Here is a 53,981-nt window from a genome sequence, read left to right as displayed (position 1 = left end):
GAAGGCGACGCCCTGGGAGTTCAGCACCGGCACGGCCACGGCGCGCATGCCGAGCTCGTTCTCCTCGTCCATGACCGCATACCCCTGCCGCCGGACCTGCTCGATTTCCGCCCGGAAGGCGTTGCGGTCCGTGATGGAGAGGCTGGTGAGCGGCTCCAGCGGCAGCTCACCAAGCAGCCGCTCGCGTTCGCCGTCCTCTGCGAAGGCCACCAGCGCCTTGCCCACCGACGTCGTGTGCAGCGCGCCGAGGTGGCCGGGATCGCTGGTGACCCGGAAGGTCTGTGGCCCGTCAACCTTGTTTACGGTGAGGTGGTGCTGGCCGTCGCGGACGGACAGGATGGTGGCCTCCCCCGTCTGATCCGTGACGCGCCGCAGGATGGGCAGCGCGGTGCCGGCGAAGCCGTGGTGGTTGGAAACCCGCTGGCCCAGCTGGAAGATGCGCAGGCCCAGGTGGTAGCGGCGGCCCTCCGGCTCGTAGTCCACAAAACCGTCCCGGGTCAGCGAACCCAGGAGCCGGTACGTGGTGCTGAAGGGCAGCTCGGCCCGACGGGACAGCTCCGAGGCACTCGCGCCGCGGGGTTCGTCGCCCAGCAGCACGAGCAGGCCCAGGGCCTTGCCCACCATGTCCGTGCGGGAATCGTCCTTGCCCGCCTTGGCCGGCTTGGCAGCCGGGTCCAGGCCCTCCGCGGTTGCATCTTCGGGGGACTGGACGTTGGCGTCGTTGCCTGTGGCTTCTTTCACACTCATAACTCGATGTTGCCACAATGTGAGAGCTATTTCTAGATGGTGAATAAGATTCTTGACAGGTGACTGCCCTCACAGTCATCATTGCTGTATCGCACAAGTAGCTCTCACCATGTGGCTACTTAGTCCGGGTCTTTCCAAGGACCTGCCAGCCGCCCCATCCCCATCACACGGACGGCGGCTGCAACATCCTGATACATCCGCGACAACGTCGTCACACCGAAGGAACACCATGAGCCAGACACTCCCGTCCGCAGAGCCGGGCACCGTTGCCCCGGCCGGGACCCCGAAGAAGGCAGCCCTTGCCAGCTTCCTCGGCAGCGCCGTCGAGTACTACGACTTTTTCATTTTCGGTTCCGCCGCTGCCCTGATCTTCCCCAAGGTCTTCTTCCCGGACGCGGACGCCAATGCGGCGATCATGTCCTTCGCGACCTTCGGCTTCGCCTACGTGGCCCGGCCTGTCGGCGCCGTCATCCTGGGCCACTTCGGTGACCGGGTGGGGCGCCGGAAGGTCCTGATGTTCACACTGCTGCTCATGGGCGCCTCCACCTTCCTGATCGGCTGCCTGCCGGACTTCAACACCGTCGGCTGGTGGGCTCCGGCCCTGCTGGTGCTGGCACGCCTCTGCCAGGGCCTCTCCGCGGCCGGCGAGCAGGCCGGCGCCTCCTCCATGACCCTGGAACACGCCCCGGACAACCGCCGCTCCTTCTTCACCTCCTGGACCCTCACCGGCACCCAGGGCGGCCAGATCCTCGCCGCCCTCGTCTTCATCCCGGTCCTCGCCCTGCCTGACGAGATCAAGTACGGCATCGGCTGGCGCATTCCGTTCTGGCTCAGCGCCGTGGTGGTGATGGTGGCGTTCTTCATCCGCCGCACGCTGCACGAGCCGCCGGCCTTCGAGGAAGCCCAGAAGTCAGCACAGATCGCCAAGCTGCCCGTGGCCGATCTGCTCAAGTCCCACTGGCGCGACGTCCTCCGGGTCATCTGCTGCGCCTTCATCGCCGCCGTCTCCACCGTGTTCGGCACCCTCGCCATCAGCTACGCCAAGACCGTGGCCGGCGTGGACGGCACCACCACCCTGTGGCTTGTGGTCGGCGCAAACCTGGTGGCCCTGGGCACCCAGCCGCTGTTCGGAAAGCTGGCCGACAAGATCGGCCGAAAGCCCGTGTTCATCTACGGCGCACTGTCCAGCGCCATCCTGACCCCTGTCTTCCTGCTGAGCCTCGAATCCGGCAGCGTCCCGCTAATGTTCCTGGCCGCCATCGGCTTCTTCTCCTGCGGCTACGCAGCCTCGAACGCCGTCTGGCCGTCCTTCTACGCCGAGATGTTCAGCACCAAGGTCCGCTTCTCCGGCCTGGCCATCGGCACCCAGCTCGGCTTCCTGATGGCCGGGTTTGCGCCCGCCATCGTGGCTGCCATAGGCGGCATCAAGCCCGGCGGCTGGGTCCAGATCAGCATCTTCACCGCGGTTATCTGCACCATCGCCGCAGTTTCGGCCCTCACGGCCAAGGAAACCTTCAAGACCCCCACCAAGCAGCTCGGCCTGAAGTAACCCGGCCGGCCCGGGTGCGGCCCGCCGTCGTGACCCCGTTTGCCCCGCAAGCGCCCCGGGACACGGCGGGTCCGCCGCCTTTTCGGCCGGATTAGTTTCAAAGAAGGTCACGACGGCGGCCCGTCCCTTTTGCGAAAAAGGGGCGGGCCGCTGATGTTTAGGTGGCGAGCACCTCGGCGAGGTCGAACTTCACGGGCTCCTCGAGCTGCTCGTACGTGCAGGATGACGGGTCCCGGTCCGGGCGCCAGCGCACGAACTGCGCGGTGTGGCGGAACCGCTCGCCCTCCATGTGGTCGTACTTCACTTCCAGCACCCGCTCTGGACGCAGCGGCGTGAAGGACAGGTCCTTGCCGGCGCTCCAGCGGCTGCCCTCGGCGTTGCGCGGCGTCCGGGCGCCTTCCTCCTGCTTGGCCCAGGCCCACGGGTGCTCGTCAAAGCCGGTCACCAGCGCCTGGAGTTCCTCGAACAGCTCCCGCCGCCGCTGCATCGGAAAGGCGCCCACCACGCCCACGCTGGCGAGTTCGCCGCCGGGCTTGTACAGGCCCAGCAGCAGCGATCCGATGGCGTCGGGTCCGCTCTTGTGCACGCGGTAGCCGGCCAGCACGCAGTCGGCCGTGCGTTCGTGCTTGACCTTGAACATCACGCGCTTGTCCGGCTGGTACTCGCCGTTGAGGGGCTTGGCGATGATCCCGTCCAGGCCGGCGCCCTCAAACTGGTCGAACCACTTTCCGGCGAGCTCCCGGTCCTGCGTCGCGGCGGTCAGATGGATCGGTGCACGCGCGCCGGCCAGCGCCGCCTCGAGTGCGGCGCGCCGCTCGGCGAAGGGCCGGCCGCTGAAGTCGTGGTCGCCCAGCGCCAGCAGGTCGAAGGCCACGAACTTCGCCGGCGTCTGTTCGGCCAGCAGCTTGACCCTGCTCGCGGCGGGATGGATCCGCTGCTGCAGGGCGTCAAAGTCGAGCCGGTCCCCCGATGCGCCCACCAGGACGATCTCGCCGTCGAGCACACACCGCGGCGGAAGGTTGGCCTTCAGCGCCTCCACCAGCTCCGGAAAGTAGCGCGTCATCGGCTTTTCGTTGCGGCTGCCGATCTCCACGTCGTCGCCGTCGCGGAAAACAATGGACCGGAAACCGTCCCATTTCGGCTCGTAGCTCATGGCACCGTCCGGGATGGCGGCCACCGATTTGGCAAGCATGGGAGGAAGGGGAGGCATGACCGGAAGCTGCATACGCCCCATTCTTGCCCGGGGTCCCGCCGGGGCGCTACCCCTCGGAGCCCTCGACACAGTGACCGCCCGCCGGTAGACCTTAACGATGGCAGCCATTGGATTTCACGCGTCGCATGAACAGATCAGCCCGGGACAGCTCCTCAAGGACGTCCAGCACGCCGAGGCCGCGGGCTTTGACGCCGCCATGTGCTCGGACCACATCGAACCCTGGTCCGCCCGGCAGGGGCATTCCGGGTTCGCGTGGTCCTGGCTGGGCGCCGCGCTGGCCACCACCAAGCTCCGGTTCGGCGTGGTCAACGCGCCGGGCCAGCGGTATCACCCGGCCATCATCGCGCATGCCTCGGCCACGCTGGCCTCCATGTTCCCGGGCCGGTTCTGGGCGGCCCTGGGCAGCGGGGAGAACATGAACGAGCACATCACGGGTGACCCCTGGCCGCTGAAGGAAACCCGGCAGCAGCGGCTCGAGGAGTGCGTGGAGGTCATCCGGCGCCTGCACGCCGGTGAGGAGGTCACGCACCACGGGCTGGTCACGGTGGAGCAGGCACGGATCTGGGACGTCCCGGAGCCTCCGCCGCAGCTCATTGCCCCGGCCATCAGCGTGGACACGGCGCGCCGCTCGGCGGCGTGGGCGGACGGGCTGGTCACCGTGAACCAGCCGCACCACAAGCTCAGCGAGATGCTCACCGCCTACCGCGGCAACGGCGGCCGCGGCAAGGCGATCCTGCAGATCCACCTCTCCTGGGCGCCCGACGAGAAGGACGCCGTGGCCATCGCCGTGGACCAGTGGCGGTCCAACATTTTCGCCCCGCCAATACCCTGGGACCTGCCCACGGCCGCCCATTTCGACGGCGTGAGCACCGACGTCGGCGAGGAACAGCTCCGGAGATCGGTCAACATCTCAGCCAGCCTTGACCAGCACGCGCAGTGGCTCGCCGAGTACGCCGACCTCGGCTTCGACGAGCTGTACCTGCACTTCGTGGGGCAGGAACAGGCCCGGTTCATCGAGGCGTTCGCGGACAAGGTCCTGCCCCAGCTACGGAAGGTGCGCGTCGCATGAGAATCGCTGAAACATCGGACCTGTGGTGGAAGAACGCCGTGATCTACTGCCTCGACGTCGAGACTTTTTTCGACGACGACGGCGACGGCACCGGCGATTTCGCCGGCCTGACGCAGCGGGTGGACTACCTCGCGGCGCTGGGCGTGAGCTGCATCTGGCTCATGCCGTTCTACCCGTCGCCGGACCGGGACGATGGCTACGACGTCACCGACTTCTACGGCGTGGACCACCGGCTGGGCACCATGGGCGACCTCGTGGAGTTCATCCGCACCGCCAAGGACCGCGGCATCCGGGTCATCGCGGATTTCGTGGTCAACCATACGTCCATCAAGCATCCGTGGTTCCAGGAGGCGCGGAAGTCCGTGGACAACCCGTACCGCGACTATTACGTGTGGCGGAAGGACACCCCGCCGGACACGTCCTCCGAAGTGGTGTTCCCGGGCGAGCAGACGTCCATCTGGACGCAGGACGACGCCACCGGCGAGTGGTACCTCCACATGTTCGCCGAGTTCCAACCTGACCTCAACGTCACCAACCCCAAAGTCCGGAACGAGATCGCCAAGGCCATGGGGCTCTGGCTGGAACTGGGCCTGGACGGTTTCCGGCTCGATGCGGTGCCGTTCTTCCTGGAAACCCGCGGCCAGCCCAAGGACGAGGCGGCCAGGATCGACCCGCACGACTACCTGACCGCCCTGCGCAGCTTCGTCAGCCGGCGCAACGGCAGCGCGGTGCTGCTGGGCGAGGTAAACCTGCCGTACAAAGAGCAGCTGGAATACTTCGGCGGGGCCGAGGGCAACGAACTGAACATGCAGTTCGACTTCATGACCATGCAGCACCTGTACCTTTCGCTGGCCCGCCAGGACGCCCGCCCGCTGGCGGAGACGCTCAAGAGCCGCCCGGCCCTGAATCCCGACAACCAGTGGGCCATGTTCGTCCGCAACCATGACGAGCTCACGCTGGACAAGCTCAGCGACGGGGAGCGCGAGGAGGTTTTCGCCGCGTTCGGCCCCGAGAAGAACATGCAGGTCTACAACCGGGGCCTCCGGCGCAGGCTGCCGCCGATGCTGAACGGCGACGCCGGCAGGATCCGCATGGTGTATTCGCTGATGTTCTCCCTGCCCGGCACACCCGTCCTCTACTACGGCGAGGAAATCGGCATGGGCGAGGACCTGCGGCAGAAGAGCCGCTCCGCCGTCCGCACGCCGATGCAGTGGAACGACGAAAAGAACGGCGGCTTCTCCAGCGCGCTCGTGTCGGACCTCGTGGCACCGCTGGCGCGTGGCGAGTTCGGCCCGAACAAGGTCAATGCCGCGGCCGCCAAGCGGGACCCGGAGTCCCTGTGGAACTTCATCGCCACGCTCATCCAGCGCTACCGCGAATCACCGGAGCTGGGCTGGGGCGAATTCGCGGTCATCGAACAGCCCGAGCCAGCGGTCTTCGCGCACACCTGCAGCTCGACGGGGGCAACCCTGGTGCTGCTGCACAACTTCGGCGAGGACACCGTGAAAGTCAGCGGCAATGCGGGCCCCAAGGACGGCCCGCCCCGGGCGTTCAGGGGCGCCACGCTGCTGGACCTGCTGGGCGGCGACAACGTTCCGCTGGAGCCCGACGGCGGATTCACGGTTGAGCTGGGCCGCTACGGCTACCGCTGGTTCCGGGTACACAAATCCGGCGACAGGCTCGCTCCCTGAGGCCGCTCGCTACAGGCTCCGGCGGAACACCTTCACTTCCCACGGACGCAGCTGCAGGCCGGCCTGCGGCGGGTAGTTCCCCAGCACCTGCTCGGCGTCGCCCCAGGATCTTTCGATTCCGGCAGAGTTCCCGGTGCCGGCAGACTGCTCCGCGCCGGAAAAGTTTCCCAGGACCAGCATCTCCGCGTCCGGAAGCGAGCGCCGGAACGCGTAGACGTGTTCGTCGTCGGGCAGCAGCATGGTGAAGTCTCCGTAGGCCACCACGGGGTCCGCGTGGCGCAGGGCGATGACCTCGCGGTAGAAGCTGAAGACGGACTGGGGGTCGTCCACCTGCGCGGCGGCGTTGATGGCGTTCGCGTTCGGATTGACCGCGATCCACGGGGCCCCCGTGGTGAAGCCCGCGTGGCGGCTGGCGTCCCACTGGACCGGCGTGCGCGCGTTGTCGCGGTTCAGCGGCGCCAGGGCGGCGAGGACGTCGGCGTCCGTGTGGCCCAGGTGGGTGGTGGCCTCGCGGTGGTGGTTGAGGACCTCGATGTCGCGGTAGTCGCTGATGGCGCCGAACGCCATGTTGGTCATGCCCAGTTCCTCGCCCTGGTACACGTACGGCGTGCCGCGGTGCAGATGCAGGACAGCGGCCAGCATCTTGGCTGACAGCTCGCGGTAGTGGCCGTCGTCGCCGAAGCGGGACACCGCGCGGGCCTGGTCGTGGTTCCCCCAGTACAGGCTGTTCCAGCCGCGCTCTGCCAGCGCCTCCTGCCAGCGGCCGAGGGATTTCTTCAGATCCGTCAGCAGCAGCTTCTTGGGCCGCCACTTGTTGCCGCCCTCCTGGTCCAGGGCCACGTGCTCGAACTGGAACACCATGTCCACTTCCCGGCGCCGGGGGTCGGTGAACAGCGCGGCGTCCTCCACGGTCACGCCGGGCATCTCGCCCACGGTGAGCAGGTCCTTGTCCCGGCCGGCGAAGACCTCCTGGTGCATCTCCTGCAGGAACTCATGGATGCGCGGCCCGCAGATGAAGTGGGGGCCGCCGTCGCCGTACAGCATGCCGTCAGCGCGGGGGCCGTCCGGGAGTGACTCAACCTTGGAAATGAAGTTGATGACGTCCATCCGGAAGCCGTCCACTCCCCTGTCGAGCCACCAGTTCATCATGTCGTAGATGGCGGCACGGACGTCCGGGTTCTCCCAGTTGAGGTCCGGCTGCTTCCGCGAGAAGAGGTGGAGGTAGTACTCCCCGGAGGCGGCGTCGTATTCCCAGGCCGGCCCGGAGAACGCGGAACCCCAGTTGTTCGGCTCCGCACCCGGCGCGCCCGGTTCGGCCCCCTCCCGCGGCGGCCGCCACCAGTACCAGTCCCGTTTCGGGTTGTCCTTGCCCGAGCGGGATTCCACGAACCACGGGTGCTCGTCCGAGGTGTGGTTGACCACCAGGTCCATCACGAGCTTCATGCCGCGTGCATGCAGTCCGTCCAGGAGTTCGTCCAGGGTTTCCAGGTCCCCGAAGACCGGATCGATGTCCCGGTAGTCGCTGATGTCGTAACCGTTGTCGTCCTGCGGCGAGCGGTATACCGGGGACAGCCAGACGACGTCGACGCCCAGCGTCTGCAGGTAGTCGAGCCGGCCGATGATCCCGCGGAGGTCGCCGACGCCGTCACCGTCCGAATCAGCGAAGCTGCGGGGGTAGATCTGGTAGACCACCGCACTCTTGAACCATTCCCTGCCCGCCCTGAAGGCTGCTTCTGCTTCGGATTCCTGGATGGTCATTGCTGGTTCCTCCTGGTAGGCGGCCGTGGCGGGGTGCAAGCCCATTGAAAGTCTCACGGCAGATGATTCGGCGGTCAATGCCGGGCCGAAACCGGCCCGGCGCGGAAAACTAACCGGGTGCTAACGGGCAGGAAACCAGGGCGCAACATTCCGGCGCCACACTGGAAGTGCCGGCAATTGCAGGCACCAGCTCCAGCTCAGGAGGCCACGCCATGTTGAAGGAAGCCAAAGCCCACATAACCCGGGTCCGCGCCCTGGACCAGCTCCACCGCGGGGACGAGATCGAAGCCCGCCTCTCGGTGGGGCCCAGCTACGACGACGTCATCATCCGCCGCGGCAGCGTCCAGGAGACAGCGCCGGGCATCGGCGTCGTCTGGATCATGGATCATCACACGGGCATGCGGAAGGCCATCAATACGGACGAGTGCAGCGTTTGGCGCGTCGCCTGAGCCAGCTATCCCCCGGCCACGGACTGAATGATCAGCACTTCCTGGCCGGCAGCGACCTCCGTATCCAGGCCCTGGAGACGCCGGACCTCGTCACCGTTCACGTAAATATTCACGTAGCGGCGGAGGGCACCCGTTTCGTCCCGCAGCCTCCTGGCGAGCACCGGGTAATCCCCGGTCACGGAATCCAGCAACCAGCCCACAGTCACCGTCCCGTCGGCGGGCGCAGTCAGGTAGGACTGCCCGCCGGCGAGCGGCTGGAGGACGCTGGGAAGCACCACGCTGATCTCAGCCACCGCGGATCCTCACGCGGAAGCCGTTGCTGCGACCCGTGCATCGGCAACCACGGCGGCGCGCACGCACAGGACGTCCGGCAGGTGGGACGCCACCTCGGCAAACGATTCGCCCTCGTCAGCGCTGGCATAGACCGAGCCGCCGCGTGTTCCGAAGTACACCCCGGCGGGTTCGGCAGAATCCACCGCGGCCGCGTCACGGAGCACGGCGTTGTATTCTGACTGCGGCAGTCCGGCGTCCAGGCGCTTCCAACTGCCGCCGGCGTCATCCGTCCGGTGCACCGCGAGCTTTCCCTCGGGGGGAATCCGCTCGCCGTCGGCCTTGAGCGGAATCACCCAGGCCGTGCCCGCCCGCCTCGGATGCGTCAGCATCACGAAACCGAAATCGGCGGGCAACCCCTCCGCGATTGACTCCCAGTTCTCGGCATTGTCATCACTGCGGTAGACGCCGTGGTGATTTTGCGCGTAGAGGCGGCCTTCGACGGCGGCGTCCGCCGCTATCTTGTGCACGCACTGGCCGAATTCCGGGTTGGGATCGGGCATGAAGTAGGCGGAGATGCCCTTGTTCCGCGGCTCCCAGGACGACCCGCCGTCGAGCGAGCGGTACACTCCGCCGGTGCTCATCGCGACGTGCACGTTGTCCCCGGACGGGTTGACCACGATCGAGTGCGCGGCGGCGCCGCCGTATCCGGCGCCCCATTCGCTGCGGTGCGGGTGGTCCCAGAGCCCGCGGTTCAGCTCGAAGTGCTCGCCGCCGTCGGTGGACTTCCAGACCGAAATCGGCTCGGCCCCGGCCCACACCACTCCGGGGCGGGACTCGGCGTCGGGGTAGATCTGCCAGATGCGTTCCACGGCGGCGTCGGTGCCGTCGGGGAATTTGATCGCGCCTTGTTCCGGTTCGGTCCACGAAGCGCCGAGGTCATCCGAATGGGCAACGGTGGGGCCCCAGTGTTCCGACCTGACGCCCACCATGATTCGGGTGCGGCCGTCGCGCGTGTCGATGCCGATGCTCGGGATCTCGCTCATCAGGAAGTGCGGGCCGGTGAAGGACCATTGCTTCCGGTCCTGGCTGGTCGCCAGCCAGAGGCCTTTCTTGGTCCCGATTGCTAGGACGTAACTCTCAGGGGTAGCCATGCACCCCATGCAACCACTACGGCGGGGAGGCCGCAATGGTTTGGGTGCGGGAGGCCGGGCCGGGTCCGGTCACCGGTCGTGGCGTGCCGCGCCCGTCCCGATCTTGGCAGCGCGGCGGTTCCGCCACCACCTTCGGACCAGGTCAGCCGCAGCGAACAGCCCGGCCAGCGGCGACAGGACGGCCACCGCGTAGACGAACAACAGCCAGAACAGCGTGGCGATGGGCGGCTGGCTCGTGCTGAGCAATGACAGGCCGCCGAACAGTCCCGCCGTCCAAAAGAGCACGACCACCACCAGCACCGCAGCCGCGGGAAAGTACTCGTTCCGCACCACTGCCATCAGGGTTTTCATGCCTGCTCCTCCTGCCTGCCCGTGCGCCCGCCGCCTCCCGGTGAGTCCAGTATGCGACCGGAGGACCGAACCGCCGCGGCGCCACAGCGGCGTGTGATGAACGCAACCACGAAGCGGCCAGATCGAGCAGGTCTAATCGAACCGGTCTAATCGAACCGGGGAACGACCGCCACCGATCCGATATTCGGCAAAGCGTGCTGTGCGGCGTGCTTGAGGTCCGCGGCCAGCGCCGCCAGTTCGGCAAGATCGCCGCAGCCGCCGGCCGGAATGCTGATTTCCGCGTGCAGCCTGTGGCCGGACCACCGCAGCCGTGACGTGGAGCCGTCTGGGGCAAGCCGCCGCACGATTTCGGCGAGTCTGTCAGTGAGTGCCGGGTTGACGCCGTCCATGAGTCTGCGCCCGATGTCCCGGACGGTTCCCCGGAGCAGGATGGCGATGGCAACGGAGATGAGCAGGCCGACGACCGGATCGGCCAAGGGGAAGCCAAGCCAGGTGCCGACGACGCCGGCGACCACGGCCAGGGAGGTAAAGCCATCGGTCCGGGCGTGGATCCCGTCGGCCACCAGGGCGGCGGAGCCGATTTTCCGTCCGACCCGGATCCGGTAGATCGCCACGAGTTCGTTGCCGGCGAAGCCGACAATTCCTGCGCCCAGCACCCAGCCCAGGTTCTGGATTGGCTGCGGGGCAAAGAAACGATGGACGGACTCGACGGCGGCAATCACGGCGGACAGGGCGATCATGGCCACGATGAACAATCCCGCCAGGTCCTCGGCGCGGCCGAAGCCAAAGGTGTAAGTCCGGGTGGCGGCACGGCGGCCGAGCAGGAAGGCGATCCACAGAGGGACTGCGGTCAGGGCGTCGGAAAAGTTGTGCACGGTGTCGGCCAGCAGCGCGACGGACCCGCTGATCAGGACGATGGCCAGCTGGAAGAGCGACGTGGCGCCGAGTCCGAGCAACGAGACTTTGACCGCGCGGATGCCTTCCGCGCTGGACTCCATGGCTTCGTCGACGGAGTCCGCCGAATCGTGGGAGTGCGGGACGAAGAGTTCCTGCACCCACCCTTTGAACCCTGTGGCGTGGACATGGCTGGGGCCGTGATGGCCGTGACGGTGTCCGCCATCCGCAGCGGGATCGTCATGCGGGTGGGGACGTACGGGCGGTTCGTGGCGCTGTGGGGGCCGGTTCATGCCCGGCCCGCCCCGGGAACATGATGTGGTGCGGCACCATGATGCGGAGCCGTTCCTAAGGCATGCTCGGCCTGATGGATGGCGTCGGCAACAAGCTGCCAGGCGTGACCATCGGCGAGCCGGTAGTAAACCTTCGTGCCCTCCTGCCGGGTGGAAACCATGCGGGCCAGGCGCATTTTGGCCAGATGCTGGGACACGGCAGCCGCGGGCTTTCCGGCTTTCTCGGCCAGCGCATTCACCGGCAGCTCGCCATCACGAAGGGCAAGGATCAGCCTGACCCGGGTGGCGTCCGCCAGCATGGCGAAAACCTCGACTGCCAGCTCCACATACTGGCTGTCGGGCCCAAGCGCGCAAGGCTGCGTATCTGCATTCATACGCAAATAGTTGCATAAACTCCCGCGTCCTAGCAAGATTCTCCTGACTGCAGGGTCCGGTTAGGACGGGCTGACCCGTTGCGCTGCGGCCCTGGAAGATTCGCCGCATACGCCTACCGGGAGGTCCACTCATGAGCCCCGCCCTGCCGGACATCCGCCCGCCCTCCGCACCGCTGTACGCGGCAGGGTTCGTGACAGCCTTCGGCGCCCACAGCGTTGCCGCGGGCATGGGTGCCCAGAGCGCGAACATCGGCCTAACACTGCTGACTCTGGGCGTCCTGCTGGCTGCCTATGACATCTCGGAAGTGTTCCTCAAACCCGTCTTCGGCGCACTGAGCGACAGAATCGGCACCAAGCCCGTCATCGTCGGCGGTCTCCTGGCCTTCGCCGTACTCTCCCTCCCGGGCCTGTGGGGCAGCGATCCCCTCATGCTGGGGCTGGCGCGCCTCGGGCAGGGCGCGGCGGCATCGGCGTTCTCCCCGGCAGCGTCGGCCATGGTGGCACGGATCGCCGGAGGGAAAAGCGCCGGCACCTACTTCGGCCGGTACGGATCCTGGAAGAGCTTTGGCTACGTGATCGGGCCGCTCCTTGGGGCGGGGCTGATCCTCGCCGGCGGGTTCGCCTTGCTCTTTGCCGCGCTCTCCGGGCTGGCGGCAGCGGCGGCCCTCTGGGTCTTTCTCCGCGTCCCCCACCTGGAACCCCTTCCGCGCCAGCGCTACACGGTCCTTGACCTGGCACGCCAGGTCACCGAACGTCGCTTCCTCGTCCCCACGTTGGTGCTCGCGGCGTCGACGGGCGCAATGGGGGCCGCGATCGGCTTCCTTCCCGCGCTGGCCACCCAACACGGGCTGGGCCCGCTCGCAGGAACCGCGACAGTAAGCGTCCTGGCGATGGCCGCACTCCTGGTGCAGCCGAGAATCGGCAAGATGCGCGACCAGCAGCGCATCAGCGACGGCCACGGAATGACCGCCGGCCTCCTGCTCACCGCCAGCGGCGTGGCCCTCATCGCGCTGGCGCCCGGGCCGGTCGCCTTGTTCATCTCGGCCGCCGCAATCGGCGCCGGCGTGGGCGCCGCGACGCCCCTGGGTTTTGCCCATCTGGCCGACACCACACCGCCGGAACGAATGGGCCGGACCATGGGTTCGGCCGAACTGGGAAGGGAACTCGGCGACGCCGGAGGCCCGCTTCTCGTCGGAGGAATCGCCACTGCCAGCGCGTTGCCCTTTGGCCTCGGAGCCCTGGCCCTCCTGGTAGCAGCCGCCAGCGTGCCCCGCCTCACCAAAAACCCTACCGATGCCGAATCTCCGAGCAGCCGGAAACGCGGCTAGCCCATCCGAGCCTTGCTTGGGTGGGTCCGCCGACTGGGTGGCCGGACCGGCGTCGGGGTTTCACACTGGCGTGCCGCCACGGTCTTGGCGCCGCCCGCTGACCAGTCCAAGGCACAGGGCTGCCGCTGCTGCGGAAACAGTTGCGACGATGCCGAAGGGAACAGCATCGTTGGCGCCGCCGATGCCCACGAGGGGTGCGGCGATGCCGCCGAAAGCAAAACGGGCCAGTCCCAGGAGTGAGGAGGCTGTCCCGGCGATGTCCGGGTAGTCCTTGAGTGCGAGTGACGTGGCCGGCGGGCTGGTAACGGCCACGCCGCTGACCATCGTGAACAGGGACAGGACGATGGCGGCCAGAGGCAGGTGCAGGAGTGCCGTCGCAAGCAGCCCCAGGGCGCCGGCGGATGTCATCATCAGGCCGACGGTGAGCGTGCCACGTTCGGACCACCGTTCAGCCAGGCGGCCGGCGATGAACCCGAAGACCATGAAGCCTAGGGAATTCAGGCCGAAAGCTAACGAGTAGCCCTGCGGGGAGAGTCGATACATGCCTTGGAGAATGTAAGTTGCCCCGCTCAGGTAGGAGAATATCGCGGAGTAGGTGAAGCCGGTGATGAGGACCGCTCCGGCGAACACCCGGTCGGCGAGGAGTCGGCGGAAGCCGTTGAGGGCATGGGAGAACCCGCCGGCAACGCGCCTGTTGGCCGGCAGGGTTTCGTGGAAGATCACCAACGATGCCGCCAGGATGGCGATGCCAACGGCCGCAAGGAAAACGAAGACTCCGCGCCAGTCCGTGACCGTTGCGAGCTGCCCGCCGATGACCGGGCCGATGATCGCCGCCAGTCCTCCGAGCACAGTGAGCCGGCCGTAGTAACGAAGCAGCGTGCCGCCCGAGTAGACGTCGCGGCCGGCAGCCTGGGCGATCACTATGCCTACGGCACCGGCCAGGCCCTGGACGAACCTCGCGATGACGAGTGTTTCCACGGTCGGACTGAGTGCACACAAGGCCGATGTCAGGGCGTATGCGCTGACCCCGATCAGCAGCGGCGTTCGGCGGCCGAAGCGGTCCGAAAGCGGCCCTGCGATGACCTGGCCTATGGCCAGGCCCAGCAGGCAGGCAGTAATCGTCAGCTGGGCAACCGACGTCGTGCTTTGAAGCTCAACGGTAAGGGCCGGAAGAACAGGCAGGTAGAGGTCCATGGAAATCGGGCCGAAGATTGTCAGCAGGCCAAGCACAACCGCCAGCGGGCGGCCGACGGTCTGCTCACGTGCGGGCACCGGGGTCTTGATGACTGTCACGCTGGCTCCCTTCTCGGGTCATGTTTCTGGGCGTCATATTTTGGGGGTCATGCGGCGGCCGGGTTGGGACGGCCGGGGCGGGTGCGGCGGAGGATGTGGGGGGTTCATGTTCAATGCAACAGGGGCGCGCCGGTCCTAGCGAGGGCTCTGCGTATCCGGGTTCTGGCAGTACCTCCCTAGGGTGCGGTGCTCCGGGGTAGCGTGGATGAGTGGACAACAGGTTGGCAGTGCGCGAATTTCTCGCCTCAAGACGCGCCAAAATCACCCCCGAAATGGCCGGGCTGACGCTCTTTGGCGGACGCCGCCGGGTCCCCGGCCTGCGCCGTGAAGAGGTTGCGATGCTCGCCGGCGTCAGCGTGGACTACTACACCAAGCTTGAGCGCGGGAACCTGGCCGGGACCTCCGAAAGTGTCCTCGATGCCATCGCGCGGGCGCTGAGCCTCGACGAGGCCGAACGGGACCACCTCTACAACCTTGCCCGCGCATCCGGCCCGTCCGGCAAAGCCCAGCGGCGCCCCCTCCAAAGCGGGGCAGTCCGCCCGACGCTCCAGTTCATGCTCGACTCCATCACGGGTTCGCCGGCCTTCATCGGCAACCACCACATGGACATCGTGGCCGCCAACCAGCTTGGTTTTGCCCTGTACTCGGAGATGTACCGCGGCGCGGCACGGCCCGCCAACCACTCCCGGTTCATTTTCCTGGATCCCAAAGCCCGGGACTTCTACCCCAACTGGGACCTGGCGGCCAATACCAACGTCGCCATCCTCCGGACGCAGAGCGGGCGCAACCCCTTTGACAAGCGCCTGGCCGATCTCGTCGGAGAGCTGTCCATGCGCAGCGAAGAATTCCGGACGCGTTGGGCCGCCCACAATGTCCGGCGCCACTACGCCGGGACCAAGATTTTCCGGCACCCCGTCGTAGGCGAGCTCGAACTCGCCTACGAAGCCATGGAGCTCGCCGAGGACCCCGGCTTCACCCTCACCGTCTACCCGGCCGTGCCCGGATCCCCATCCGATGAACGCCTCCGCATGCTCGCCAGCTGGGCCGCCACTGAACGAATCCAAGACCTCGCGGACGCACCCCAGCCACAAAGGGTCCATCGCCCCTGAACCGGGGCCATTGGTAGCTTGCAGATAGGTCCGGATACTCATTCGCCATTGCTGATGCAGCAACTGACCAGGCAGTCGGTCAGATCGGTCTCTGATTGAAAAACATGAGCCACGGGCGGGTGAGTATCGGCTACTGGATCGCTTCAAGCCACAGGCAAAAAGGCGCCGCTCGCAGCGCGCTGAGCGCACTGTCATTATGGGCTTTTACCCAGCCCGGCATTCACCGGCTGGAGCTTTATGTCGAGCAGTTGAACGAAGGCTCATGGCGAACGGCACAGCGAAGTGGTTTCATGCGCGAAGGGCTGCTGCGACGTTGGCTAGAAGTCGACGGACGGCGAAAGGACATGTATGTGTACTCCCGCGTTCCTGCGGCCGACACGGGCAACCTGGCGCAGGATTGAACGGCCGTTTGCGGTTTAGCTCTCGAACGAGGCTCGGGGAAACCGACGGGCCGGGAGATCACTGTGAGCGAATAGCTCCCGGAAATCGACGGCGACAACTACTGAACGCTCAACCGGACCCGAACCGCCGAGTGGTGGCATGATGGGCGCATGAGCCGCGTCAGGTGCGATCTGACTATCTCCCTAGACGGATTCGCCGCCGGTCCGAACCAAAGCCTGACGGAACCCCTGGGCGAGGGCGGGGAGCTCCTGCACAGGTGGCAGTTCGAAGAACCCGAAGCCAACGCCGCCGAGCTCGAAGGCATCCTCGCGGCCGGCGCCTACATCATGGGACGGAACATGTTCGCGGGGCCCGGGACGTGGGATGAGGACTGGCGGGGATGGTGGGGTGAGGAACCGCCCTATCACGCACCCGTGTTCGTTCTCACCCACCATCCACGCGGGCCCTTGGAGATGCAGGGCGGCACCACCTTCAACTTCGTGACTGACGGGATCGAATCAGCGCTGGCCCAGGCGCGTGGGGCCGCCGGCAGCAAGGACGTGGCCATTGCCGGCGGAGCACAGACTGTCCGGCAATACCTTTCGGCGGGGCTGATTGACGAGCTGCGGCTCCACATCGCGCCCATCGTCCTGGGAGCCGGCGAGCGGCTGTTGGACGGCGTCGCGGACCTCAAGCTTGAGCCCACGGAAGTGAGCGGCACCGGCCTAGTCACCCACGTGCGCTATCGGGTAATCCGCTGAAATCTGACGCCCGATGGCCGGCGGCAGATGAGCTCCTGGCCGATACAGATTCTGGGAACTATGAAGTCCCGCCGGATTGAAGCCGGAATGACGGGGGTTTAGTCGGCGAGGATGTGATAAAGCGCGCGTCGGGTCTCATCGATCTTTTCCATCGCGGCATTGCGTTGTTCCTCGGTTGCCGCGAAGCGGAATTGGTGGATAACTCCCATGAGCTTTGCCACGCTCTGGTGAAACGCGGGACCGGTTCCCTGCGGATCGGTGTTCCACGCGTTGTCCAGTTCTTCGGCGTGGTCAGCCACATACGCCCTCCCCGCATCCGTGAGCGTGAACTCCGTGCGCCGGCCTTCTCCTACGGGTGCGATGAGATCTTCATCGATGAGTTGCTGGAGTGTCGGGTAAACCGAGCCCGGGCTGGGGCGCCACGCTCCGGAGGTTTTCTCCGCAATGGTTTTGATCAGTCCGTACCCGTTGGAGGGTGATTCGGCCAGAAGGGACAGAATTGCCGCACGGACATCGCCCCTGCTGGCCCGCCGCGAGCCACCAGGACCAAAGCCCGGTCCAAACCCAGGCCCAAAACCGGGCCCGAATCCGCGGCCTGGCCCGAAGCCGCCGTGGCCGTGCGGCCCACGATGGCTCCGACTCCGCCCGAAGCGTCCGAACAGCGGTCCGCCATCTGTCAATTTGTTGTCGTGAATGCCTTTCATAGCGGCATCGTCCTTCACTCTCAGTGAGTCGCCTCGTGATCGCCGATCGTTCGGCGATAGTTAACGATATATCGCTGAGTATCGCCGGTCAAGAGCGGAAGAGTAGGACAACTGACGCGCCGGCCAGGCATTTGCCAGATCTCACATGCTTGGCTCTGACTCCGGCCGGACAATGACGAGCATGCTGCAGCCCCCGCCGCTTCGGTAGGGTCCGTGGGGCATGCCAGGTGGACGGCATGCGTACATACCGGGCGTAAAAGTCTTCCCGAGGGTCACATCGGTGAGTTCCCCCGAGAGGATGATGACCTCCTCCCAGTAGTCGTGGACGATCACTCCGCTGGCTATGGTGTCAGCACCGGGCTCATAGCGTTGGAGTAAGGTCGAATCTCCGCTAAGAGGGTCCGCGGCGAGGATCTGCTCCCAAATTCCGCGTTCAGCATCGCCGTTCGTCTTCTGCCAGTCAGCGGGGGGTTCGTGGAACTCCAGCTCTGGTTTGCGCATTGCATCTCCTTCAGCCTCCACCGCCGGGCCGGCAATGTATACACAGAGTATGCGAGGTCTGCAGATGCGCGCACTCTTCTGCCCGATGACGCGCCTACGAGCGGGCTCTCCGGGCTGCGCCAGTTGGCGTCCGCGGTGCCCTACGGCCGTGCTTGGTGCCCGTCGAAGTGGGTAGTGGGCTTGACGCCGGAGATCTTGACGATCATCTCTTCCGTGATGTCACGGAGCTTCTGGTTCCGGTGGCTTGAGACTTTGACCAAAATCTCCATGGCTTCGGCCTGCGTGCAGCCGTTTTGCGCCATGATGATGCCGCAGGCGAGGTCTATCGCGGTGCGGCTGCGCATCGCAGCCTGCAGGTCCTGGGCTGCGTCTTGCGCCGTTCCGACTTTCACGGCTAGCCGTACGGCGCCGCCGGCGATGTCGGCGAACCCTGCGGCTTCCCGGACGATCGCTTCGGTGAAGACACCGGGTGACTTCGCAAAGAAGTTCAGCGCCGCGGCCGAGTCCTCATTCAGTTCCAGCGGCACACCAAGGACGCCCAAGCAGTCTTCCGCGATCAACTGTTCCTGATAGGCGGGCCACCGCGGATCTGTGCGGACATCGTTCAGGAGGACAGGGGCCTTGATCCGAAGTGCCTCGATGCAGGGGCCTTGGCCTATGCGCTGCTCGATCTTGTCCAGAAGGATTGCCCGGGCGCTGCTTCCTCCTACCGTCGTCGTCCCTCTTTGACGCTTGAGCGTGACGCCGCACTCCACCGGCGTCCCCAGACTGCGGCCGATGGTGGCCGCGGCCACGATCGAGAGGCCGCTGAGGAAATCGGCGACCGTTTCCGTACCGATAATCAGGTCCTGAAGCTCAATCATGAGTTCGTGTTCCGGCGAGTTGGGCATGCCCAAAAGTTAAGCCCTATCACGGCCCTCCCACAACTGCTCCGAGTAACGGGGCGGCGCCACGGCCGGTACTGCCCGGGTGAGCCCCTTAGGCGCCGTCGTTCGAGTAGTGGAGCAAAACCACGCCGTTGCCGAACGTCCGCGTCTCCTCGAGCCTGAGGTCCATTCGGACATCAGGGGCCTCGAACAGCGGCCGGCCCTGCCCAAGGACCACGGGATGGACGAGAATGCGAAATTCGTCGATCAGGCCGTGCCGCATGAAAGTGGAGGCCAAATTGGCGCCGCTAAGGGCGATGTCGCCGCCGGGCCGCGCCTTCAGTTCCGCAATTTGTTCGGGCACGACGTCGTGAATCACCGTGGTATTCCAGCCCGCCTGCGTGAGGGTCCGCGAAAAAACGAACTTGGGCATGTCGCGCCAGATCCCGGCGAACTCGAGCATGGGCGCCGAGCTGCCCGGAACCTGGTCGGCCGTGGGCCAGTAATCTGCCATCAGCTCATGGGTGACGCGCCCGAACATGAAGGCTCCCATCGTCCGGAACCGCTCGTTCAAGTGGCGGAGGAGTTCGTCATCCACCAGGTGCCAGCTGATGTCCCGGTCGGCCGTCTCGAAGAATCCGTCCAAGGAAACCGACATCATGAGGATGATCTTGCGCATCAAGCACCTCCGGTGGCGGCGAAAGGCGGCGTGGCCGCCGTCGTACGTTTCAGTGAAGCACTCCCGAACAACGCGCAACAGAACGGAACTATCGGTACCTTACGGAGTAGCTTTTGACGCTGTCAGCGTCTGCGGGTGAGGGCGGCGTAGGAGGTGCGGAGGTGGCCTTCCATCAAGGCGCGGGCACGGTTGTCGTCGCGCTGGGTGATGGCGTCGACGATGAGCCGGTGGTCCTGGAGGCTCCGGTTTAGTTCGTCGGGGGCGTAGTACTGGAACGATCCGGACATCAGCGGTGCAAGGGCGAGGTCCTTGGCGATATTAAACAGCCTCGGGAGGCTGCTGATTCGAAGATGAGCAGGTGGAGTTCGTGGTTGAGTTCGGCGATCTCGGCCCGGTATCCGTCGTGTTGGTTGCGGGCGATTTCCTCCATGCGGTCACACGACGGCACGCTGCCATGATGCGGACGACTTCAGAAACTGACAGGTGAAGTCCCCAACGGTGGCCGAAGAAGCTCCGTCGGACCGCCCCGGTGACCCTTGGTCGGCTTCGCTCTAGGTCCGGGTGCGTCCGCCAGATTGCGAGCCTGACTGGCCGACGCCCCAAATCGTGCGACAGAGCGTGCGGCTATGGCCGCTCGGGCAGGAATTTAGGGCGCTTCGGGGCTCGGTTTCGCAGGGCTGAAGAGCGGCGTTGACTGGAGTATGAAGCGTGGCATGCGCTCACCCCGCTACGCCACACTGGGATGAACTGCCCGTCGTCCGCCCTGAGCCGAGGGTGCCTGATTCGATATGGGAGACGCCGTCAGTCCACGAACTCTGATTGGGTCTCGATGAAATCCCATTCGGCTTCGGTCAGAACAGCCAGGGGGGTGTCCGGATGCGGCCCGCCTGCTTCGGCGATACCCTGCATCACGAACAGCGGGAGCTCCGCGGTCCGAAGGTTTTCCCGCAGCCACTCCTTGCTTTTCAGGTCCAGATCCAGCCACCACATGTATATCTGCATGCCTGCCGCCTCTCTACGTCTCAACGCTAGGCCCGCCGTCCGCCGGATTCAAGGGAAATCGGCACCTGTCCAGCACCATTTGGGCCGCCGGCGGCCACGCACGAAACCGCCGGCAGAATGCCCGGCCCCGGGCGAACTCTGGTTATTCATCAGGCGCCGGGCACACAATGAAGTATGTCTCCAGAGCGCTTCAGCGGCCCCCCTCCCCTGCTCGTCGGAGTAGTGCCCGGCCAGCATCCCGAGGTCCTCCAGACAGCCGCCGCCCTGGCCCAGAAGCTCTCCGCCCCGCTGCTTTGCGCCTACGTGGACGAGGCAAGCTACCTCGTGGAGTGGGACCCGGCACGTTCCGCCCACCGCCTCTCGCTCCATCCGGACAAGGACGACGACGACATCCGGTCCCTGACGAATGACCTTAAGTCCACGATCGGCTCCGCCGTACGGAACACGTCCCCCGAATGGATGCTCCGGACACTCGCTGGCGATCCGGCCCGCGCCCTCGGACGGCTCGCGGCCGAGGTCAACGCACCCATGATCATCGTTGGTACCCCCGAGCGGGGCTTCGGCCATCGCCTGACAGAGGTCCTCAACGGCTCGGTCGCAGCCTGGCTCACGCACCACCAGAGCCGTCCCGTGCTGGTGGTGCCGTTCAGGATGGCCGCCCACGAGGACCGGCCCGGGTGACGCGGCAGCGATGAAAACCCGCGGAAATCCGGCCCGGGAAAGTAAAGTGAAAGTAGTTATTCGAGGTGGTGGCAAACATCGTTACCGGCAAGTAAGCTGGTGAGCGCCGGCCAATCAAAAGCCTGCCCCAAAGACTGCTCCGGAGTGCGTATCCCCCAATAACGCACTCCGGAGCTTTTTAATGCCCTCCTGCCACCCGCGAGGCCCGGAGGGCGTTGACAGATACCCCCTAGGGGTATACGTTTACGACATGAGTATTCCCGAAGACCAGGCCCCGGGGGCAGCGATCGGAGAGTCGCCGCCCCAGCACGGCTACACCGCGGACAAAGACGCCTACCTGCGAAGGCTCCGGCGGATCGAGGGCCAGGTCCGGGGTATCGCCCGGATGGTGGAGGAAGACAAGTACTGCATCGACATCCTGACGCAGGTCTCAGCCGTCACCAAGGCATTACACGCCGTGAGCCTGGGCCTCGTGGAGGAACACATCGGCCATTGCGTCGTCGGGGCGGCCTCCGAACCGGACCCCGCCCTGCGCGCCGAGGCGATCGACATCAAAGTGAAGGAGGCAGCAGACGCAATCGGGCGGCTGCTGCGCTAACGGCAAACCCACCACCCACTCCGCTGACCCACCCCGTCAGCGCTGAACCAGGAGCCAGCCATGAGCACCATTTCCACCACCGTCCACGTCTCCGGAATGACCTGCGGGCACTGCGTGTCGGCCGTCAGTGAAGAGCTCGAATCGCTGGCCGGCGTAGAGGAGATCGCGGTCGATCTCAATGCCGGCGGGGTCTCCACGGTCACCATCACGTCCACCCAGGAGCTCTCGCCGTCCGAGATCGGCGAGGCAGTGGCCGAAGCAGGCTACCTTGTGGTGGCCAACGAAGCGTGAGCCGGCATGACAGGGCAGGAACAACGATGAGCACCGAGCATCTTCCAGGGCGCGCCGCCGGGCGGGCGGTCGAACTCGACATCGAGGGCATGACCTGCGCGTCCTGCGTGAACCGGGTGGAAAAGAAGCTCGGCAAGCTCGACGGCGTCCAGGCCACGGTCAACCTCCCCCTGGAATCAGCCCACGTGATGGTCCCGGCCGGAATCACCGACCAACAGATCACCGACCAGGTAGCAGCAGCAGGCTACAAAGCGCGGATCAGACCCGCCCTGCACCCCGCCGCACCGGACATGCCACCAGGCGACGCCGAAGGCCACGAAGACCACATGCAGCACGGCGGCACGGCAGCGGTGCTGAGGCCGCGCCTGATTGTCGCGGCCGTCCTGACGGTCCCGGTGTTCCTCATCTCGATGTTCGCGGCGTTCCAGTTCCCCAACTGGGGCTGGGCGGCCGGAGCCCTGGCCCTGCCGGTCGTCAGCTGGGCCGCGTGGCCCTTCCACCGGGCGGCGGCCATCCATGCCCGCCACCTCACCTCCACGATGGACACGCTGGTGTCCCTGGGCGTGATTGCCGCGTACGTCTTTTCGGCCTGGCAGCTGTTTGCCGATCCGGGCCTGACCGAGCATCCCGGCATGGAGCAGATGGACGGCGCGGGCGCCGGCGGCCTGTACTTCGAGGTCGCCGCGGTCGTCACCACTTTCCTGCTGCTTGGCCGGTTCCTCGAGGCGAACGCCAAGGCCAAGGCCGGGGACGCCCTGAAGGCGCTGCTGAACCTCGGCGCCAAGGACGCTACCGTGCTGGTCAACGGCGCCGAGGTCAAGGTCCCCGCCGATCAGCTTGCCGTGGGCGACGTCGTCGTCGTGCGCCCGGGTGAGAAGATCGCCACCGACGGCGTCGTGATCAGCGGTTCCTCCGCCGTCGACGCCTCGCTCGTGACGGGCGAATCCGTGCCCGTTGAGGTGGGTCCCGGCAGCCCGGTCACGGGCGCCACCATCAACACCGCCGGCCGGCTCCTGGTCCGCGCCACCCGGGTCGGCGCGGAGACAACGCTGGCCCAGATGGGCCGGCTCGTGGCCGAGGCACAGACCGGAAAGGCGCCGATCGCGCGGCTGGCGGACCGGATCAGCGCCGTCTTCGTCCCGATCGTCCTGGCGATTGCCGTCTTGACTTTTGCCGCCTGGCTGCTGGCTGCCGGCCCGGACATCAGCGGACCCGAGCTCCGGTCGGCGTTCACGGCAGCGGTGGCCGTGCTGGTGATTGCCTGCCCGTGCGCCCTCGGCCTGGCCACTCCGGTGGGACTCCTGACCGGAACCGGGCGCGGCGCCCAGCTGGGCATCCTCATCAGGGGCCCGCAGGTCCTCGAGGACACCCGCACTGTGGACACCATCCTGCTGGACAAGACCGGCACGGTCACCAGCGGGCAACTTTCCGTCGATTCCACCGTTGCTTTCCCACCGTTCAGCGAGGCGGACGTCCTGCGGCTGGCCGGCGCGGTCGAGGCAGCGTCCGAGCACCCGATCGCCCACGCGATCGCCGCTGCCGCCGGGGCCGCGGTGCCCGTCACCGGCCGCACGGACGACGACGGCGGCCTTCCCGCCGTCGTCGGCTTCCGTTCCGCTCCGGGCGGGGGCGTCGTGGGAACCGTGGAGGGGCGGCTGGTGGCTGCCGGCCGGACCGGGTGGCTGCAGGACGGTGGCGTCAGCCCCCTGCCCGGGCAGCTCGAGGCACTGCGTTCCGCGGAGGACTCGGGCGCCACGGCCATCTGGGTTGCCGTGGACGGCGAGGCTGCGGGCATCGTCGCCCTGCGGGACACCCTCAAGCCGGGATCGGCGGCGGCAGTGGCCCGGCTGAAATCCCTGGGAGATGTGTATAAGAGACAGCTACTGACCGGCGACAACGCCGCAGTGGCCGCCCAGGTGGCGGCCGCCGTCGGAATTCCCGCCGGGGACGTGTTCGCGGGCGTGCTTCCCGAAGGCAAGGTGGACGCCGTCCGCCGGCTGCAGACAGCCGGCGCAACGGTGGCCATGGCCGGCGACGGCGTGAACGACGCCGCCGCCCTGGCGCAGGCGGATCTGGGGATCGCAATGGGCTCCGGAACGGACGTCGCCATCGAGGCGGCGGACCTGACGGTCATGGGCAACGACCTCGGGCACGTGGCAACGGCGATCGAACTGTCACGCCGCACGCTGGCCACCATCAAGACCAACCTGTTCTGGGCGTTCTTCTACAACGCGGTGGGGATCCCGGTGGCCGCGCTGGGCCTGCTCAATCCGATGATCGCCGGCGTGGCCATGGCCGCAAGCTCCGTACTGGTGGTGGCCAATTCGCTCCGGCTGCGCCGCTTCGGCACAGCAACGACGCAGCCGCCCAGCTAGGCGCCGGCGCGGCAGGCAGCCGTATCAGGCCGCACCGAAGCGCACGGCCGCCCTGGCCCTGGCCTTCGCCGCTTCCTCTGCGCGGTCCTTCGCCGGCGCGTGCGTCACGAGGGCCTCGAGCAGGTGCTGCGTTGCGTGCGCCACCTCATGCACGGCGCGTTCAAACGCCTCCTCGTTGGCCTTGGAGGGCTTGGTGCTGCCGCTGATCTTGCGCACGTACTGCAGGGCCGCGGCGTAGACCTCCTCGGAGGTGGCGTGCGGTTCGTAGTTGTGGAGGGTTCGGATGTTCCGGCACATACCCCCATGCTAGGCTCTGGACCGCCTGGGATCGACCCTCCGGCCACGCTTCGCGAGGGCGCCGAAACCATGGGGAGGGCTACATGGGGAGCGGTGCCCATCGACACTGTTTCGTGCCGGAGGATAGCTTGTAGGTAATGGATCTTCCGGACGAGCCGGAGGCCGCTGGGGATGCCGACTGGATCGGGTCCGTTGACTAAAGGAGAGATCGAATGGCTATTTGGGGTGCAGACATTACCCAGCTCAAGGCACTGGGCACCAAGCTTCAGTCGGGTTCGTCTGAAATCGAAAAGCAGAAGTCCGCGCTGACCAAGGCGCTGGAGAGCACCGACTGGAAGGGCCCGGACGCGGACAAGTTCCGCAGGGAGTGGCACAGCACGCACGCCGCGCAGCTTGCCAAGATCGCCCAGGCGCTCGAGGAGGCCGGCCGGCAGGCCTCCCGCAACGCACAGCAGCAGGAGGAAACTTCCCGCTAGGGCAGGCAATCACAGGGGGGCCGGACGCACGCGTCCGGCCCTCCTGGCGTTTAACCCCTTGCCCCGCTTGGAGGCTTCCGCTTACGGAACGGGTTCGACGGCGTTTACGTGGTTGAGCGGCGAGGGAGTGCCGGGGCCGGTCCGCGGCTCGAGTCCCTTGAGTTCGTCCAGCCGGACCAGCACGACCCCGCCCACGATCAGCATCCCGCCGAGGAGCTGGATGGCGCCCGGCAGTTCGCCCAGCAGCAGCCACGCCCAGAGCACGGCAAACAGCACCTCGGTCAGCGACACGAAGGACGCCACTTTCGATCCCAGGGCTCGCGCGGCCATGATTCCGGAGACGTAGGCCAGCACGGTGGCCAGCACCACCAGCCCGCCGAGGGAAACCCACCACGGCATGGCCCAGGGCCCCAGTTTCGTGTCAGCCGTACTGAAGGCCATGGGCAGCAGGCCCGTGGCGGCGGCCAGCCACATGATCGCGGCGCCCACCATAAGCCCTCCGGAGGCCAGGACGATGGGCGGAAGGGTGTCGTTTTCCTTGGCCGTGATGAAGAAATAGATGGCGAGGCAGACTGCGGCGGCAATGCCCCAGAGCACCCCGACGAAATCGATCTTGACGGCGCCCGTCAGGTCGAGCACCAGGACCAGCCCGCCCAGCGACAGGAGCGTTCCGGCGATGGTCAGCGGGCGCGGCCGCTTCCGGCTCGCCGCCCACATCCACAGCACGATCAGCACCGGGGCGAGGTACTCCAGGAGCAGTGCCACACCGACCGACAGCCGGGCCACCGCGTTGAAGTAGAACAGCTGGCAGGCCGCCACGCCGATCAGGCCGAACAGCACGATGGTCACCCAGTTATCCCGCAGCTGGTGCCACCGTCCGCGCAGCGCGGGGATCGCAGGGATGGCCAGGATGAGCGCGGCGCCCGTCAGCCGGGCGGTGACGGCGGCACCCGGGGTCCAGCCGGTTTCCAGGAGAGCCTTGGCGAAGGACCCGGAGAGGCCGAAGACGGCTGAGGAAAACAGGGCAATGCCCAGGCCCGAGGCCAGGAACCCCGACGCCGCGGGGCGGGCCGGACCAGCCGCCGAAACAGGTGCCGACGACGGGGACGGCGCCGTGGCGGATGTCGCGGTAGCAGCCCATGCTGCGGGCGACGCCGGCTGCGGCATTTTGGCGCGATTGCTGGATGCAGGCACGGCTGCCTCCTGTCAGGAGTAAAGTAGGGTGTTGGTAATGACATTACGCCGCGGCACTGTAAGGAGTCAAGATGGTTTTTGCCCCTGACACGGAGGTGGCGCTGCGGACCGTGGTGCACCTCATCAACAGCGCAGCCAACGGCGAGGAAAAGCTGGCCACTGTGGCGGACCTGGACGAGTTCCTCCGGGCGGAGGGATTCACCGGATCCCGCACACGGGACGCCTCGGAGCTAGCCAGCGTGCACGCGCTGCGGTCAGACCTTGCTGCCCTGTGGACCGCGGACGAGGATACGGCCGTGGCCGGCGTGAACCGGCTGCTGCGCGAAGCCCATGCCCTTCCCCAGCTCCTGAAGCACGACCAGTGGGACTGGCACCTCCATGCCACCACCCGCGAAGCGCCGCTGGCGGACAGAATGGGAACGGAGGCAGCCATGGCCCTGGTGGACGTGATCCGCAGCAAGGAAATGGACCGGATGCTGGTGTGTGCGGCCGATGACTGCAACGCGGTGGTGCTGGACCTCAGCCGGAACCGGTCCAAGAGGTATTGCGACACGGGAAACTGCGCCAACCGCGCCCATGTGGCGGCCTATCGGGCGCGCCGCGCGGCTGGCTAGGGGCAACAGCCCCGAGGTTTCGCTGCTAGGAGGCGCCGCCGTCGGGACTTGAGTCGTCCGAGGGACGCGGCGCAACGGGACCCGGCTTCTGGCCGTGTCCGCCAAGGCCGTGCGACGGCTTCTTGGCCGAGCTGAGGTTAACGCCGGAGCCCTTCCCGAGGTGCTCGGCGTTGTCCTTGTAGCTCATGGACAGCATGGCCGCGATGACCAGGGTGACAATGAAGGCAATACCCGCGCCCGTGAAGGCGAGGTCGAAGCGGGGAGCGCGCGAGCTGCCGCCGGAGGCGAAGATCAGCACTGCGACAAATGCCACCACAGCCCAAAACGCGGAGAACATCAGGGGTCCCTTAACCGAGGTCCGCAGGTTCCGCGGTTCTCCTGGTTTCTGGTGTGCCACAGTGCTTCCTCCAATGCGGGCGGCATGGATGCGGCCTGCCCGTTGTGATGTGATTGGCCTACTGCCATTGTTCTACAGGGAGTAGAACCCTTACGTTCTAGTTTACGGCCTTGCGGCGGGCGTCCGCGCATCATGCCTGAGCGAAAGACCTGCCAGGATCCAGAGCACGCCGGAGATGATGGCTCCGCCGCCGGCAACGCCCAGCAGCGCGTGCGGGCCTAGGGGTGTGAAGAACGGCAGGGCAGCGGCCGTTCCGAGGCCAACGACACCCGAGGCGAGCCAGTCCCGCGCCAGGACATGACGTCCCCTGAACCTGATGCCTGCATACAGTTCGGCAGCGGCCACGGCGGCGAGGCCCAAAGCGGCGATAACGGCGAACAGCAGGCTGCCCTGCAGGATCAGGACGCTGACACCTGCGCCAGTGAGGACCGACGCCGCTGCGGACATGGCCCGGCCGGGAGCCGCGTCGCGACGGAAGCCGGTCAGCGGGATGCCCCAGAGCAGGACGGCGCCGGTTGCCAGGAGGTATGCCCCTCCCGCCCAGCTCATCCCCGCTTCGGAGGGAGCCGCCCAGAACACGGTCACGGCGCCGAACGCCAGTGCGGCGGCGGCGCGCAGCAGCACGGGCTTCCACAGTTCCGTCTGGTGGGCGGGCGCGGAGGCTTCAACGGGGTTCACGGGGGAAGTCACCGGTCCAGTTTAGTTCGCCCGCCCGTTTCGTCGAAGCCGGCACCGGCAGCCGGTCCTTCAGACCGGCCCCAGCCCGGGCCGGCCTGTCCCCGGCGGCCGCGAGGACCCGCATCAGGAGCCGAGCACCATCCAGCGGTCCGTGCGTGCCCTGAGCCCCAGCGTCATGGCCCGGGCCAGCATGTAGCCCAGCGAGAACGCCACCCAGACCCAGACCAGCGCCGCGGCGCCGCCCGGTCCCCAGAGCGGAACCGCCAGGAGCATCGGCAGGTAAACGGCGAGATTCACGACGCCGGCAATCGCCAAATATCTGGCATCACCGGCCCCGATCAACACGCCGTCCAGGACGAACACGTACCCCGCAATGGGCTGCCCTGCCGCCAGCACCAGCAGGGCAGACGCGAGAAGTGACTGGACACCGGCGTCGGAAGTGAACAACGCGCCGTCGAACGGGGCTGCCGCGGCGAGCAGCACGCCCGTCACCACGCCAAAGCCGGTGCCCCAGCGGATCATGGTCCGGGTCAGCAGCCGGGCCTTCTCCGGGTTGGAGGCCCCCAACTCCCTCCCGATGAGCGCCTGCGCGGCGATGGCAAGGGCGTCCAGCGCAAACGCAAGGAAGGTAAAGACGGTCATGGCCAGCTGGTGCGCAGCGAGGTTCACGGCACCCTGGGCCGTGACCACCAGGACGGTGGCCAGGATGGCAATCCGGAGGCTCAGGGTCCGGAGCATCAGCCACGAACCCACCTTCGTCATGCCGCGGATCCCGCGCCAGTCAGGCAGGAGCGAAACGCCGTGGCTGCGCGCATTTCGCTGCACTATCAGGAGATAGACGGCCGCCATGGCCCACTGCGCGATGCTGGTTCCGACCGCGGAGCCCGTGACGGACCAGCCCAGGCCGTAGACCAGCATGAGGTTCAGTGCGATATTCAGGGCGAACCCGGCCGTGGCCACCACCAGCGGTGTCCTGGTGTCCTGGAGTCCCCGGAGCACCCCCGTGCCGGCGAAGATCAGCAGCATGGCCACCAGCCCGGGCATGGACCAGCGCAGATAGTCCACCGCGAAGGAACGGACCTCGCCGGCGGCGCCCATCAGTCCCACCAGCGGTTCCGCGGCGACGAAGCCCGCCGCCGCGAGGAAGATGTGTATAAGAGACAGGGCCAGCCACACGCCGTCGCGTCCGGCGGCCAGGGCCTTGGCGAACTGTCCGTCGCCGATCGCGCGCGCCACGGCGGGGGTGGTGGAGTAGGCCAGCTGTCTCTTATACACATCTAGATGTGTATAAGAGACAGGCCGTATGCAGCAGGGCCGAGGCGAGCCCGACACCGGCCAGCTGGGCAACCCCCAAGTGGCCTACGATCGCGGAATCGGCGAGCAGGAACAGCGGCTCCGCGATCAGGGCACCGAACGCGGGGACCGCAAGGCGCAGGATTTCGCGGGCGTGGCTGTTCGATTTCACGGCCGGAACCGCGGTGGAAGGTGAGTGGGGCACCGTTTCAGCCTAGCGGCCGGTGACGGGCGGGCCGCCCTGCGGCCGGCCCGATGACCCGACCCGGTAATATTCCTGCAGTGCAACACACAGAATCGCTGCCACAGCCCGTGACCGTGTCCATTGCCCGCACTGTCCTCCCGGGCCGCACGCGCCAGGCCAGCGCCTGGGCACACGCCGGCCAGGAACTGGCCCGCGAATGGCCCGGCTACCTCGGCTCCGGGTGGGTCCGGTCGGCAGCGGATTCCGACGAATGGCACATGCTGTACCGCTTCGCGGACGCTGACCTCCTCAACGACTGGGAGCAGTCCGAGGAGCGCCGCTGGTGGATCGACAGTGCCGCCGGCTTGGTCGAGATCACCCGGGTGGAGCGCCGCACCGGGATCGAAGGCTGGTTCGCCCAGCCCGGCGATGTCCACCTCGCCGTTCCGGAGACCGTGGTGCCCCCGCGGTGGAAACAGATGGTCAGCATCTTCCTGCCGTTCTTTCCCCTCAGCCTGCTGGCCAACTTCCTGCTGCACCCTGTGACGCAGGACTGGCCGCTGGTGCTCCAGGTGCTCCTGGCCACCTGCATCCTCACCCCGCTCATGACGTACATTTTCCTCCCGGCGGCCACCAGGTTGCTCGGTCCATGGCTCCGGAAAAGGCGATCATAGGGACCCGTACCGTGCGAACCGTCACAATTAGTTGACACTTCAACCAACTGTGCGGGACAGTGGAATAGAAGCAACAGGCGATCCGATCGCCCGCTCCCAAGACCGAACGCAACCAATACGAACGGCGAAATTTCCATGAACCAGCCCACCCTGACCACCACAGCACTGACCGTCCTGCGCGTCATCGTCGGATTCCTCTTCGCAGCGCACGGCTGGCAGAAGTTCAGCGAGTTCACCATCGCCGGCACCCAGGCGTCCTTCGCGAAGATGGGCGTTCCTGCAGCCGAGGCCGCGGCCCCGGTCATCGCCACCCTCGAACTGGCCGGCGGCATCGCCCTGATTCTCGGCGTGCTCGCCCGGGTCTTCGCCGCCCTGCTGGCACTGGACATGCTCGGCGCCTTCTTCCTGGTGCACGCTCCGGCTGGCGTCTTCGCTGCCAACGGCGGGTACGAGCTGGTCCTGCTGCTGGCCGCCGCCGCCCTCGCCATCGCCCTCACCGGAGCCGGCCGCCTCTCGGTGGACCGCGCCCTCTTCGGCCGCACCGGCTCGAAGCTGAGCGTCCTCGCCTAGGGCGTCGCCTCACGGAAGGCCCGACGGCGGCCGCGCACCCACGTGCGCGGCCGCCGTTTTTCGTCGGTTTCGCTTGCGGACGGTTCCGCCTGCGATCCGCTAGGGATCGGCGCCGCTGCTAGCCGGTTACACCAGTCAGCTCATCCGGGACGTGCTCCAGTTCGGCCGACCTGACCACCTTTCCGCTCTTCAGGTCCACGGCGTGGATCTTCTTGGCCGCGGGATCTGAGACGTAGGCCGTGGCGCCCTGCACGAACAGCGTGGGCCGGGGATTCTGCCACACCTCCGGCTCCTGCCAGGCCTGAACAACCGGGATGCTATTCGTCACTGCACCGGTCAGCGGATTGATCACATGAAGGGCACCGTCGGTCCCCAGGACCAAAGCTTCCCCCGCAGGTCCGCGACCCAGGGAGCGGAAGGAATAGCTCGTGCCGAGGTCAACCAGCTTCAGCTTCCCGGAGTCGGTGTTCACCAAGGAAATCCTGGTGGGACGCTCCAGGACGGCGTCTTTGTCCGCCTTGTAGTCCGCGAGTACCACCGGTGACTTCGGCGATCCCGCCTGGTTGCCCATCCGGCCGTACGGGTCGGGGCTGGAGATCTTCGAGAATTTCCCCTCCTTGTAGACCAGCATGCCGTCCTCGCATCCGAACGCAACGGCATCCTCCCCCGCGACGGCCTCGCCGTGCACTCCCGGGCAGTCATCGCTGCGGAGGATCTCGGCACGGGCCCGCCCTTCCGGAGCCACGCCCAGCAGGGCGACACCACTGCGGGCCTCCTCATCGCCCACGGTCACCAGCAATTTACCGTCGGCCAGCTCCACCGCCACGCCGTGGTGGGCAGCGGGGGCGGTGTAGGTGGACGTCGCCGGCAGCCCGGATTCCAGCGCCGCGCCAAGTCGATCGGCCGTGAAGACCCTCCACCTGGCCTGATCCGTCACTGAAAAGGACAGTCTTACCGGAATGCCGGACCACATGGCCCGGCATGCTCGCCTCGAACGCACGGCTTGTCAGCTGAGGATCGGCTGCGTAGGAGTGGCCGTGGTCGCCGTGGCGCTCGGTCCACACGCCCGAATCGAAGACGCGGAATGCGTCACCGGCTGCCACGAGGATGTGGCGTCCGTCCCCCGCAGGGCTGAGGCGGTTATACCCGTCCAGTTCCGTCCCGCCGACCGTCTTCAGGGTGGCCGCGTCCAGCACCCCGATGCCGCCCGCATGCGTGAATACGAGCCGCGGTTCGGGCGCCCGCACCTCCCGGGGGCCCGCGTTCTGATGGGCCGCCTCCCGGTCCGACGCCGCACCGGACGGGGTTCCGGCAGTCCGGCCCGCCTCCTGGCCGCAGCCAGCGAGCAGGACGGCGATGCCGAGCGTCCCGGCGAGGAGGCTAAGTCGGACGGGAGCAGGGAGCGGGTGGATGAGTAAAAGATTCATGACACTAATGATAATCATTATCTTTAGTGTTCCGTGTCAGCACTCCACATGTGGCAGTCCGGGAGGCGATTATGTCCGCCCAAAAGCCGGGAACCTGGCCGCATCGGTAAGCTCGGAGCATGAGCGAGACTGCCGCGAATTCAGTGACCCTCCGCTTCCTAGCGGCCCCCACCGACGTCGGCCATAGCGGCTCCGTGGACGCCGGAACAGTCCTGGAATGGGTGGACAAGGCCGCCTACGCCGCCGCCGTGGGCTGGGCCAAGTCGTACTGCGTCACGGCCTACGTGGGGAACATCCACTTCGCGGACCCCGTCAACAGCGGAGACATGGTGGAGGTCGCCGCCACCATCGTTTACACCGGCCGGTCCTCGATGCACATCCGCACCGTCGTCTCCTCCAGCGACCCGAAGGGCGGGCCCGCCACCATGCGCAGCCAGTGCATGGTGATCTTCGTGGCCGTGGGCGAGGACGGCAAGCCCATTCCCGTCAAGCAATTCGAACCCGCCACCGCGCAGGAACTTGAGGAGCGGGACCACGCCCTGGCCCGCATCGGTATCCGCGAACAGATCGTGGAGGCCATGAGCGCCCAGGAATATACCGACGCCGGCACCGCCGAGCGCGTGGTGCTGCGGTTCATGGCGGCGCCAACGGACGTTAATTGGGGCGGGAAGGTCCACGGCGGGATCGTCATGAAGTGGATCGACGAGGCGGCCTATGTCTGCGCGTCACGCTACTGCGGCAAGGACACCGTGGCGGTGTTCTCCGGCGGCGTCCGCTTCTACCGCCCGCTCCTGATCGGCCATGTGGTGGAGGTCGAGGCCAGGCTGGTCTACACCGGCACCAAAGGTATGCACGTAGCAGTACATGTCCGCTCGGGCGACCCCAAGGGCGGTGAACTGAACCTGACCACCTACTGCCTCACGGTCATGGTTGCCCGCGACGCCGAGGGCACCTCCGTACCGATTCCCCAATGGGTGCCCGTTTCGGACGAGGACAAGCGCCTCCACGCGCATGCCCGCCACCTGCTGGAAATCCGTGCCGCCGCGCCGGGAAACAGGCTGCCGAACCACTTGCTGCAGCAGGACGCATAGGCCCGGCTAGAACCCGCCGCCCCCGGCGTCCGCCGCCATGTTGGCAAAGCGCGAGTAGTGGCCCTGGAAAGCAACCACGATGTCCTTCGTGGGCCCGTTACGGTGCTTGGCGATGAGGATGTCCGCCTCACCGGCCCGGGGGGACTCTTTGTCGTAGACGTCCTCGCGGTGCAGCAGGATCACCATGTCGGCGTCCTGCTCGATGGACCCCGACTCACGGAGGTCTGACACCATGGGCCGCTTGTCCTGGCGCTGCTCGGACCCACGGTTCAGCTGTGACAGCGCGATGACCGGGACCTGCAGCTCCTTTGCGAGCAGCTTCAGTGCACGCGAGAACTCCGAGACCTCCTGCTGGCGGGACTCCACCTTCTTGCCGGAGCTCATGAGCTGCAGGTAGTCGAGGATGACGAGTTTGAGGTCATGCTGCTGCTTGAGGCGCCGGCACTTGGCCCTGATCTCCATGAGGGACATGTTGGGGCTGTCGTCAATGAACAGCGGCGCATCGTTCATGCGGCCCATGGTGGTCGCGATTTTGGACCACTGCTCGTCCTTGATGGTGCCCTTGCGGAGGTCCTGCAGCCCGATGGTGGCCTCGGCGGACAGGAGGCGCATGGCAATCTCGTTCCGGCCCATTTCGAGGGAGAACATCACCGTGGCCAGGTTGTTCTTGATGGCAGCCGAGCGGGCAAAGTCCAGCGCGAAGGTGGACTTACCGACAGCAGGGCGGGCCGCGATGACGATCATCTGACCCGGATGCAGTCCGTGGGTGAGCTCGTCCAGCTCGTAGAAACCGGTGGGGACGCCCACCATGCCTTCGCCGCGGTGGCCGGAAGCCTCGATCTCGTCCACCGTGGACTCCATGACGTCCTTCAGGACGACGTAGTCCTCGGCGGTCCGGCGCTCGGCGACGGCGTAGACCTCAGCCTGCGCCTGGTTGACGAGGTCTTCGACTTCGCCGTCCTGGCCGTAGCCCAGCTGGACGATCTTGGTACCGGCGTTGACCAGTCGCCGGAGAACGGCCCGTTCGGCCACGATCTCGGCGTAGTACCCGGCGTTGGCGGCGGTGGGAACGGTCTGGATCAGCTCGTGGAGGTAGGCCGGGCCGCCAATCCTGTTGATCTCACCGCGCTTGGTCAGCTCGTCCGATACCGTGACGGCGTCGGCCGGTTCGCCGCGGCCGTAGAGATCGATGACGGCTTCGTAGATGGTTTCATGGGCAGGGCGGTAGAAGTCCTGGCCGCGGAGGATCTCCACCACGTCCGCGATGGCGTCCTTGGAGAGCATCATGCCGCCCAGGACGGACTGTTCAGCCGGAATATCCTGCGGAGGTTTGCGGCTGCCCTCGGAGCTGCGGGTGCCCTCGATTGAGTCCAGGTGCGTAACTGACAAAGCTGCCGTCCTCCATTGTGTCCGCAGGTCCCGGTGGAAATCTGCGGCGGGTGTGCCGTATGCCGGGTGGGTGGGCCGTCCAGCGGGACTTGCTGCGCGGCTAGTCCAACTACACCAGCCGGCCCTGACATTTTCCGGCTGACGCCGTGCCCCCGCAGCGACGCCTCATCAACAGGTTTTCCACAGGCAGCACGGAGCATCCGGAGCCTCGGAAATCGTCAGCTTCAGTGTGCCGGGCCGGAAGGGAACCGCGTCCTGATGGGGTGTCTCCGCTACGTTAGCGCCCGCCGGGCAACGCACAAAGCCCACAGTTCTGCACCTCTGTGGATAACCTGTGCACAACGCTCCCCTGCTTGTGCACAGCCTGTGGGTGAAGCTGTGGAAATCAAATTTCTTTCGCGCCTACATAGGCCCTGACCTGCGGAAACACTGCTTCTGCCCTGTGGACTGGATAATTTATTTACGAACCTTCATCCACAGCCTGAAGCCGGTTACTGGGGATACCGGCCGGTAATTTGGGCTTCCGGATGCGCATTTGCGAGGTTCTTGCGGGCAAACTCACAGCCTGGCCGCCGGAGGGCCGTACGGCGACGGGAGCCTCCGCTGTATTCGCGCTCCGGCACATGCTGTGGATACCACGCATCTGGCCTAAGCTCTAACTATGGGCGACGTTCTGATAGTCATATTGCCTGTCCTTATCCTCATGGCTGTCCTCTGGGCCCTGTCCACGGCACTGAAGCCGCGGGATACGGGCATGTCGGAAGCGGAACGCTACCAGATGGATCTGGCCAGGCGCTCACAGGCCCACTACGCCGCCCAGGTCCAGGCCGCGACGGCTGCCCGTGCCCGCGTTGATGCGGCGACGCGGCCCAGCCAGAACGAACAACAGCACACCCAGCAGCAGGACCACGCCCGGGCGGCGCTCCTGGGCCGGCCCGGGTTAGCCGCAGGCCAGGGGCAGCACGCTGTCCAGGGCGCTGTCCTGCCCGGCGGCCAGCTCGATCCGCAGCTGGCCCTCCAGTTGCAGTCCATGGCGCGCAACGGGCAGAAAATCCAGGCAATCAAGCTTCTGCGCCAGGCAACCCACTCCGACCTTTTGACCGCCAAGCAATATGTAGATCGGCTTTAGAACAATGGAATCCCTCGTGATCCCCCTCCTGATCCTCGTGGCCGTCGCCGTCGCCGTGGCCCTCACGGCCCGGGCCTGGGGGCGCCGGCGACAGGCCACCGGGCCGGCCAAGGCACCGCCGGAATCCGCGGAACTGGCGAAAATGGCTGCCGCCAAGCTCTCGGAGGACGAACACCGGCGGCTGTATGCCCTGATCGCGCAGGGCCAGGCGATGGCCGCCATCAAGCTCTACTACGAGGCCTCAGGCCAGGGCCTCCGGGCCTCGCGCGATGCCGTGGCCGCGCTGGCGGCCCACCCGCAGCCGTTCCGCCCGCCGCCCCAGGCGGCCACCGAGGCCGATGCGGACGACGACACCCCGCAGCGCTTCCCTTACCGGTACCGGGCCATCGCCAGCAAGGGCGACGTCACCCGGGAGGTCAGCAGCAACATGCTGAACGACGAGATCTACGGCCGCATCCGTACGCTCGCCAAAAGCGGCAACACGGAAGCCGCAGCCACCGCGCTGACCAGGCACTCGGATATCACCATGAAGCAGGCCCGCGAATTCATCGCGCTGCTTGACGACTAAGCCTCCGGCAGGGAACCCCGCAGCAGCGACTAGAAGTCGAAGAGGTCACCCAGCCAGCCGTCCTTCTTCTTGGGCCGGCGGCGGTCGTAGTCACGGTCATGGCCCTTGCCGTGGCCACGGTCATCGTAGCGGGGCTGCTCACGCCACGGCTCGTGGTTCCGGTACAGCGGAGGCGGGGCCATGCCGACAGCCGGGGCAGGCGCCGGTCCCCCGGCGGCCACACGGTCAATGATCTTGTCCAGCTCCCCGCGGTCAAGCCATACCCCCCGGCACTGGCGGCAGTAGTCGATTTCGACGCCGCTGCGTTCGCTCATGATCAGGTCTACAGAATCAACAGGACACTTCATGTCCGGCACAACGAGCGGATACCGGGAATAGTTCACCCGCGCCCCCGCCTACCGTGCGCCCGCGATGCCCGCCAGCAGCTGTTCAAAGGGCAGGGACTCCAGCGGCGCGGCCTTCCGGCCCGGCTGCGCCCCCTCGAGCAGGTGGCTGAACTCGGCCGCAGCGCGGTCGATCCGCGCGGAAAGGGGCGTACCGCCGTCGTCCGTGTTGCCCCAGTCCTGGGGGCCCGCGAAGACCGCAGTAGCCGCCGTACGCGTGCGCAGGTAGCTGAACAGCGGGCGCATGGCGTACTCGAGCACCATCTGGTGGCGGTCGGTGCCGCCTGTGGCGCCCAGCAGCACGGCCTTACCGTCCAGGGACTTGGGATCCAGGACATCCATGAAGGACTTGAACAGCCCGCTGTAGGAGGCGCTGAAGACTGGCGTGACGGCAACGATGCCGTCCGACGCCTCAACGCCGGCGATCGCATCGGCAAGGTGGGGACCCGCGTAGCCCGTGACGAAATTGTTGGCGATCTCCACGGCGAGATCGCGGAGTTCCAGCACATCCACGGCGACCTCGTAGCCGGCCTCCTCCAGCCGCTGCTTGGCGGCTGCCGCGAGCTGGTCGGCGAGCAGGCGGCTCGACGACGGCACTCCCAGGCCGGCGGACAGAACGGTGATACGGCGGGTCTCCACGGTGGTCTCCTCAGGTTCGACTGCCAGTGACAGTACATGCGTTTGCATCTACCTGCTCAACCCAGGGGACTTCGCATTTATTCCGCCGCTCGCGAGGGGCCGCTCGCGCCCGTGCTCGCGCCCGTCACCGCTCCGCGCCGTTCAGAGGTCCACGGTCCCCCGGATACACGTCACTGAGCTGCCGCCCACCCAGATGTCGCCGCCCTCGGCGTCGATGTGGATGCGCCCCTTGCGTCCAAGCACGGTACCTTGCGCGGCCACGTACGACGACGGCGCATGGCCGGTGCCGATCAGCCACTCCGCGGCTCCTGCGTTGAAGCTGCCGGTGACGGGGTCTTCCGCCACAGCGTCTCCGGGGATGAAAGTCCGGACCTCGAAGTCGGCGCCAGCACCTGCGGCATGCGGTCCGATGACACCGATCTTGAGTCCTTCCATGGCCGCGTAGGCGGGCCGGATGGCCAGCACCCGTTCGGCGGACTCCAGCAGCACGCCGATCCAGTCAGGGCCGTTGACCAGCCAGGATGCGTCCAGCAGCGCCTCGCGGGGCAGTCCGAGGCCTTGGGCAATGCTGCGCAGCTCGGGTTCAGACACCGGCCCCGAACGCGTCAGCGGCGGAGCCGCGAAAGCGAGCCTGCCGCCGTCGTGCTTCACCCGCACGAGGCCGGCGCCACATTCCTGGACGAGCACTCCCTCCTGCTGCGGCCGGCCTCCGGCCTCGAGCCAGGCGTGCGAGGAGCCGAGGGTCGGGTGGCCGGCGAAGGGAAATTCCTCGCTGCCGGTGAAGATGCGGACGCGGTAGTCCGCCTCCGGCTTCGTCGGGGGGAGCAGGAAGGTTGTTTCGGAAAGGTTGGTCCAGTTCGCGAACTGCTGCATCTGCCCGGCGTCAAGCCCACCGGCATCGACGACGACGGCCAGCGGGTTCCCGCGGTACGGTTCGCTCGTGAAGACGTCCACCTGCGTGAAAGGTCGACGGCGGGTGGCTGGGGCGGTTTCATCGGTCACCGCTGCAGGTTACCAGCGTCCACAGTGGCGGGGTCAACTGCCTCTCTTGCCGGCGGAACGCGCCGCGTGGCCTAGCCCCGCACGGCCGTATTCGAGGCAAGTAGACTGCCTCCATGACGGAGAACCAGACGCAGGTGACCGGAGCTTCGGCGGACGAATTCGTCGCCGGGGTGGAGCACCCCGTCCGGCGTCGGGACGGACTCCGGCTGCGGGACCTCATGGCGGAGCTGACCGGCGAGGAGCCCGAGATGTGGGGGCCCACGATCGTGGGCTTCGGCAGGGTGCACTACAAGTACGCCACCGGCCGCGAGGGTGACATGCCGGCCGTGGGGTTTTCGCCCCGGAGAGCCAGCCTTTCGCTGTACGGCCTGACCAATTCGCCGGAGTCCGCCGACTTGCTGGCCCGGCTCGGCAAGCACAGGACGGGCGCGGGCTGCCTGTACGTCAATAAACTCGCTGACGTGGACGAGGCGGTGCTGGCCGAGCTCATCGTGCTCGGCTACCGCTACTGCACCACCGTCGTTCACCGGGCCTGAGCAGCCGTCGGGTGGTTAACGCGGCAACCCCCGCGGTCGGCTTCCCGGAGGAATCCGACGGCGGGGGCTGCCAGCGGTTCAGGACTGCGTAGCGCTCTGGCGTGAAGCCGGAACTGCTACTTACCTGCGACTACGTCGAGTTCGATCACAGCGGCAACGTCGTCGTGAAGACGGACGTTGGCCTGGTAGGAACCGACCGACTTGATGTGTGCCGGCAGTTCAACCTTGCGCTTGTCGATGCGGCCAAGGCCAGCGGCCTCAACAGCGTCGGCCACGTCGGCCTGCTTGACGGTGCCGAACAGGCGTCCGGTCTCGCCGGCCTTGACGACCAGCTTGACCGGCTTGGCGGAGAGTGCAGCGGCCTGCTTCTGAGCGTCTTCCAGGGAAGCGTGCTCGCGGGCAACGCGGGCAGCCTTGATGGACTCAACCTGCTTCTCGCCGCCCTTGGACCAGGTCAGGGCGAAGTTGCGGGGCAGCAGGTAGTTACGTGCGTAACCGTCCTTGACCTCGACAACGTCGCCAGCAGCACCGAGACCGGTTACTTCGTGGGTCAGAATGAGCTTTGCCATGTTAGTTAATCCCTTCCTTAGCCGCGGCCAGCGCCGGAGTAAGGCAGCAGAGCAACTTCGCGGGCGTTCTTGATTGCCTGGGCGATCTTGCGCTGTTCCTGCACCGTGACGCCAGTGACGCGACGGGCGCGGATCTTTCCGCGGTCGGAGATGAACTTGCGCAGCAATGCTACGTCCTTGTAGTCGATGACAGTGATGTCAGCGGCCTTCAAGGGGTTGGACTTTGGTTTGGGCTTACGGAGTTCAGCCTTAGCCATCGTGGAGCTCCTATTCTATGGAGCCCGTGGATATTGATCCACGGGATGGTGGTGGTCCGCCGGCGGCATTCACCATGGTGCCTTCGGCACCCGGGCGGTTCCGGCGTCGGACCTTTAATTTGTTGTTTTAGAAGGGAGGTTCGGAATCCGGGCCGTTGCCCCAGCTGCCGCCCGCATTGCTGACCCCGGGCGTGGCCCAAGGGTCTTCCTGCGCTGCTGCGGGCTGGTTGCCGCCCCAGGTTCCTCCGGCGTTGCCGCCCTGGTTTGCACCCTGGCCGCCACCGAATCCACCGCCGCTGTTGCCTCCGCCGAAGCCACCCTGGCCACCCTGACCGCCGGAGCGCTGGGTGCGGTTGACCTTGGCGTTGGCGTAGCGCAGGCTCGGGCCGATTTCATCGACTTCGAGCTCGATAACGGTGCGCTTTTCGCCTTCTTTTGTTTCGTAGGAACGGCTCTTCAGGCGGCCATTTACGATCACGCGCATGCCCTTTGTCAGGGACTCGGCGACGTTTTCGGCTGCTTCGCGCCACACCGATGCGCGGAGGAACAGGGTTTCCCCGTCCTTCCACTCATTGGACTGGCGGTCGAAGGTGCGAGGCGTGGAAGCGATGGTGAAGTTCGCTACTGCCGAACCTGACGGTGTGAACCTCAGTTCGGGGTCATTGGTGAGATTACCGATGACCGTAATAGTGGTTTCGCCTGCCATCTACTGCCTCCTTGTTCGTTCCTGCGGGGTAAAGAATAAAAGCCGGGAGCTGAAATTACTCAGCAACGACCTTCTGCTCTTCGGGGCGGGTGATCTTGGTGCGCATGATGGTCTCGTTGAGACTCAGCTGGCGGTCAAGTTCCTTGGCGGTTTCCGGCTTGGCGGTGAAGTTCACCACGGCGTAGATACCTTCGGACTTCTTCTTGATGTCATAGGCGAGGCGACGACGGCCCCAGATGTCAACCTTTTCGATGGTTCCACCATCGTTGGTGATGACATTCAGGAACTTCTGAAGCGACGGCTCTACGGTACGCTCTTCGACCTCGGGGTCGATGATTACCATCAATTCGTAAGGACGCATATGTGAACCCACCTCCTTTGGGCTAAGCGGTTACGGCATTTCCGTAACAGGAGGTTCATTTGCGATGCCGTGCGCACCCGGCAGCCAAAACGGAGGCAGGGCGCAGCACAGACTTCAATATCTTAGTGCATCGGAGCGGGTTTCCGCGATTCGGGCCGGGCGGAGGGCGGCTGGCCGGCTCGGCGGAGATGCCGGCTAAAGGGTGCTGCTGTGCCATGCCGTCCAGTTTCTGTCCGAGTACCGCTGTCCCAGCAAATCTATGTTCCGGCCTGGATCGTGGCCAGCATCCGGCAGGGCCATGTGGATAACTCCAGCCGGACGGAATACTGGAGCCATGACGATGCTGAAATCCTTGCTTCTTTTCACGCTGGCCGCCGTGGCAGAGATCGGCGGCGCCTGGCTGATCTGGCAGTCAGTGCGTGAGGACCGGGCCTGGTGGTGGGCGGGGCTGGGCGTGGTGGCCCTGGGGATCTACGGCTTTGTGGCCGCCTTTCAGCCCGATGCAAACTTCGGCCGCGTGCTGGCTGCCTACGGAGGGGTCTTCATCGCGGGCTCTCTGGCCTGGGGCGTGGTGCTGGATGGCTTCCGGCCGGACCGCTGGGACGTCATCGGCGCCGCAGTATGCCTGGCCGGCGTGGCCGTGATCATGTTCGCCCCGCGCCAGGGCTGAACCAGGCCGGGCCGGCCCTGGCGCGGGGCCCATCCACCGCGCGGCCCATCCACCCGGGACGACAAAACCGCCCGTCCCGGGCCTTGGTGGGCCCGCCGGACAGGCGGTCTCGTGTTGGAGCAAAAGCGGTTGCGGAGAACTTACGACGCCGGCCCGGTCCCCGCGCCGACGCCTTCAACCTCGGGAGCGGCCGTTGCGGCCGGAGCGCCAGTCCCTGCCGGGACGGCCTCTGTACCGCCCCTGCGGTAGCGCCACAGGCCGATACCCACCACGACGGCGGCCAGGGCGATGGACAGCAGGAGCGATTCACGGGTGGAATCCAGGATCATCATGCCGATGATGAGGGCAACGATGCTGCCGATCGACAGCCAGGTCAGGTACGGGAACAGCCACATCTTCAGCTCAAGATCCTTGGCTGCCGCTCCCATGCGGCGGCGCAGGATCAGCTGTGAAGCGGCGATCACCAGCCAGACGAACAGGGCGATGGCACCGGATGTGTTCACCAGGAACAGAAATACCGTGTCCGGGGCGATGTAGTTCAGTCCCACGGTGATGAAGCCGACCACCGTGGAGGCCAGCACAGCCGCAGCGGGCACGCCGCGCTTGGAAATCTTCATCCAGGACTTGGGTGCGTCACCCCGGCGGGAAAGTGAGAAGAGCATGCGGCTGGCCGTGTAGAGGCCGGAGTTCAGGCAGGACAGCACCGAGGTGAGCACCACGATGTCCATGATGGTGCCGGCCCCCGGGATGCCGAACAGCTCGATGACGGCGACATACGGGCTCTTGGCGACGGTGGCGGAATTCCACGGCAGCAGGGTGACCACGATGGCAATGGAACCGATGTAGAAAACCAGGATGCGCCAGACGGTGGATTTCACGGCCTTCTTCACGGCGTCCACGGGGTTTTCCGATTCGCCGGCGGCGATGGTGGCGATCTCGGCTCCGAAGAAGGAAAAGACCACCACGAGGATTCCCGCCAGCACGGCTCCCGGGCCGTTCGGCAGGAAGCCGCCGTTCTCGATCAGGTTGCTGATGCCGGGGGCCGGAACCCCCGGGATCAGGCCCAGGATCGCCGCAATGCCGAAAATGAGGAACAGGACGATCGCGGTGACCTTGATGGAAGCGAACCAGAACTCGAATTCACCGTAGGACTTCACCGAGCCGAGGTTGGTCAGGGTCAGCAGCACCATGAGCACCAGGGCCCAGACCCACTGGTCGATGCCCGGCACCCAGCGGTGCATGATGGCCGCGCCGGCGGTGGCCTCGATGCCCAGCACGATGATCCAGAACCACGCATAGAGCCAGCCGATGCTGAAGCCCGCCCAGCGCCCCAGTGCCTTGTCCGCGTAGGTGGAGAAGGACCCGGTCTCGGGATTGGCGGCGGCCATTTCGCCCAGCATCCGCATCACCAGGATGACCACGATCCCCGCGGCCATGTATGCCAGCAGGATGCCCGGACCTGCCTGCTGGATTGCGGCGCCGGAACCCACAAACAGCCCGGCGCCGATGACGCCCGCGATGGCGATCATGGACAGGTGCCGGGGTTTCAGGGATTTTGAGAGTTGCTGGTCAGCGTGCATGGATGCGCCGTCCTCTTGTTGATTTCAGGTCTTGGGGTGGGGTCGGGCCGGTTTGGGGCGTGTGCCGCGGACCACATGTGCGTTTCACACTAAAGGAGCCATCGGTCGGACCGGGCTGTGCAGTGACACAGTTTACAAGCCCCGAAAACGGACATTCTCCCAGCCGCAGGCATAACTAAGCAACAAGTGTTGTTCAGAGGACAATTCTGTAACGGGGCTGAAATGTTCGGCCGCGCCGGTTACGGCTCCGCGGGCATGCCGAAGAACAGTTCCGTGACGCGGGCGAGGCGGTGCGGATCCTCCACCCCGCAAAGCTCCCTTGCCGAGTGCATGGAGAGCAGGGGCACGCCCACGTCCACGGTCCGGATGCCCAGCCGGGTCGCGGTCAGCGGCCCGATGGTGGAGCCGCAGGGCATCACGTTGTTGGAGACGAACTCCTGGTAGGGGACGCCGGCCTCGCCGCACAGCCGGGCCCAGAGTGCGGCGCCCGCGGCGTCGGTGGCATACCGCTGGTTGGCATTGATTTTCAGCAGCGGGCCGCCATTGAGAACGGGCCGGTTAACGGGGTCGTGCCGCTCAGGATAGTTGGGATGGACGGCGTGGCCCGCGTCGGCAGAGACACAGAACGACGCCGCAAACGCCTGCCGCCGCTGGCTCGCCGACGCACCCAGTCCGTCCGAGATGCGGACCAGGACGTCTTCGAGCACGGGCCCGCACGCCCCCGAGCGCGAGGCCGACCCGATTTCCTCATGGTCGAAGGCCGCCAGCACGGCGATCGGCGCCGGTCCGGACCCGCTGGTTGAGCCTGTTGAAACCGCCGGGCTCTGGCCATTCGCATCCGCATGCGCAATCAGCGCCGCCAGTCCGGCATGCGTGGCCGAAAGGTTGTCCAACCGCCCGGAGGCGAAAAACTCGCTCTTCGCCCCGAAAACCGCGGGTGGCTGCGTGTCTGCAATGACGACGTCGTACCCGCCGATCTGTTCCGGATCAACCGGCGCCCCGCCCCCTGCGGCGCCGCGGCCCGGACCGGCGCCGTTGCCTGACACCCGCTCGGCCAGCAGCGCGAGGAGGTCCTCGCCGGCCGGATCGCCGAGCCCGAACACCGGGTTCATGTGCTGCTGCTTGTCCAGGGTGAGTCCGTCGTTTACAGCCCGGTCCAGGTGGATGGCCAGTTGCGGAAAGCGCAGCAGCGGGCCGGTGGCGGTGAGGTGCTGGGTGCCGTCGAGCATGACGAGGCGCCCGGCGAGCTGCAGTTCGCGGTCCAGCCAGGAGTTCAGCAGGGGCCCGCCGTAGACTTCCACGCCGGCCTGCAGCCACCCGAACCTGCCCGTGGTGGGTTTGGGCTTGAGTTTGAAGGACGGCGAATCGGTGTGCGCGCCGAGGATGTTGAAGCCCGTGGTGGGGCCCGCGCCCTCCGGCGTCACCCACGCGATCAGGGCGCCGTCGCGGATCACATAATACTTGCCCGCGGCAGCATCCCAGGCCTGCAGCTCATCCAGGCCGGTGAAACCGGCCGCCTCCAGCCGCCGGGCACCTTCGTGAGCGGCGTGAAAGCTCGACGGCGCGGCGCTGACATAGTCGCCGAGGTCCCGGATGTGGTCTGCGGCAGAGGTGTGGAGAGGCATGGCTCCGAGTCTAGCGCCGCCCTGGACGGAGACGGCCTAGACGGTGACGTTCAGGCCCGCCGTGTAGCCGGCCGAGACGGAACCGGACATGGCGGCCAGCTGGTAGATGCCGCCGTCGTCGCCGAAGACGTTGTCCGACTTCAGCGTGGTGTTGGGGAAATTCCGGGCGCTGGTCTCATAGCCGGCAGAGGCGTAGACCTCCCTGCAGGCAGCGTCGGTCAGCGCGATCTGCGAGACCGCGAGCACCTGCCCGGCCGCCGTGGCGTTGTTCATGGATTGGAAGACTTCGAAGTGCATGTGCGGCCAGCGGCCGTTGTAGGCACCCGGGTAGATGGTCTTGAACGTGACCTGGCCGTTGGCGTCTGCCTCCTGCACGCCGCGGAGGTAGTTCTCGTTTTCCAGCCCGGAATCGTACAGGGAGTACTTTCCGTCCCGGTCACAGTGCCAGGCGTAGACGGCGGCGCCAGCCAGCGGAACACAGCCGTTGGCGTTGTCGAGCAGCGTCAGCGTGACGGTGAGCGGCACGCCGTCGACCTTCGTGGTCGACGTCCCGAAGCTGGAGGTGATGTCCTGCCGCACCACGCCGGACGCCTCGAGTGCATTCGGCCCGTTGGACACGTCGCCCGGGTAGGGCCCGGCTGTCTCCTGCGGGATCTCCACGCTGCACTCGGCGATCGCCCGGGTCACCGTGGGGGACGCGGCGGCGGAGGACGACGCGGAGGCCGCCGGCGCCTGTCTCTTATACACATCTAGATGTGTATAAGAGACAGCTGTGGATCCGGCGGACGCGGACGACGTTCCGGTGGTGGCTGCGGAACCGGAGGAACCGCCCGGTGTGCACGCCGCCAGCGCAGCTGCCGCCGTGCCTGCCCCAAAGAACATCCCCAGGGACCGGCGGGTCATCAGCGTGGAGAGGTCGAACTCGAGGCCGCGGTCGTGGTTGGGGTGGGGCTCATGCGGAGCGTCCTGCCGGCCGGGGGTGCGGGGTGAAGGAGTCATGGCTCCATGAAACTCGAGGCAGCTATGGCCTGTATAGGGCCATCCTGTGTGGAGGCTGTGCGCGTGCCGGGTCAGCAGTCCGGGTCAGTAATCCGGGTTGCTCGGTGTCACGAGGCCGGTCTCGTAGGCATAAACCACGGCCTGCACCCGGTCGCGGAGGTGCAGCTTGGTGAGGATCCGCCGCACATGGGTCTTCACCGTGGCTTCTGAAAGGAAGTACCTGTGCGCGATCTCCGCGTTGGACAGACCCTCGGACATCGCCTCCAGCATTTCGGTCTCCCGCGGCGTGAGGTCCTCGAGCAGCGGATCACGGTGGCCCGGCGAAGCGGAGGGCGCATCTGCGGGCACCCCGTTGCCCCGGACGTACGTTTCCAGCAGGCGCCGGGTGATGCGGGGGGCCACGACGGCGTCGCCGCTCGCCACCACCCTGACGGCCCGGACCAGGTCGGCGGGCGCCACATCCTTGAGCAGGAAGGCCGACGCTCCTGCCTGCAGGCCGGCGAAGGCGTATTCATCGAGGTCGAAGGTGGTCAGGATGATGATCCGCGAGCAGGCGCCCGAGCCCGCGATGGCGCGGGTCGCCTCGATGCCGTCGAGGACCGGCATCCGGACGTCCATGAGGACCACGTCCGGGGTGAGCTCGCGCACCCGGGCAATCGCCTCCGCTCCGTCGGACGCCTCGCCGACCACCTCGAGGTCGTCTTCCCCCTCAAGAATCAGGCGAAAGCCCATTCGAAGCAGCGGCTGGTCATCCACCAGCAGAACCCGGATGCGTCCGTCGTCGTTCATTCGTCCCCCTTGTTTCCGTTCAGTTGCAGCACGGCCCGCACGCGCCACCCGCCGTTGACGGCACGGCCCGCCTCCACGGTACCGCCGTAGATTCCGGCGCGTTCCTTCATCCCCGGCAGGCCCTGTCCGGATCCAAGGGATCCGGCACCGTGTGTTCCGGTGCCAAGGGACGCGGAACCGGGGGATGCCGTGCCGGCGGAGCCCTCGGCGGTGCCCCTGCCGTCGTCGATCACTTCAATGGTGACGGTGGAATCGTCCCGGACCACCAGGACGTCCACCCGGCTCAGTGCCCGGCCGTAACGCAGGACATTGGTGAGCGACTCCTGCACGATCCGGTACACGGTGAGCTGGAAGGCAGCGTCCTCCGGCAGCGCCGGGCCCGTGTGCGAGTAGTGGACCGGCAGGCCCGCTGTGCGGAAGCCGTCGAGCAGCTTGGCGAGGCTGTCCCCGGCTGCCAGCGGTTCGCGGGGCGCCTGTCCGGCGGCCGTGTCATCGCGAAGGACGCCCAGCACGCGGCGCATGTCCGCCAGGGCGGTCCGCCCGGTCCGGGACAACTCGGCCAGCACGTCCGCGGCACGTTCCGGATCCTTCCGGACCACGACGGCGGCTCCGTCCGACAACGTGATCATCACGGTCAGCGAGTGCGCCACGACGTCGTGCATCTCCCGCGCTATCCGGTTCCGCTCGTTGACGGAGCCGAGCCGTGCGGCCTGCGCGGCCCAGGCCGCGACCTCCTGCTCGTGCTCCCTGCGCTGGCGCACCGAGATCCCGATTCCCGTGGCAATGACGTTGGAGAGCGCGATGCTGGTGCCCGCGGCGATGCTCGAGATGAGCTGGAATTCCTCCGGAGACGCCGCGGAGCGCGGCAGTTCCCGCTCCAGCGGGCCAACCGCCGCGAAGAAGTACAGCAGCGCCAGCGGCGCGGTCACAAGGGCCAGCGTGACCAGGGCGAAGCGCCGGGTGTGCACCACGGCAACCGCGTAGAGCGAGAACCACAGCCCCGCCGAAACGTTGGAACCCCACGGATGCAGCAGGGTGACCGCCACTTCCACCGCCGCGATGACGGCCACTACGGGGACGGGATATTGCCGCCGGAAGTACAGGGCAAGCGCGACGCCGGCGAGCAGCGCGCGCGGCAGCCAGCCACCGGCCGTCACGGAGTCCACTACTGTGGGCGTCACCAGCAGGACGTAGCAGGCCACCACCACCGCATCCATCACCCGCGGATGCCGGTGCAGGTACCGGCGCACGCGGCCGCGCCGACGGGCGGCGATCTCGGCGAAGGACGCGTCAGCCGGGCCGGCTGGCGCGTCCTTCACGGAAACTGTCTCTTATACACATCTAGATGTGTATAAGAGACAGGGACTATACGTCGCGCTTCTTGAGCAGGACCATGGCCAGGACCACCGGCACCAGCACCCAGGCGCCCAGTACCAGGGCGGCCTGCCAGACTTCGAGCGTCTCCGGAACGTGTTCCACCGCGGTCAGCGGACTGATGGTGTTTCCGGGCAGGTACTTGCGGGCCTCCACGAAGAAGTCGCCGGGGATCAGCTGGAAGGCAATGGGCGCCACGAAGAACAGGCCCACGAGGCTCATGATGCCGCCGGCCGAGTTGCGGACGATGGTGCCGAGCGCCATGCCGATCGCTGCCACGGCCGCTACGTAGGCGCTGTTGACGAGCAGCAGCTTGACCGACTGCGAGCTGGCAAGGTCCAGTTTGAGGCCGTAGTTGTCCAGGATCGGCACCGAGACCAAGCCGGCCACGTAAGTGGACACCGCCGTCAGGAGAAAGGCACTGACCATGACCACTACGAGCTTGGCGACAAACGCCGGGAGCCGCTTCGGAACGGCAGCAAACGTGGAGCGGGCCATGCCGGTGGTGAATTCGGAGCTCATCAGCAGCACGCCGAGGGACCCCAGGATCAGCTGCGCGAAGGCGATGCCGGACGTTGGCACGGTGACCGCCAGATCGCCGCCCTGGGCAGCGATGGCTTCGGCCGCCTGGGGGTCGGAACCTGCCGCGTCCGCGAACTGGCCTGTTCCCCAGGCTGACAGCGCACCGAACCCGACCATGACCACGGCCGTGGAGGCGAGGAGGATCAGGGTGGACAGCAGGGTGCGGAACTTGATGAATTCGGAGTTCAGCACCCGGAAGAATGTGGGGCCGGGACCGATGCCGGCGCCGGCCGGGCGGCCCGCATCGCTAGGGGCAGCACCGGTTGCAGTGTGCGCGCCGCGGCGGGAAGGGGTGGAATCCAAGGTGGTTGAGCTCATGACTGGTGGCCTCCGGACTGGGCGGGAACAGGGGCTCCCGTGGTGATCAGCGAGTGGTATTCGACCTCGTCCTTGGTCAGCTCCATGTAGGCCTCTTCAAGGCTGGCCTGGAGCGGAGTGAGTTCGTACACCATGACGTGGTTGTCGAGGGCAGTACGGGCGATCCGGCGCGGATCGAGCCCCTTGACCTCGAGGAGTTCGTAGTCCTGCACTTCAACGGAAACGCCGGCTCCTGCGAGGGCATGCATGAGCTGGTCCGGCTGGTCCGTGCGGACGCGCGTGCGGCTCTGTCCCTTGCCGGTGATGATGTCCTTGATGGGGGCGTCGGCGATGATCTTGCCGCGGCCGATCACGATCAGGTGGTCCGCGGTCAGGGCCATCTCGCTCATGAGGTGGCTGGACAGGAACACGGTGCGGCCCTCCGAGGCCAGGAACTTGACGAGGTTGCGCACCCAGACGACGCCTTCCGGGTCCAGCCCGTTGACGGGCTCGTCCAGGATGATGGTCTGCGGATCGCCCAGGAGCGCGGCGGCGATGCCCAGCCGCTGCCCCATGCCGAGCGAGAAGCCCTTGACCTTCTTCCGCGCGACGTCCGCCAGGCCCGTCATCTCGATGACTTCGTGGACGCGCTTCTTTGGGATGCTGTGGGTGGCTGCCATGGCCAGCAGGTGGTTGTAGGCGGAGCGGCTCGTGTGGACGGCCTTAGCGTCCAGCAGCGCCCCGATCTCACGCAGCGGCGCGACGTGGCGCGCGAACGGGACGCCGTTCACGGTGACCCTTCCCGCCGTCGGCGTATCCAGCCCCATGATCATGCGCATGGTGGTTGATTTGCCGGCTCCGTTGGGGCCCAGGAAGCCAGTGACTTGGCCGGCTTGGACAGTGAAGTTGACGCCGCCGACGGCGGTTTTGTCGCCGTAGACCTTCGTCAGGCCTTGTGCCTCGATCATGGAAGCGTTCCTTTGCGTAGCTGCGGGATGCTGTCTGGTGTGCACGTTCCACGCTACCGACGCGGACAGCCGAATTCGCCGGTCTCAGGGATGATTCAGGGGCGAATCAGGGTAGCCCCCCTCATCCGATCGGATGAGGGGGCGGAGGTCAGCCGTCGCTGTGCGGAGAGTAGTAGCGGAGCGCGCCGCGCTTGAGCGTGAATTCCGCGGCGCGTACCCCCGGCATGGCTTCGCCGTCCACAGCGAGCACCAGCGGGCCCGAATCGGACTCAATCCGTACCCGCGTGGCCTCGGCCAGGTGGGTGATTTTGGACGTTGCCACGGTGCCGGTCAGCACAGACCAGAGCAGGCGGAGGCGGGCGAAGGATTCGTCGGCGGTGATCATCCTGACGTCCAGGACGCCGTCGTCCAGCACGGGACGGACCAGCGGGGCGTGGTCACGGGGGTAGTAGCGGCCCCGGCCAAGGTACATGATCCACAGCTTGTGGCGTACGCCGTCCACCGTGAGCGTGGTGGGCTTCTCCAACGCGAACGTGCGGAACATCGCCACCACCCCGGCCAGGGGTTTGCCGAGGGCGGGCTGGAGGTGCTCGCGGCGCCGCACGAGGTTGGGGTACAACCCGATGCTGGCGGTATTGAGCATGATGAGCTCCACGTTTTCCGGGTCATCGGCGAGCCCCCGCTCCACCGCAACCGCGCCAACGTCAGCCAGTGCCGCCTCGCCCTTCGCTGCGGCCGACACCGCTTCGGTGAGCGTGGGGGTCCCGGCATCGCGGGCGAAATGGTTGAGTGTTCCGCCCGCCAGCACCAGCAGGGGAAGGTCGTGGGCGACGGCGGCCGCAGCCGAAGTGCCCACCGTTCCGTCACCTCCCCAAACGCCCAGCGCACGGGTGCCGGGCCTGGTCGCCGCAGCCTCCATCAGGGCGGCGACGTTCTGGTCCGGCGCAATGGTCGTTATATGCGCTTGCGGGAATACTTCCAGCAACGCTGCCGAAGTTTCCTCGGTGAACGACCCGCCCAGTGTGTTCACGGCGATACTGAGGCCTTCGCCGCGGGGGACTGCCGCCGCCTCCACCTCGCAGCGCGTCGTGGGTGGAAACGGCGGCCGGACGGGCCACCATTTCCTCGTCACGAAGGCTGACGCTGCTCCAATCGCCGAACCGAAGAGGACATCGGACGGCCAGTGCGCGCCGGTATGCACCCTGGAGTAGGCAACTCCGGCCGCCACCGGCGCCACCGCCGCACCCAGGACCGGCTGCACGAAGCCCGCGCCGAGGGCGAAGGCAATGGCCGAGGCTGAATGGCCGGACGGCATCGATGAACTGGTGGGCTGCGGGTTCACAAAGCGGAACACGGGCAGGTGCTCCGGCAGCGGCCTCCTGCGGGGCAGCACGGTTTTGAAAACGAGGTTGGTCACGGCGGAGGCAACGCCCTGGGCTAGCAGGCCATGAACCGCGGCGCGCCTGGTGCGTCCGGGAATAGCAGCTGCCACGGCGGCTACGCCGAACCAGAGCTTGCCATTGTTGGCTGCGGCGGAGAGCCTGCGGAAGAAGGTGTCGTGGTGCCCGCCGGGAAAGGCCGACACCGCCCGCATCAGCGTTCGGTCCAGTCCGGCCACCCAGCCGGGTCCCCTTCGCAGCATTCTTCGCATTGCCCCACCCTACCGCCGGGTAGCCCGCCGGGCACGGAGGTTCAGTGGCTGCCGGAGGGGAGGCGTGCGGTCCGAACCCGCTATCGGCGGGTCACCGCCGGCCGCGTCACCGCCTGGCGGACAGCGGCTTGGCGGCGCCGGCAAGCAGCAGGGCAACCAGGATGGGCACCCCGATCGCGAGGAGTGCCAGGTGGATCCCCGTGAGGTCGCCAAGGTAGCCGAGCAGCGGGGGCCCGGCCAGGAACGCCACGTAGCCGATGGTGGAGACCACCGAGACCCTTGCGGCCGCGTGCTTGGGGTCGTCGGCCGCGGCGGACATTCCCATCGGGAACGCGAGGGCGGCCCCCACTCCCCACAGCGCCGCTCCGACGGCCGCCAGCCAGATGTTGCCCGCGAAGACGAACAGGCCCAGACCGGCCGCGGCTGCGGCCATGCTGGCACGCAGCACGGCCACCCGCCCGTACCTGTCGATGGACGTGCCGCCAAAGAAGCGCATCGCGGTCATGGCCAGGACAAACAGTGCGAAGAGCAGGGCACCGGTGGATTCGGAGGTTCCGAGTCCGTCCACCGCCGCCTTGGCGATCCAGTCATTGCCTGCGCCTTCGGTCAGCGTCGCGCCAAGCACCACTACGCCGATCAGGAGCGTGCGGCCGTCGCGCCAGGCGGACGGGCCGCGGGCGGGCTTGGGCTCACCGTCGGCAGGCTGGTCGGGAATGGCATGCGGCAGGAAGTACCGGGGCGTGACGAAGGTCAGCACGGCCACGGCGGCGGCGATGACCAGCAGGTGCTGGGGCAGACCCACGCCGATGCCGGACAGTCCGGCCCCGATGAGCGCACCCACAAAGGCCCCGCCGCTGAACGCCGCATGGAACTTGGGCATGACGGTCCGGCGGAGCCTGTGCTCGACGTCGGCCCCTTCAACGTTCTGGGACACATCCCACAGCCCGACGCCCATGCCGAAAAAGAAAAGGGCCACCGCCGTGCCCGGAACGGACTCCGCGAGCAGCGATACCGCGATACCCACCCCAGCCAGCGCGGCCAGGAAACCGCCCGCACGGACGCTGTTGGCGGTGCCGATACGGTTGATCACCAGACCGGCGGTGGGCAGGGCGATCAGTGAACCCACTGCAGTGCACAGCAGGAGCGTCCCCATCTGGCCGGAGGATATGTGCAGGATCTCCGTGACAGCCGGAATCCGGGCGGCCCAGCTGGCAAACACGAGGCCGTTCGCGCCGAAAATGATGAAGGTTGCCACCGCTGCGGCGGATACCTGGCGGTCGGCGAGCTGCTGGGTGGACGTCATCCGACAACTCTATCGATGCCCCGCCGGCGGGGCCGCAGCGCCCGGTTTACCGGGCGCGTTCCACGCGCTTCTCGTCCCAGACCGGCTCGGCGGACTCGTACACCCTGCCGTCGGAGCCAAACACCAGGAAGCGGTCGAAGGTCCGGGCAAACCAGCGGTCGTGCGTCACCGCCAGGACGGTTCCCTCAAAGTGGTCAATCGCCCGCTCCAGCGCCTCGGCCGAGTGCAGGTCCAGGTTGTCGGTCGGCTCGTCCAGGAGCAGCAGGGTGGCTCCGGACAGCTGCAGCAGCAGGATCTGGAAGCGGGCCTGCTGGCCGCCGGACAGGGATTCGTACTTCTGCTCCGACTGCCCCGCGAGCCCGTAGCCGTCCAGCGCACCAGCCGCGGCCTCGCGGCCCAGGCCGGAGCGGTGCTCGTCGCCGCGGTGCAGGATATCCAGCAGGGTACGGTTCAGCAGGTCCGGGCGGACGTGGGTCTGGGCAAAGAAGCCGGGGCGGATACGGGCGCCGAGTTTCACGGTCCCCTCGTGCGGCACTTCGGCGATTTCGACGTCGGACACCGGCAGGTGCTCGCGTTCCGGATCGGTGCCTCCGGTGGCGAGCAGGCGCAGGAAGTGGGACTTCCCGGAGCCGTTGGAACCCAGCACGCCCACGCGGTCGCCGAACCAGATTTCGGTGGAGAACGGCTTCATCAGGCCGGTCAGCTCAAGCTTTTCCGCCACCACGGCGCGCTTGGCCGTGCGGCCGCCCTTGAGCCTCATCCGCACGTTCTGCTCGATGGGCAGCGCCTCCGGGGGCCCGATTTCCAGGAACTTGGCCAGGCGGGTCTGGGCGGCGTGGTACCGGTTGGCCATGTCGGAACGGAACGCCGCCTTGTTCTTGTACATGTTGACGAGTTCCTTGAGCTTCACGTGCTCCTCGTCCCAGCGTTTGCGCAGCTCCTCGAAGCGGGCGTTGCGGTCCGCCCGGGCCTCCACGTAGGAGCCGAAGCCGCCGCCGTGGACCCAGGCGCCGGCTCCGTTGATGCCCGGCTCGAGGGTGACGATGCGGCCCGCGGCGTTGTTCAGGAGCTCGCGGTCGTGGCTGATGAAGAAGACAGTCTTCTTTGACTCGTTGAGCTTGCCTTCCAGCCAGCGCTTGCCCGGGACGTCCAGGTAGTTGTCCGGTTCGTCCAGCAGGAGCAGCTCGTCGGGGCCGGCGAAGAGTGCCTCCAGCACCAGGCGCTTCTGCTCGCCGCCGGAAAGGCTCGACGCCGGGCGGTGCTGCGCGCGGTCAAACGGCAGTCCCAGCGCGGCCATGCAGACTTCGTCCCAGACCGTCTCAACGTCG

The 53,981-nt window shown here is 66.8% G+C and carries 63 protein-coding genes and 1 pseudogene (2 of these 64 running past the window's edge); 24 read left to right on the top strand and 40 right to left on the bottom strand.

Annotation, left to right across the window (positions count from 1 at the left end; genetic code table 11):
• On the bottom strand, positions 1-747 hold the 5' portion of the coding sequence (locus B1A87_RS18780; RefSeq protein WP_078028362.1) for an IclR family transcriptional regulator. Its footprint begins 117 nt before the window's first position; 747 of the gene's 864 nt are visible here — the first part of the coding sequence; the start codon lies at positions 745-747; the stop codon falls past the left edge of the window.
• A gap of 229 nt (positions 748-976) precedes the next feature.
• On the opposite strand from B1A87_RS18780, the gene B1A87_RS18775 reads away from it, so the two are divergent.
• Positions 977-2,296, top strand: a complete 1,320-nt coding sequence (locus B1A87_RS18775) for an MFS transporter (protein ID WP_078028363.1) — start codon at positions 977-979, stop codon at positions 2,294-2,296.
• 157 nt (positions 2,297-2,453) lie between these two features.
• On the opposite strand, the gene B1A87_RS18770 is transcribed toward B1A87_RS18775, so the two are convergent.
• Positions 2,454-3,521, bottom strand: a complete 1,068-nt coding sequence (locus tag B1A87_RS18770) for an ATP-dependent DNA ligase (RefSeq protein ID WP_078028364.1) — start codon at positions 3,519-3,521, stop codon at positions 2,454-2,456.
• An 85-nt stretch (positions 3,522-3,606) separates the two neighbouring features.
• On the opposite strand from B1A87_RS18770, the gene B1A87_RS18765 reads away from it, so the two are divergent.
• Positions 3,607-4,578 (top strand): TIGR03885 family FMN-dependent LLM class oxidoreductase, encoded by a 972-nt coding sequence (locus B1A87_RS18765; RefSeq protein ID WP_078028365.1) that lies wholly within the window; start codon positions 3,607-3,609, stop codon positions 4,576-4,578.
• Positions 4,575-6,269 carry an alpha-amylase family protein gene (locus B1A87_RS18760; protein WP_078028366.1) on the top strand — a complete coding sequence of 565 codons (1,695 nt, stop codon included), beginning with the start codon at positions 4,575-4,577 and terminating at the stop codon, positions 6,267-6,269. Before B1A87_RS18765 ends, B1A87_RS18760 begins: the two co-directional genes overlap by 4 nt.
• 9 nt (positions 6,270-6,278) lie before the next feature.
• Here B1A87_RS18760 and B1A87_RS18755 read toward each other — a convergent pair whose 3' ends face one another.
• Positions 6,279-8,027 carry an alpha-glucosidase gene (locus tag B1A87_RS18755; RefSeq protein ID WP_078028367.1) on the bottom strand — a complete coding sequence of 583 codons (1,749 nt, stop codon included), beginning with the start codon at positions 8,025-8,027 and terminating at the stop codon, positions 6,279-6,281.
• Between the two features lie 212 nt (positions 8,028-8,239).
• Between B1A87_RS18755 and B1A87_RS18750 the strand changes: the two genes are divergently transcribed.
• Complete coding sequence (locus tag B1A87_RS18750) at positions 8,240-8,476, top strand: hypothetical protein (protein WP_056623862.1); 237 nt, start codon at positions 8,240-8,242, stop codon at positions 8,474-8,476.
• Positions 8,477-8,481: 5 nt separating this feature from the next.
• Here B1A87_RS18750 and B1A87_RS18745 read toward each other — a convergent pair whose 3' ends face one another.
• The 5 genes from B1A87_RS18745 to B1A87_RS18725 all read right to left on the bottom strand — a co-directional run bounded on the left by B1A87_RS18745 (position 8,482) and on the right by B1A87_RS18725 (position 11,812).
• The gene (locus B1A87_RS18745) at positions 8,482-8,769 is read right to left on the bottom strand and encodes a MoaD/ThiS family protein (protein ID WP_078028368.1); all 288 of its coding nucleotides are present in this window, start codon (positions 8,767-8,769) and stop codon (positions 8,482-8,484) included.
• Between the two features lie 9 nt (positions 8,770-8,778).
• Positions 8,779-9,909, bottom strand: coding sequence for a sialidase family protein (locus B1A87_RS18740; RefSeq protein WP_078028369.1), 1,131 nt, complete (start codon positions 9,907-9,909; stop codon positions 8,779-8,781).
• A gap of 60 nt (positions 9,910-9,969) precedes the next feature.
• Positions 9,970-10,251 (bottom strand): hypothetical protein, encoded by a 282-nt coding sequence (locus B1A87_RS18735; protein WP_078028370.1) that lies wholly within the window; start codon positions 10,249-10,251, stop codon positions 9,970-9,972.
• Positions 10,252-10,397: 146 nt separating this feature from the next.
• Positions 10,398-11,306, bottom strand: coding sequence for a cation diffusion facilitator family transporter (locus tag B1A87_RS18730; protein ID WP_347033168.1), 909 nt, complete (start codon positions 11,304-11,306; stop codon positions 10,398-10,400).
• 128 nt (positions 11,307-11,434) lie between these two features.
• A complete protein-coding gene (locus B1A87_RS18725) occupies positions 11,435-11,812 on the bottom strand; it encodes a metalloregulator ArsR/SmtB family transcription factor (RefSeq protein WP_078028372.1) in 378 nt (125 codons plus the stop codon).
• Between the two features lie 131 nt (positions 11,813-11,943).
• Between B1A87_RS18725 and B1A87_RS18720 the strand changes: the two genes are divergently transcribed.
• The gene (locus B1A87_RS18720; protein ID WP_078028373.1) at positions 11,944-13,140 is read left to right on the top strand and encodes an MFS transporter; all 1,197 of its coding nucleotides are present in this window, start codon (positions 11,944-11,946) and stop codon (positions 13,138-13,140) included.
• A 60-nt stretch (positions 13,141-13,200) separates the two neighbouring features.
• Here the strand turns inward: B1A87_RS18720 and B1A87_RS18715 are convergent, their stop codons facing one another.
• Positions 13,201-14,433 (bottom strand): multidrug effflux MFS transporter, encoded by a 1,233-nt coding sequence (locus B1A87_RS18715; RefSeq protein ID WP_078028374.1) that lies wholly within the window; start codon positions 14,431-14,433, stop codon positions 13,201-13,203.
• A gap of 209 nt (positions 14,434-14,642) precedes the next feature.
• On the opposite strand from B1A87_RS18715, the gene B1A87_RS18710 reads away from it, so the two are divergent.
• From B1A87_RS18710 to B1A87_RS18700, 3 genes are all read left to right on the top strand, one after another.
• On the top strand, positions 14,643-15,542 hold the full coding sequence (locus tag B1A87_RS18710; protein ID WP_078028375.1) for a helix-turn-helix transcriptional regulator: 900 nt from the start codon (positions 14,643-14,645) through the stop codon (positions 15,540-15,542).
• Positions 15,543-15,661: 119 nt separating this feature from the next.
• Positions 15,662-15,943 carry a GNAT family N-acetyltransferase gene (locus B1A87_RS18705; RefSeq protein WP_185982363.1) on the top strand — a complete coding sequence of 94 codons (282 nt, stop codon included), beginning with the start codon at positions 15,662-15,664 and terminating at the stop codon, positions 15,941-15,943.
• Between the two features lie 150 nt (positions 15,944-16,093).
• Complete coding sequence (locus B1A87_RS18700; RefSeq protein ID WP_078028377.1) at positions 16,094-16,684, top strand: dihydrofolate reductase family protein; 591 nt, start codon at positions 16,094-16,096, stop codon at positions 16,682-16,684.
• 98 nt (positions 16,685-16,782) lie between these two features.
• Here B1A87_RS18700 and B1A87_RS18695 read toward each other — a convergent pair whose 3' ends face one another.
• The 6 genes from B1A87_RS18695 to B1A87_RS24225 all read right to left on the bottom strand — a co-directional run bounded on the left by B1A87_RS18695 (position 16,783) and on the right by B1A87_RS24225 (position 19,882).
• Positions 16,783-17,388 (bottom strand): PadR family transcriptional regulator, encoded by a 606-nt coding sequence (locus B1A87_RS18695; protein WP_078028378.1) that lies wholly within the window; start codon positions 17,386-17,388, stop codon positions 16,783-16,785.
• A 141-nt stretch (positions 17,389-17,529) separates the two neighbouring features.
• Positions 17,530-17,889, bottom strand: coding sequence for a cupin domain-containing protein (locus tag B1A87_RS18690; RefSeq protein WP_078028379.1), 360 nt, complete (start codon positions 17,887-17,889; stop codon positions 17,530-17,532).
• Between the two features lie 140 nt (positions 17,890-18,029).
• Positions 18,030-18,779, bottom strand: coding sequence for a GAF and ANTAR domain-containing protein (locus B1A87_RS18685; RefSeq protein WP_078028465.1), 750 nt, complete (start codon positions 18,777-18,779; stop codon positions 18,030-18,032).
• Between the two features lie 88 nt (positions 18,780-18,867).
• Positions 18,868-19,434 (bottom strand): dihydrofolate reductase family protein, encoded by a 567-nt coding sequence (locus tag B1A87_RS18680; RefSeq protein ID WP_078028380.1) that lies wholly within the window; start codon positions 19,432-19,434, stop codon positions 18,868-18,870.
• A gap of 122 nt (positions 19,435-19,556) precedes the next feature.
• Positions 19,557-19,721 carry an FCD domain-containing protein gene (locus B1A87_RS24230; protein ID WP_260680958.1) on the bottom strand — a complete coding sequence of 55 codons (165 nt, stop codon included), beginning with the start codon at positions 19,719-19,721 and terminating at the stop codon, positions 19,557-19,559.
• A complete protein-coding gene (locus B1A87_RS24225; RefSeq protein ID WP_260680957.1) occupies positions 19,721-19,882 on the bottom strand; it encodes a hypothetical protein in 162 nt (53 codons plus the stop codon). Before B1A87_RS24225 ends, B1A87_RS24230 begins: the two co-directional genes overlap by 1 nt.
• Positions 19,883-20,111: 229 nt before the next feature.
• On the opposite strand from B1A87_RS24225, the gene B1A87_RS25110 reads away from it, so the two are divergent.
• On the top strand, positions 20,112-20,180 hold the full coding sequence (locus B1A87_RS25110; RefSeq protein WP_395940279.1) for a hypothetical protein: 69 nt from the start codon (positions 20,112-20,114) through the stop codon (positions 20,178-20,180).
• A gap of 55 nt (positions 20,181-20,235) precedes the next feature.
• On the opposite strand, the gene B1A87_RS18665 is transcribed toward B1A87_RS25110, so the two are convergent.
• A complete protein-coding gene (locus tag B1A87_RS18665) occupies positions 20,236-20,436 on the bottom strand; it encodes a hypothetical protein (protein WP_078028382.1) in 201 nt (66 codons plus the stop codon).
• Between the two features lie 174 nt (positions 20,437-20,610).
• Between B1A87_RS18665 and B1A87_RS18660 the strand changes: the two genes are divergently transcribed.
• The 4 genes from B1A87_RS18660 to B1A87_RS18645 all read left to right on the top strand — a co-directional run bounded on the left by B1A87_RS18660 (position 20,611) and on the right by B1A87_RS18645 (position 24,381).
• The gene (locus B1A87_RS18660; protein ID WP_078028383.1) at positions 20,611-21,117 is read left to right on the top strand and encodes a universal stress protein; all 507 of its coding nucleotides are present in this window, start codon (positions 20,611-20,613) and stop codon (positions 21,115-21,117) included.
• A gap of 250 nt (positions 21,118-21,367) precedes the next feature.
• A complete protein-coding gene (locus B1A87_RS18655) occupies positions 21,368-21,715 on the top strand; it encodes a metal-sensitive transcriptional regulator (protein WP_078028466.1) in 348 nt (115 codons plus the stop codon).
• Positions 21,716-21,775: 60 nt separating this feature from the next.
• On the top strand, positions 21,776-22,006 hold the full coding sequence (locus tag B1A87_RS18650) for a heavy-metal-associated domain-containing protein (RefSeq protein WP_078028384.1): 231 nt from the start codon (positions 21,776-21,778) through the stop codon (positions 22,004-22,006).
• A gap of 26 nt (positions 22,007-22,032) precedes the next feature.
• Positions 22,033-24,381 (top strand): cation-translocating P-type ATPase, encoded by a 2,349-nt coding sequence (locus B1A87_RS18645; protein WP_144275876.1) that lies wholly within the window; start codon positions 22,033-22,035, stop codon positions 24,379-24,381.
• A 24-nt stretch (positions 24,382-24,405) separates the two neighbouring features.
• Here B1A87_RS18645 and B1A87_RS18640 read toward each other — a convergent pair whose 3' ends face one another.
• On the bottom strand, positions 24,406-24,678 hold the full coding sequence (locus tag B1A87_RS18640) for a DUF2277 domain-containing protein (protein WP_078028386.1): 273 nt from the start codon (positions 24,676-24,678) through the stop codon (positions 24,406-24,408).
• A gap of 212 nt (positions 24,679-24,890) precedes the next feature.
• Here B1A87_RS18640 and B1A87_RS18635 point away from each other — a divergent pair, with 212 nt between their 5' ends.
• Positions 24,891-25,154, top strand: a complete 264-nt coding sequence (locus tag B1A87_RS18635; RefSeq protein ID WP_078028387.1) for a hypothetical protein — start codon at positions 24,891-24,893, stop codon at positions 25,152-25,154.
• 81 nt (positions 25,155-25,235) lie between these two features.
• Here the strand turns inward: B1A87_RS18635 and B1A87_RS18630 are convergent, their stop codons facing one another.
• Positions 25,236-26,348, bottom strand: a complete 1,113-nt coding sequence (locus B1A87_RS18630; protein ID WP_260680956.1) for a DMT family transporter — start codon at positions 26,346-26,348, stop codon at positions 25,236-25,238.
• 71 nt (positions 26,349-26,419) lie between these two features.
• Between B1A87_RS18630 and B1A87_RS18625 the strand changes: the two genes are divergently transcribed.
• Positions 26,420-26,962 carry a CGNR zinc finger domain-containing protein gene (locus B1A87_RS18625; RefSeq protein ID WP_078028389.1) on the top strand — a complete coding sequence of 181 codons (543 nt, stop codon included), beginning with the start codon at positions 26,420-26,422 and terminating at the stop codon, positions 26,960-26,962.
• A gap of 25 nt (positions 26,963-26,987) precedes the next feature.
• Here B1A87_RS18625 and B1A87_RS18620 read toward each other — a convergent pair whose 3' ends face one another.
• The 3 genes and pseudogenes from B1A87_RS18620 to B1A87_RS18610 all read right to left on the bottom strand — a co-directional run bounded on the left by B1A87_RS18620 (position 26,988) and on the right by B1A87_RS18610 (position 29,535).
• Complete coding sequence (locus B1A87_RS18620; protein ID WP_078028390.1) at positions 26,988-27,359, bottom strand: hypothetical protein; 372 nt, start codon at positions 27,357-27,359, stop codon at positions 26,988-26,990.
• A gap of 102 nt (positions 27,360-27,461) precedes the next feature.
• Entirely contained in the window at positions 27,462-28,049 is a 588-nt protein-coding gene (locus tag B1A87_RS18615) for a hypothetical protein (protein ID WP_078028391.1), read from the bottom strand.
• 111 nt (positions 28,050-28,160) lie between these two features.
• Positions 28,161-29,535, bottom strand: a pseudogene (locus tag B1A87_RS18610) (MATE family efflux transporter).
• Between the two features lie 50 nt (positions 29,536-29,585).
• On the opposite strand from B1A87_RS18610, the gene B1A87_RS18605 reads away from it, so the two are divergent.
• Positions 29,586-30,188, top strand: coding sequence for an antibiotic biosynthesis monooxygenase (locus tag B1A87_RS18605; protein ID WP_078028393.1), 603 nt, complete (start codon positions 29,586-29,588; stop codon positions 30,186-30,188).
• 135 nt (positions 30,189-30,323) lie between these two features.
• Positions 30,324-30,758, top strand: coding sequence for a DoxX family protein (locus B1A87_RS18600; protein WP_078028394.1), 435 nt, complete (start codon positions 30,324-30,326; stop codon positions 30,756-30,758).
• Between the two features lie 118 nt (positions 30,759-30,876).
• Here B1A87_RS18600 and B1A87_RS24220 read toward each other — a convergent pair whose 3' ends face one another.
• On the bottom strand, positions 30,877-31,695 hold the full coding sequence (locus tag B1A87_RS24220) for a hypothetical protein (RefSeq protein WP_260680953.1): 819 nt from the start codon (positions 31,693-31,695) through the stop codon (positions 30,877-30,879).
• A gap of 100 nt (positions 31,696-31,795) precedes the next feature.
• Here B1A87_RS24220 and B1A87_RS24215 point away from each other — a divergent pair, with 100 nt between their 5' ends.
• The gene (locus B1A87_RS24215) at positions 31,796-32,176 is read left to right on the top strand and encodes a hypothetical protein (protein WP_260680952.1); all 381 of its coding nucleotides are present in this window, start codon (positions 31,796-31,798) and stop codon (positions 32,174-32,176) included.
• Positions 32,177-32,304: 128 nt separating this feature from the next.
• A complete protein-coding gene (locus B1A87_RS18590; RefSeq protein ID WP_078028395.1) occupies positions 32,305-33,276 on the top strand; it encodes an acyl-CoA thioesterase in 972 nt (323 codons plus the stop codon).
• A 6-nt stretch (positions 33,277-33,282) separates the two neighbouring features.
• Here B1A87_RS18590 and dnaB read toward each other — a convergent pair whose 3' ends face one another.
• Positions 33,283-34,665: a replicative DNA helicase gene (dnaB, locus tag B1A87_RS18585; protein WP_078028396.1), complete on the bottom strand. Its 1,383-nt coding sequence runs from the start codon at positions 34,663-34,665 to the stop codon at positions 33,283-33,285.
• 661 nt (positions 34,666-35,326) lie between these two features.
• On the opposite strand from dnaB, the gene B1A87_RS18580 reads away from it, so the two are divergent.
• Entirely contained in the window at positions 35,327-35,794 is a 468-nt protein-coding gene (locus B1A87_RS18580) for a hypothetical protein (protein ID WP_078028397.1), read from the top strand.
• A 4-nt stretch (positions 35,795-35,798) separates the two neighbouring features.
• On the top strand, positions 35,799-36,362 hold the full coding sequence (locus B1A87_RS18575) for a hypothetical protein (RefSeq protein ID WP_078028398.1): 564 nt from the start codon (positions 35,799-35,801) through the stop codon (positions 36,360-36,362).
• 29 nt (positions 36,363-36,391) lie between these two features.
• Here the strand turns inward: B1A87_RS18575 and B1A87_RS18570 are convergent, their stop codons facing one another.
• The 3 genes from B1A87_RS18570 to B1A87_RS18560 all read right to left on the bottom strand — a co-directional run bounded on the left by B1A87_RS18570 (position 36,392) and on the right by B1A87_RS18560 (position 38,386).
• Positions 36,392-36,709: a zf-TFIIB domain-containing protein gene (locus tag B1A87_RS18570; protein WP_078028467.1), complete on the bottom strand. Its 318-nt coding sequence runs from the start codon at positions 36,707-36,709 to the stop codon at positions 36,392-36,394.
• 48 nt (positions 36,710-36,757) lie between these two features.
• Positions 36,758-37,384: an FMN reductase gene (locus tag B1A87_RS18565; RefSeq protein WP_078028468.1), complete on the bottom strand. Its 627-nt coding sequence runs from the start codon at positions 37,382-37,384 to the stop codon at positions 36,758-36,760.
• Between the two features lie 141 nt (positions 37,385-37,525).
• On the bottom strand, positions 37,526-38,386 hold the full coding sequence (locus B1A87_RS18560; RefSeq protein WP_185982362.1) for a PhzF family phenazine biosynthesis protein: 861 nt from the start codon (positions 38,384-38,386) through the stop codon (positions 37,526-37,528).
• A gap of 113 nt (positions 38,387-38,499) precedes the next feature.
• On the opposite strand from B1A87_RS18560, the gene B1A87_RS18555 reads away from it, so the two are divergent.
• Positions 38,500-38,922, top strand: coding sequence for a DUF1801 domain-containing protein (locus tag B1A87_RS18555; RefSeq protein ID WP_078028399.1), 423 nt, complete (start codon positions 38,500-38,502; stop codon positions 38,920-38,922).
• A 116-nt stretch (positions 38,923-39,038) separates the two neighbouring features.
• On the opposite strand, the gene rplI is transcribed toward B1A87_RS18555, so the two are convergent.
• From rplI to rpsF, 4 genes are all read right to left on the bottom strand, one after another.
• The gene (rplI, locus tag B1A87_RS18550) at positions 39,039-39,491 is read right to left on the bottom strand and encodes a 50S ribosomal protein L9 (protein WP_078028400.1); all 453 of its coding nucleotides are present in this window, start codon (positions 39,489-39,491) and stop codon (positions 39,039-39,041) included.
• A gap of 17 nt (positions 39,492-39,508) precedes the next feature.
• Positions 39,509-39,748: a 30S ribosomal protein S18 gene (gene rpsR, locus B1A87_RS18545; RefSeq protein WP_003800144.1), complete on the bottom strand. Its 240-nt coding sequence runs from the start codon at positions 39,746-39,748 to the stop codon at positions 39,509-39,511.
• A gap of 127 nt (positions 39,749-39,875) precedes the next feature.
• On the bottom strand, positions 39,876-40,454 hold the full coding sequence (locus B1A87_RS18540; protein WP_078028401.1) for a single-stranded DNA-binding protein: 579 nt from the start codon (positions 40,452-40,454) through the stop codon (positions 39,876-39,878).
• A 55-nt stretch (positions 40,455-40,509) separates the two neighbouring features.
• Positions 40,510-40,815, bottom strand: coding sequence for a 30S ribosomal protein S6 (gene rpsF / locus B1A87_RS18535; RefSeq protein ID WP_015939036.1), 306 nt, complete (start codon positions 40,813-40,815; stop codon positions 40,510-40,512).
• Between the two features lie 334 nt (positions 40,816-41,149).
• Here rpsF and B1A87_RS18530 point away from each other — a divergent pair, with 334 nt between their 5' ends.
• Positions 41,150-41,485 carry a YnfA family protein gene (locus tag B1A87_RS18530; RefSeq protein WP_078028402.1) on the top strand — a complete coding sequence of 112 codons (336 nt, stop codon included), beginning with the start codon at positions 41,150-41,152 and terminating at the stop codon, positions 41,483-41,485.
• Positions 41,486-41,625: 140 nt separating this feature from the next.
• On the opposite strand, the gene B1A87_RS18525 is transcribed toward B1A87_RS18530, so the two are convergent.
• From B1A87_RS18525 to B1A87_RS18505, 5 genes are all read right to left on the bottom strand, one after another.
• Positions 41,626-43,065: an amino acid permease gene (locus tag B1A87_RS18525; RefSeq protein WP_078028403.1), complete on the bottom strand. Its 1,440-nt coding sequence runs from the start codon at positions 43,063-43,065 to the stop codon at positions 41,626-41,628.
• A 239-nt stretch (positions 43,066-43,304) separates the two neighbouring features.
• Entirely contained in the window at positions 43,305-44,690 is a 1,386-nt protein-coding gene (locus tag B1A87_RS18520; RefSeq protein ID WP_078028404.1) for a M18 family aminopeptidase, read from the bottom strand.
• 36 nt (positions 44,691-44,726) lie between these two features.
• Complete coding sequence (locus B1A87_RS18515) at positions 44,727-45,689, bottom strand: intradiol ring-cleavage dioxygenase (RefSeq protein ID WP_144275875.1); 963 nt, start codon at positions 45,687-45,689, stop codon at positions 44,727-44,729.
• Positions 45,690-45,773: 84 nt separating this feature from the next.
• Entirely contained in the window at positions 45,774-46,478 is a 705-nt protein-coding gene (locus B1A87_RS18510) for a response regulator transcription factor (protein ID WP_078028406.1), read from the bottom strand.
• The gene (locus tag B1A87_RS18505) at positions 46,475-47,695 is read right to left on the bottom strand and encodes a sensor histidine kinase (RefSeq protein WP_260681072.1); all 1,221 of its coding nucleotides are present in this window, start codon (positions 47,693-47,695) and stop codon (positions 46,475-46,477) included. Before B1A87_RS18505 ends, B1A87_RS18510 begins: the two co-directional genes overlap by 4 nt.
• A gap of 9 nt (positions 47,696-47,704) precedes the next feature.
• Here B1A87_RS18505 and B1A87_RS24210 point away from each other — a divergent pair, with 9 nt between their 5' ends.
• The gene (locus B1A87_RS24210; RefSeq protein ID WP_260680948.1) at positions 47,705-47,833 is read left to right on the top strand and encodes a hypothetical protein; all 129 of its coding nucleotides are present in this window, start codon (positions 47,705-47,707) and stop codon (positions 47,831-47,833) included.
• A 10-nt stretch (positions 47,834-47,843) separates the two neighbouring features.
• On the opposite strand, the gene B1A87_RS18500 is transcribed toward B1A87_RS24210, so the two are convergent.
• The 5 genes from B1A87_RS18500 to B1A87_RS18480 form a co-directional block, all read right to left on the bottom strand.
• Positions 47,844-48,752: an ABC transporter permease gene (locus B1A87_RS18500; RefSeq protein WP_185982361.1), complete on the bottom strand. Its 909-nt coding sequence runs from the start codon at positions 48,750-48,752 to the stop codon at positions 47,844-47,846.
• Positions 48,749-49,699, bottom strand: coding sequence for an ABC transporter ATP-binding protein (locus tag B1A87_RS18495; RefSeq protein ID WP_078028408.1), 951 nt, complete (start codon positions 49,697-49,699; stop codon positions 48,749-48,751). Before B1A87_RS18495 ends, B1A87_RS18500 begins: the two co-directional genes overlap by 4 nt.
• A 148-nt stretch (positions 49,700-49,847) precedes the next feature.
• The gene (locus B1A87_RS18490; RefSeq protein ID WP_078028409.1) at positions 49,848-51,350 is read right to left on the bottom strand and encodes a bifunctional phosphatase PAP2/diacylglycerol kinase family protein; all 1,503 of its coding nucleotides are present in this window, start codon (positions 51,348-51,350) and stop codon (positions 49,848-49,850) included.
• A 106-nt stretch (positions 51,351-51,456) separates the two neighbouring features.
• Positions 51,457-52,653, bottom strand: a complete 1,197-nt coding sequence (locus tag B1A87_RS18485) for an MFS transporter (protein ID WP_078028410.1) — start codon at positions 52,651-52,653, stop codon at positions 51,457-51,459.
• 46 nt (positions 52,654-52,699) lie between these two features.
• Positions 52,700-53,981, bottom strand: partial view of an ABC-F family ATP-binding cassette domain-containing protein gene (locus B1A87_RS18480; RefSeq protein WP_078028471.1) — the 3' portion only. The gene runs 401 nt beyond the window's last position; 1,282 of the gene's 1,683 nt are visible here — the last part of the coding sequence; the start codon falls outside the window, past its right edge; it ends in the stop codon at positions 52,700-52,702.

The organism is Arthrobacter sp. KBS0703, assembly GCF_002008315.2.
GTDB lineage: Bacteria > Actinomycetota > Actinomycetes > Actinomycetales > Micrococcaceae > Arthrobacter.
Note: the sequence above shows the minus strand (reverse complement) of the source record. Positions and strands in the feature narration are given on the sequence as shown.

Coding starts and splice junctions, on each gene's coding strand:
- B1A87_RS18750 (WP_056623862.1), top strand. CDS start 8,240: ATGTTGAAGGAAGCCAAAGCCCACATAACCCGGGTCCGCGCCCTGGAC.
- B1A87_RS18525 (WP_078028403.1), bottom strand. CDS start 43,065: ATGCACGCTGACCAGCAACTCTCAAAATCCCTGAAACCCCGGCACCTG.
- B1A87_RS18755 (WP_078028367.1), bottom strand. CDS start 8,027: ATGACCATCCAGGAATCCGAAGCAGAAGCAGCCTTCAGGGCGGGCAGG.
- B1A87_RS18495 (WP_078028408.1), bottom strand. CDS start 49,699: ATGATCGAGGCACAAGGCCTGACGAAGGTCTACGGCGACAAAACCGCC.
- B1A87_RS18665 (WP_078028382.1), bottom strand. CDS start 20,436: ATGCAGATATACATGTGGTGGCTGGATCTGGACCTGAAAAGCAAGGAG.
- B1A87_RS18655 (WP_078028466.1), top strand. CDS start 21,368: ATGAGTATTCCCGAAGACCAGGCCCCGGGGGCAGCGATCGGAGAGTCG.
- B1A87_RS24230 (WP_260680958.1), bottom strand. CDS start 19,721: ATGTCCGGATCGTTCCAGTACTACGCCCCCGACGAACTAAACCGGAGC.
- B1A87_RS18600 (WP_078028394.1), top strand. CDS start 30,324: ATGAACCAGCCCACCCTGACCACCACAGCACTGACCGTCCTGCGCGTC.
- B1A87_RS18625 (WP_078028389.1), top strand. CDS start 26,420: ATGGTTTTTGCCCCTGACACGGAGGTGGCGCTGCGGACCGTGGTGCAC.
- B1A87_RS18500 (WP_185982361.1), bottom strand. CDS start 48,752: ATGAGCTCAACCACCTTGGATTCCACCCCTTCCCGCCGCGGCGCGCAC.
- B1A87_RS18700 (WP_078028377.1), top strand. CDS start 16,094: ATGAGCCGCGTCAGGTGCGATCTGACTATCTCCCTAGACGGATTCGCC.
- B1A87_RS18575 (WP_078028398.1), top strand. CDS start 35,799: ATGGAATCCCTCGTGATCCCCCTCCTGATCCTCGTGGCCGTCGCCGTC.
- B1A87_RS18520 (WP_078028404.1), bottom strand. CDS start 44,690: ATGCCTCTCCACACCTCTGCCGCAGACCACATCCGGGACCTCGGCGAC.
- B1A87_RS18490 (WP_078028409.1), bottom strand. CDS start 51,350: ATGCGAAGAATGCTGCGAAGGGGACCCGGCTGGGTGGCCGGACTGGAC.
- B1A87_RS18720 (WP_078028373.1), top strand. CDS start 11,944: ATGAGCCCCGCCCTGCCGGACATCCGCCCGCCCTCCGCACCGCTGTAC.
- B1A87_RS18680 (WP_078028380.1), bottom strand. CDS start 19,434: ATGCGCAAGATCATCCTCATGATGTCGGTTTCCTTGGACGGATTCTTC.
- B1A87_RS18510 (WP_078028406.1), bottom strand. CDS start 46,478: ATGAACGACGACGGACGCATCCGGGTTCTGCTGGTGGATGACCAGCCG.
- B1A87_RS18530 (WP_078028402.1), top strand. CDS start 41,150: ATGACGATGCTGAAATCCTTGCTTCTTTTCACGCTGGCCGCCGTGGCA.
- B1A87_RS18605 (WP_078028393.1), top strand. CDS start 29,586: ATGACCCGACCCGGTAATATTCCTGCAGTGCAACACACAGAATCGCTG.
- B1A87_RS18515 (WP_144275875.1), bottom strand. CDS start 45,689: ATGACTCCTTCACCCCGCACCCCCGGCCGGCAGGACGCTCCGCATGAG.
- rpsF (WP_015939036.1), bottom strand. CDS start 40,815: ATGCGTCCTTACGAATTGATGGTAATCATCGACCCCGAGGTCGAAGAG.
- B1A87_RS18540 (WP_078028401.1), bottom strand. CDS start 40,454: ATGGCAGGCGAAACCACTATTACGGTCATCGGTAATCTCACCAATGAC.
- B1A87_RS18740 (WP_078028369.1), bottom strand. CDS start 9,909: ATGGGGTGCATGGCTACCCCTGAGAGTTACGTCCTAGCAATCGGGACC.
- B1A87_RS18660 (WP_078028383.1), top strand. CDS start 20,611: ATGTCTCCAGAGCGCTTCAGCGGCCCCCCTCCCCTGCTCGTCGGAGTA.
- B1A87_RS18645 (WP_144275876.1), top strand. CDS start 22,033: ATGAGCACCGAGCATCTTCCAGGGCGCGCCGCCGGGCGGGCGGTCGAA.
- B1A87_RS18570 (WP_078028467.1), bottom strand. CDS start 36,709: ATGAAGTGTCCTGTTGATTCTGTAGACCTGATCATGAGCGAACGCAGC.
- B1A87_RS18735 (WP_078028370.1), bottom strand. CDS start 10,251: ATGAAAACCCTGATGGCAGTGGTGCGGAACGAGTACTTTCCCGCGGCT.
- B1A87_RS18640 (WP_078028386.1), bottom strand. CDS start 24,678: ATGTGCCGGAACATCCGAACCCTCCACAACTACGAACCGCACGCCACC.
- B1A87_RS18760 (WP_078028366.1), top strand. CDS start 4,575: ATGAGAATCGCTGAAACATCGGACCTGTGGTGGAAGAACGCCGTGATC.
- B1A87_RS18770 (WP_078028364.1), bottom strand. CDS start 3,521: ATGCAGCTTCCGGTCATGCCTCCCCTTCCTCCCATGCTTGCCAAATCG.
- rplI (WP_078028400.1), bottom strand. CDS start 39,491: ATGGCAAAGCTCATTCTGACCCACGAAGTAACCGGTCTCGGTGCTGCT.
- B1A87_RS18650 (WP_078028384.1), top strand. CDS start 21,776: ATGAGCACCATTTCCACCACCGTCCACGTCTCCGGAATGACCTGCGGG.
- B1A87_RS18690 (WP_078028379.1), bottom strand. CDS start 17,889: ATGCGCAAACCAGAGCTGGAGTTCCACGAACCCCCCGCTGACTGGCAG.
- B1A87_RS18555 (WP_078028399.1), top strand. CDS start 38,500: ATGACGGAGAACCAGACGCAGGTGACCGGAGCTTCGGCGGACGAATTC.
- rpsR (WP_003800144.1), bottom strand. CDS start 39,748: ATGGCTAAGGCTGAACTCCGTAAGCCCAAACCAAAGTCCAACCCCTTG.
- B1A87_RS18635 (WP_078028387.1), top strand. CDS start 24,891: ATGGCTATTTGGGGTGCAGACATTACCCAGCTCAAGGCACTGGGCACC.
- B1A87_RS18765 (WP_078028365.1), top strand. CDS start 3,607: ATGGCAGCCATTGGATTTCACGCGTCGCATGAACAGATCAGCCCGGGA.
- B1A87_RS18485 (WP_078028410.1), bottom strand. CDS start 52,653: ATGACGTCCACCCAGCAGCTCGCCGACCGCCAGGTATCCGCCGCAGCG.
- B1A87_RS18685 (WP_078028465.1), bottom strand. CDS start 18,779: ATGCCCAACTCGCCGGAACACGAACTCATGATTGAGCTTCAGGACCTG.
- B1A87_RS24210 (WP_260680948.1), top strand. CDS start 47,705: ATGCCGGTGCAGGTACCGGCGCACGCGGCCGCGCCGACGGGCGGCGAT.
- B1A87_RS18590 (WP_078028395.1), top strand. CDS start 32,305: ATGAGCGAGACTGCCGCGAATTCAGTGACCCTCCGCTTCCTAGCGGCC.
- B1A87_RS18725 (WP_078028372.1), bottom strand. CDS start 11,812: ATGAATGCAGATACGCAGCCTTGCGCGCTTGGGCCCGACAGCCAGTAT.
- B1A87_RS18695 (WP_078028378.1), bottom strand. CDS start 17,388: ATGAAAGGCATTCACGACAACAAATTGACAGATGGCGGACCGCTGTTC.
- B1A87_RS18580 (WP_078028397.1), top strand. CDS start 35,327: ATGGGCGACGTTCTGATAGTCATATTGCCTGTCCTTATCCTCATGGCT.
- B1A87_RS18505 (WP_260681072.1), bottom strand. CDS start 47,695: ATGGATGCGGTGGTGGTGGCCTGCTACGTCCTGCTGGTGACGCCCACA.
- B1A87_RS18775 (WP_078028363.1), top strand. CDS start 977: ATGAGCCAGACACTCCCGTCCGCAGAGCCGGGCACCGTTGCCCCGGCC.